Here is a 56,721-nt window from a genome sequence, read left to right as displayed (position 1 = left end):
GCACGGGCATTCCCGCCAACCCGCTCGGCGACGGCGTCGGCATGCCGTCGGCCGCGATGCTGGAAACCGCATTCGCCGCCAACGGCTTCGACCTGACGCCCGGCCTCGAAAGCCGCTCCAGCTGCCCCGAAGCGATTTGGCAGGCGGCACGCTGGTGGCACGAGTATTACGGCAAGAGCGACAAGCGCGTGCTGGGCGCGTTCGTTGCGCCGCATGGATTCGTCAATGAAATGTATTACAAGGAATGACATAGCGCGGCTTCGCCCCTATCATTTCCTGGAGTCGGTCTCCGTTCATCACGACACAGGCAGCGAATACCATGAAAATGCACGCGACATCACGGGATAGCGAATACGCCTCGCAGACGCGCTCTTCGTTCGCTCACGGCGGGACGACAACATTTCCAGAGCAGCGTGTGGCGACAGCGCAGCGCCGGCACAACCTGCTGGCCGACAACAGCCAGCAGGTTGTGCGACAAAAGGCCCTGCAACGTATGGCGGCAGCGCAACACGAGTCGACGGCAGCACCCCCGATGGAGAACCGCACAGGTCTGCCGGACAGTCTGAAATCCGGCATCGAATCCCTGTCGGGGATCTCGATGGATCATGTTCGCGTTCATTACAACTCCGCACAGCCTGCCCAGGTGAACGCTCTCGCCTACGCGCAGGGGTCAGACATTCATCTGGCTCCCGGCCAGGAGAAACACCTTCCTCACGAAGCATGGCACGTCGTGCAGCAAGCCCAGGGGCGCGTACGCCCGACCATGCAGATGAAAGACGGCATTACCGTCAATGACGATACCGGGCTGGAACGAGAAGCCGATGTCATGGGAGAAAAGGCGGCTCAGCTCAAATTCTCTGCAAACATGATTACCAATGATTTGCCGCACGCCACCTTGTCCGTGGGTATGCCGCGACAATATGCGCAAGGCGGCATCGTCCAGCGCCACGTTCTGATCGGCTCGATGATCAAGGGACAGGACAACCCGACACAAATCAATGCGGGACCATGGGCGAACTTCCCCGTGACCCACGTTTTCGATGCCGGCACACACCGCGGCAACATGGAAAACGCGACGAGCGGCGCCACATTCGCCTGGGATGGCACACGCGATCTTCTTGCCGCCAATATCGCAAGAATCAGGAACGCCACCGGTTACGAAGACGATAATCCGAATTTCCAGGTTGTCGTCAACGCCAACACATACAAGACGCCCGGATTCGACAGCATTCCGCAAAGCTATCAATTCGGTCCCATGCACGCATTCGGCAGCGGATGGTCGCTGTCATACAATCTCACGCCATTTGCCCAGACGGCGAATTATTCAGATGATTACGCTGCCGTACTGGATGCCTGGGAAAATCTGCCGCGCGATCCGTCCGTCAACCACCAGCAGCAACAAACGTTGGGGCGAGACAATGCCCGTCACGTCCTCCGCCATCTTTCCAAACAGTACTGGCTCGCCAACAAGAACTTCGTCATCCCGCATCGCGGCCTGCGCAATCTTGCCCTGGAATATATCCACACATCCGGCCTGATCGGGACGATGCAACATCAGGTGGGAGAAACGGATGGCGAAGGACGATTCGTCTCCATCATTCATCTGGACGACGACATGCAAGTGGAAGACGGCGACGTCATCGCCAATATTCTTTCCACCGCCGAACCGCGTACGCAGGATAGGACAGGAAAACGCTCCGGCAGTCCAAGGAAAGGAGTCGTCTTTTCCGCACCGGGATACATCTATCAGCAGGAAGACAATCTGCTCGAATACACGGCCAGCATTCTCAGTCACATCGCCGGTCGCGTGGTCAAAGGCTCCTATCCTTCGGAACCCGGACTTACCGTCACCTACGATTACGGCATCCATGACGACGTCTGGTCCAACTTCCTGCTCAAATCTCCCTGGGGAAACGAGAACGCCAATCTTCATGAACTGCAGTCCTATGGCAACAAGCAGAACAAGGCACGTGTGGAGTCCAAGGAAGGCCGCGCCTTCTCCTATCAGTATGCGGAATACCTCACCCAATACCGGGGAGCACCGCAAAGCACGAAAGTCGCCAACAAAGTGCCCATTCGCAGCTCGAATTATTTTTCGGTTTCGATGAGTGGCGTCGCCCGCGACGAAATCGTCAAGGAACAGCGTGATGTTTCAAACCTGAATGCCCTGCAGGTTCAGGAACTCATTCTCACGTATATCAAGCGAAACAAATACCATCCGGCCGGCGGTTCTTCGAAAGAGGCGAAAAGCTTTCTCGACAAGGTTTTGCCGCGAGTCGCGACATTCGTTCATTCGGTGCTTGGCGAACAGCTGGATGAAGGGGCAAAGCAACAGAAAATCCTGACGACCCTCGAAGGAATCAGTAACGAAGGCTACAAGGAGATGATGCAAGGTGAGCGTACCTACGATATTTCCTCCTCCGAAAACCTGAATTGGCCAAAGAAAATCGTTGCTCGAATCGATCCAACCATCCCTCTGGACAATGCACAAAATCTGCAATTGTGCGCAAATGCCATTGCATTCTGGATCGAAGAAGCAATCAAATTTTTACCCGACCTGGAAGAAGAAATCAGCGATCTCGTTTCCGATTGCGTGGCCGAATATACGGAAACGCATTCTCCCGATAATGAAGAAATTCCCGAGATTCTCGATTTCCTGGTTGCCGAAATTGTCTATGGAGAAAGTTACGTCGAGGCATGGAACGATTTGAGACAAAACCCGAAATACCACGACTACGTCATTGCATTGGGGAAATAGGAAATAGCAACAAATGACATGGTTTGTGCCATGCCGTACATAGCCCTTTTTCGATTCCGCGTATTTTTCGGATAGCGAAGATTGTTTTTCTGACATGCCATCCCTATTTGATTAAAAGGAGGCACGTTGCAAGACAGCCTCCGCTCATGAAGTGCGAAGTCCGAAAAGGAGGCCATCATGTCCACCGTCATGGATACCATTCTTCCCGCCAGAAAGCCCGTCGGCGGCGATCTCGTTGCACAGAAGGCAGAGCCGCTTGTCATCCGCGAAGGCGATTGGCAAGCCTATCTCGCCCGCACCGTCGACATGTATTCCGATACCCATGAACTTGCCGATCTCGAAATCTTGGCCGAATACAAGCGTCAATGCGCGTTCGACTATCTGGGGAAACGCGCCCAGAAACAGGGCGGCATCTGCAGCAAGAAACCCCGCGTCCTGTCGGCGGAAGTCGTTGCACGGTTGGAGGAAAGCAATCGTGCCAAACGTTACGCACGCTACCCATGGATCGAAAAGCTGCTGAAGCTGATGGCGGAAATCGAACGGCTGCAGGAAGAAAACGCCGGCTCGCCCAATGTGTTTTCACTGGTGCAGCCGACGCGCAACTCATGACGGCTTGCAGCTGGGCGCAATCCACTATGTCGGATACGCTACCGTCACAGAAAACATGCACCTGAAAGCGGAGTGCCATCTCCGCAGTGCATAAAAAACTCCCGCAATCGCGGGAGTTCGTTTTTGTTCAAGAAGAACAGCATCATTCACGCCGGCTTCCTTCGGATGGCCTGCCTTGCGGCCCGCGATTCTGCACATGCTGCTGCGACCTTGCATGTTCGATGCGCTGCTGTGGCTGCTGCATCTGACGAAATTGTTGTTGCTCACGCTGTTGCATCTGCTGCTGCGAACGGCGCATCTGTTCCTGCTGCCGTTCGCGCTGAACATTCTGGTCGCGCTGGCGTTGTATCTGCTGATTCTGGCGCATCTGCTGCTCACGCTGATCGCGGTTCCACTGTTCCCGCTGCTGCTGTGCCTGTCGTTCGCGTTGTTCCTGCCCCTGTCGCTGATGTGCGCTGCGTACTTGCTGCTCATGCTGCTGTTGCTGTTGCTGCTGCCATTGCTGTTCGCGTTGCTGGCGCTGCAGCTGATCCCTCTGCTGTTGCTGCGTACGATCGATCTGCCGCTGCGAATTGTCGCGTGCGAAACCGGACTGCGAACCCGTACTGGATAACCGATGCGGATCGCCCGCACGATTATCGGAACGGCCGCTATCGCCGTGGCGCATTTCGTTCCGTGAACGATCATGCACACCGCCCGCATCGCGTGACGAAACAGTCCCGTTGCCCCGGAATTGTCCCGGCCTGTCTGTCGCAGCAATCGGCGGCTTGCCGCGATTGAAAGACGCACGCTGCTCGCGGTTGCCGAACGCTTCGCGTGCATGCTGAAGCTGTGCCTGCGTCGGTGCTATGTGCTTCTGGCGCGCATAGTTTCGCTCGCGTTCACTCGGCCGTACGCCAACGCCGCCACGGCCGCCGTTGTAGCTGACGCGATTGACGGTCACGTTGTTGATCACGGTCTTGTTGTAGACATGCGTGATATGGCGATTGCCGAAGTTGTTGATCGAACGGTTGTAGTAGAAAACGTTGTGCCGCCAATAGCCGCCGTAATAACCGGAGCCGGTATAGCCGTAACCGTAATTGATGCCACCGTAGAAGCCGACCTGCGGCCCCCAGTAGCCCGGAAAGAAAATATAGATACCGTTGCGCCAGGACCAATAGCCCGGTGTCCAGAACAAGCCCACCGAAGGCGGCAGCACCCAGGTACCCGGCACCCAGTAATAATCGCCATCCTCATAAGCCCAGTATCCCGGTTGCCAAATATAGCCGTTGTCCGGAATCGGCGGCTGCACGTAGACCGGCAACGGCGGCGGTGCCGTCGTAATGGAGAGATTGACGTAGGTTTGCGACCATGCCGATGCAGATGTCATCAGGCAGAGTGCGAGGGCAATGCGCATCAAGCGCACACGATAACTGCTCACAATGGCTCCTTTAGGGTCTTGATGCCGACTATTGGATTAATCTTGTTATTTCGAGGTCTCTGCAAGATGGGGAGTTCCTACCCTGTTTTTCTCAATCGAAACAAAGTGTAAAACCTTCAAACGATGCCGTCCGGAAATAATCGAGGCCAATCCGGCATGACTGTGCCAAATTGTCCTGGGGCCATATGCCCTAGGGCTTTATGCCTACTACACTTTGTGCGTTTCACTGCCTAGAATGAGTTTCAGGTTTTCCAACGAGGTGTCACCAAAGGACGCATCATGTTTGGTCTGTCTGCTCTCGATCTTGCGCGAATCCAGTTCGGATTCACGATTTCGTTCCACATCATTTTCCCCGCCATCACGATCGGATTGGCAAGTTATCTGACCGTACTGGAAGCCTGCTGGCTGCGCACGCGCAATCAGGTATATCGCGATCTGTATCACTTCTGGTTACAAATCTTCGCGGTCAACTTCGGCATGGGTGTCGTCTCCGGCATCGTGATGGCTTATCAGTTCGGCACCAACTGGAGTTACTTCTCCGACTTTGCCGGCTCCATCACCGGGCCGTTGCTCGCATATGAAGTGTTGACGGCCTTTTTTCTCGAAGCGGGCTTTCTCGGCGTCATGCTGTTCGGCTGGCATCGCGTCGGCGAAAAACTGCATTTCTTCTCTACCGCCGCCGTGGCCGTCGGCACCTTGATTTCCACCACATGGATTCTTGCGTCGAACAGCTGGATGCAGACGCCGCAAGGCTACAGCATCGTCGACGGCCGTGTCGTGCCGACCGACTGGCTGCAGGTGATTTTCAATCCCTCTTTTCCGTATCGTCTGATGCACATGAGCGTGGCCGCCTTTCTCGCCACAGCACTGTTCGTCGTCGCATCGGGAGCCTGGCATCTGCTGCGCGGCAACGACAATCCAGCCATCCGAAAAATGGTCGTCATGGGATTGCTAATGATCGCCGTCGTCGCGCCGATACAGGCGCTGATCGGCGACCTTCACGGCCTCAACACGCTGAAGCATCAACCTGCCAAGATTGCCGCAATCGAAGGTCACTGGCAGGACGACGGACACCCCGGCACGCCGCTGATTCTGTTCGGCCTGCCCGATATGGAACGTGAAGAAACCCGCTTCGCCGTCGAAATACCGCGGCTGGGCGGCCTGATCCTTGCGCACGAATGGGATGGCGAAATTCCCGGCCTGAAGGACTTCGACAAAGCAGACCGCCCCAATTCGACCATCGTCTTCTGGACCTTCCGCATCATGGTGGGACTGGGCATTTGCATGATCCTGCTTGGCATCGTCGGGATGATCATGCATCGACGCGGCACGCTTTGGAACAATCGACTATTCCTGCGTTGTGCGGTACTGATGGGGCCAACCGGCCTGATCGCGATCCTGGCCGGCTGGTATACGACTGAAATCGGTCGGCAACCATGGACCGTGTACGGCGTGTTGCGCACGGCCGATTCGGTGTCGCGCCACAGCGCAGATCAGCTCGGTCTGACACTGGTGCTGTTCGTCATCGTCTATTTCGCCGTGTTCGGCACCGGCATCGGTTATCTGATGCGCTTGGTGCGCGTCGGCCCGAAACCGAATGAAAGCGACGAACCGGAAGGCGGCGGCCCCGGCCAGCATCAACAGCAGATGCGGCCACTATCCGCCGCTGCAGCGGCCAAACCAGGCGCGCATTCACTTTCGCAGAGGAGCTGAGCGATGGGTATCGATCTTTCTCTTATCTGGGCTGTCATCATCCTGTTCGGCATCATGATGTATGTGGTGATGGACGGCTTCGATCTCGGCCTCGGCATCCTTTATCCGTTCTTCAAGGAGAAGGAAGAACGCGACGCGATGATGAATACCGTGGCGCCGGTATGGGACGGTAACGAGACATGGCTGGTACTCGGCGGCGCTGGCCTGCTGGCCGCATTCCCGGTTGCGTATTCGGTGATCCTGTCGGCTTTCTACCTGCCGATCATCCTGATGCTGCTAAGCCTGATTTTTCGTGGTGTGGCATTCGAATTCCGATTCAAGGCACTGGATCACGAACGGCATTTCTGGGACAAAGCATTCATCGGCGGCTCGATTGCCGCCACGTTCTTCCAAGGCATGATTCTGGGTGCATACATCCAAGGCATTCCGGTGGAAAACAATGTCTTTGCAGGCGGTGCGTTCGACTGGATTTCACCGTTCTCGATCTTTACCGGCTGCGGTTTGCTGGTTGCATTTGCGCTGCTGGGCAGCACTTGGCTGATCTGGCGTACCGAACATGCGTTGCAACGTCGTGCCTACGCGATCACTCGATGGCTGGTATGGGCGTTGCTGGCCGTCATCGCCATCATCAGCATCTGGACGCCGCTGGCCGATGCGCGGATCGCGGAACGCTGGTTCAGCTTCCCGAATATCTTCTGGTTTGCGCCGGTGCCATTGCTGGTCGCCGTCTGTTCCTGGATGCTGCTGCGATCGATCAAAAACGGCGCCGACCTGATGCCGTTTGTGTTGACGCTAATCCTGATCTTCCTCTCCTACAGCGGCCTGGGCATCAGCCTGTTTCCCAACATCGTTCCGCCATCGATCGACATCTGGCAGGCATCGTCGCCGCCGCAAAGCCAGGGCTTTACGATGGTCGGCGCGCTGCTGATCATCCCGATCATTCTCATGTACACGGTGTGGTCCTACTATGTGTTCCGCGGCAAGGTTAAACCGGGGGAGGGATATCACTGATGCGCACGCAATCGAGAATATCCACGCCCTCTTCGCTGTGGAAGAGACTGGGATGGCTGGTGGCGATATGGGCTGCCAGCGTGCTCACGCTCGGTGTGGTTGCGCTGCTGCTTCGGCTGATAATGCATGCGGCCGGGATGACTGTCTGAACATATTGCGCCACAGTGGGCTTGGCAGTGTTTCGACAAACGACATGTTCTTCAATGTCGAGAGTCTGCCGGCACCAGCCGGCCGCAGCAATTCCTTAACTCTGCTATAGTGTGCGGTCTGCTGGCGAATCGCCTTTTTGACCAAAGCCGGGATGACATATCCCGCCTCTTTCATTCGGCACATATCATTGCGTTCCATTTGTGCCGACCGCCTTCGTTGCTTGATTTCATCTCACCGGCGTATTTGATACGCCGCGATGTTTCCGCAGTATCCGCGCCAGTCTGTGCTCGCAAGCCAGACGAGGCTTTTCACATCATCGCTAAGCTGCTTGCCAATCGCCGAAAGCGGCGTGGACCACGAGGCTCGACCGGCATCAGCTACAACTAGCGTACTCAACATTGGAGAACCATGGCCAAAGAAGAAATGCTTGAAATGATCGGACTCGTCGCTGAAGTCCTCCCTGATTCGCGTTTCCGCGTCGACCTGGAAAACGGACATCAACTGATCGCCTACACATCCGGCAAGATGAAGAAAAACCATATCCGCATCCTCGCCGGAGACAAGGTCTCCATCGAACTGTCGCCCTACGATCTCAGCAAAGGTCGCGTCACCTTCCGCCATCTGGAAAAACGTGGTCCAGCCCCGACAACCGGATATCGTCGTCGCTAGACATTTTGTTGACATGCATAACCGGTACGCCAGATATCTTGCGCGTATCGGTTAGCGAGGCAAATCGTGCATAGGTAAGATTGATTTATTTGAGAGATGTCTGGGTACATGCCGTCCATGGTTGCACCGCAATCTTCCACACGTAGATGGCTGGTTGCTATCAAGACTGTCCAAATCAGCGCAGTATAGAAGCGATACTGCCAAATACAAGAATCCGATCTGTCCGAGATCAGTCGAAAAAGAATGAGTACAATCGGATAAGATATCAGGCAAGTCTTTGTAAATCGTTCGCCACGAATTTTTGAACGTTCATTTCACCCATCAGTCACACGAACATTGTCACCTGCGCGCATAGCCCCGACATTCACGGACGCTCGTCGATTTCCTGGGTGGCAATTCCAAAGGAGACTGACATGCTCAACAGCAAGGAACCGATCGCAATGGTCGCCGTCAAGGATATACAGGTCGCGGCGAAATTCTAAGAAACCACACTTGGGCTACAAAAGGAATCAGTAGAAGGCAACGAGGTGATTACCTATCGTTGCGGCAATTCGCGAATCAACGTTTACCGATCACAATATGCCGGCACAAACAAGGCGACGGCATTGGTATGGAATGTCGGCGACGATATCACCAGCATTGCGCGCACGCTAAAGGAAAAGGGCGTCACCTTCGAGCATTACGATCTGCCGGAGCTGACGCGAGAAGGTGACCTTTATGTCGGTGGCGATATGAAGGTTGCCTGGTTCAAGGACCCGGACGGTAACATACTTAGCCTCGTCTCCGGTTAGTCACTCATAGCAGCGCTGTCGCATTGCGGCAGTCTGGATTCGCCTGCATTCCGCAGCTGCCGTTTCGCTTGCGAGCACAACCTCCCGAATCACCTGCAGGGACCAATCAGCCGACTTCCTTTTCTTCGCCCAAAACAAAAAAGCCCGCATAAGCGGGCTTTCGTATTCCTGGCGGAGAGAGGGGGATTCGAACCCCCGATAGGCTATGAACCTATACACGCTTTCCAGGCGTGCGACTTAAACCACTCATCCATCTCTCCTGATTCGGTTCGCCGATGGATTTGGCGAAGCCGTGGATTATAGCAAAAGTTTGGCGAAACGCTAAACCCGTCAGGCAAATACGGTTCCTCCCTGAAAACGGGGAAAAGAACCGGCCCTGCCCTTTAAATCACGCCTTGCGCCAACATCGCATCCGCCACCTTGACGAAGCCGGCGATATTGGCCCCGTTGACGTAATTCACGCGACCCGAAGCATCTGTGCCGTATTCGACGCAGGAACGATGAATGCCTTGCATGATTTCCAACAGGCGGGCATCCACTTCCTCGCGTGTCCACGACAAGCGCATTGCATTCTGCGTCATTTCCAGACCCGAAGTGGCGACGCCGCCCGCGTTGCTGGCTTTGCCCGGCGCATACAACACGCCGGCATGTTCGAAGGCTTCGACGGCCTCGATGGTGGATGGCATGTTTGCACCTTCGGCGACGCAAATCACACCGTTCTTGATCAGCGTTTTCGCATCCTCGCCGTGCAGTTCGTTCTGGGTTGCGCATGGCAGCGCCACGTCCACAGGCACGTGCCAAGGAGTAGCACCTGCGACGAATTTCGCACCGACGCGCTCGGCATACTGGTTCACGCGGCCGTAGAGATGGTTTTTCACTTCCATCAGGATCGACAGCTTCTCCGGCGTGAAACCGTCCTCGTCCACGACCGTGCCGCTCGAATCGGAAACGGTCACGACCTTTGCACCCAGCTGCATCGCTTTTTCAACCGCATATTGGGCAACGTTACCCGAACCGGAAACGGAGACGCGCATGCCCTGCAACGAGCGGCCGGTTTTCTTCAGCATTTCCTCGGCAAAGTAGACCGTGCCGTAACCGGTCGCTTCCGGACGGATCAGGGAGCCGCCAAAGCTCAAGCCTTTTCCGGTGAATACGCAATCGGAACGATTCGACAGCTTTTTCATCATGCCGGCCATGTAGCCGACTTCACGACGACCGACGCCGATATCGCCGGCGGGGATGTCGGTATCCGAGCCGATGTGACGGAACAGTTCGCTGATGAATGCCTGGCAGAAGCGCATGACTTCGCCCGGGCTCTTGCCTTTCGGATCGAAATCGGCGCCGCCCTTGCCGCCGCCCATCGGCAACGTGGTCAGGGAATTCTTGAAGGTTTGTTCGAAGCCCAGGAACTTCAGGATGGACAGATTCACCGACGGGTGAAAACGAATGCCGCCCTTGTACGGGCCGATCGCCGAATTGTGCTGAATGCGGTAGCCGCGATTCACCTGCACGTCGCCATGGTCATCCACCCATGCCACGCGGAACATGATCACGCGTTCCGGCTCGACCAGACGATCGAGCATGCCGTGTTCCGCATACTGCGGATGCTGCTCGATGTAGGACCAGACGCTTCCAATGACTTCGCCGACCGCCTGCAGAAATTCCGGTTGTCCCGGGTTACGTGCGGCAACGGCATCCAGAAATTGTTGTGGCTGCTGGTATTTCATTATTGACCTTCCTTGCTCCTGATAGATGTAGCGAAACGCAGCTCGCCAAAGACATTATCGTTTTAAAAGTGAAAAAGGCCTCCCCAATTGGAGGCCTTTCATGACGAAGAGAGAAACTCGAGCGACAGTCTGTGAATCTGCACACGCCTTCCGGCGACTAAATTTCCATCTCTCCTGATCCAATTCGCCAATGCATGCGGCGAAAGCGGGAATTATAACGAAAATTTAACGACCGCCAAACCGGCTTCTACGAAACATCGTTCCCAATAAAAAAGCCGCCGTTCGATACGGCGGCTCTTTCCAAAGCAGACATTCACAAGAGTTTCATTGCATCTGCTCCATTACGCTTGTTTTATTGGGCCTGTTTCAGCTGCTCCAGAATCGCCGGATTCTCCAGCGTGGAAATATCCTGCGTGATTTCCTCATCCTTCGCAATCACGCGCAACAGCCGGCGCATGATCTTGCCGGAACGGGTCTTCGGCAGGTTGTCGCCGAAGCGAATTTCACGCGGGCGAGCGATCGGACTGATCTCCTTGGCAACCCAGTCGCGCAATTCCTTGGCGATGGCCTTGGCGTCGTCGCCTTCCGGGCGGGTGCGCTTCAGGACGACGAAGGCGCAGATCGATTCACCGGTGGTGTCGTCCGGTTTGCCGACGACAGCCGCCTCGGCCACGATCGGATTGGCGACCAGCGCGGATTCGATTTCGGCGGTGCCGAGACGGTGGCCGGAGATATTCAGCACGTCGTCGATACGGCCGGTGATCGTGAAGTAGCCGGTTTCTTCGTTACGGATCGCACCATCGCCGGCCAGATACGTAGTGCCGCCCAGTTCCTGCGGGAAGTAGCTCTTCGTGAAGCGCTCCGGATCGTTCCAGATATTGCGGATCATCGACGGCCATGGCTTCTTGATGACCAGCAGACCGCCCTTGCCGTTCGGCAGATCGTGGCCGGCATCATCGACGACGGCTGCGGCAATGCCCGGCAGCGGCAGCGTGCAGGAACCCGGCACCATCGGCGTCGCGCCCGGCAGCGGCGTGATGACGTGGCCGCCGGTTTCGGTCTGCCAGAACGTATCGGCGATGGGGCAGCGCTCGCCGCCGACGTTCTTGTAGTACCACATCCAGGCTTCCGGATTGATCGGTTCGCCGACCGAGCCGAGCAGGCGCAGGCTGGACAGATCGTAATTGCGCGGATGTGCCTTCGGATCGGCTTCGGATGCCTTGATCAGCGAGCGGATCGCGGTCGGCGCGGTATAGAAGATGCTGATCTTGTGGCGCTGCACCATGTCCCAGAAACGGCCGGCGTTCGGATACGTCGGCACGCCTTCGAACACGATCTGCGTCGCACCGCAGGCGAGCGGGCCATAGGTGACGTAGGTGTGGCCGGTGATCCAGCCGATATCGGCGGTGCACCAGTAGATGTCTTCGGGCTTGATGTCGAACGACCATTTCATCGTGAGCATCGACCACAGCAGATAGCCGCCGGACGAATGCTGCACGCCCTTCGGCTTGCCGGTGGAACCGGACGTGTAGAGGATGAACAGCGGGTGCTCTGCACCGACCGGCACCGGCTCGCATTCCGCCGATTGCTTCTCCACCAGGTCATGCAGCCACAGATCACGGCCTTCGACGAATTTGATTTCCGCGCCCGTACGCTGATAGATGACGACCTTGCGGATCGTGTCACAGCCGCCCATGTCGAGCGCTTCGTCGACGATGGCTTTCAGCGGCAACTGGCGGCCGCCACGCACCTGATAGTCGGCCGTCAACACGGCGACAGCGCCGGCATCGATGATGCGCTCCTGCAGCGACTTGGCGGAGAATCCGCCGAACACGACCGAGTGCGTGGCGCCAATGCGCGCGCAAGCCAGCATCGCGGAAATGCCTTCGATGGACATCGGCATGTAGATGACGACGCGATCGCCCTTCTGCACGCCGAGCGATTTCAAGCCGTTGGCGAACTTGCCGACGCGTTCGTACAGTTCACGATAGGTGACGCTGCTGACCTTGGCGTCGTCGGATTCGAAAATCAGCGCAGTCTTGTCGGCGTTGCCGTTGGTCAGATGGCGATCCAGGCAGTTGGCTGCGACGTTCAGTTCGCCATCCTCGAACCATTTGTAGAACGGCGCGTTGGAAGCATCGAGCCGCTTGGTGAACGGCTTGGTCCATTGAATATTCTGTTGTGCGAGGCGCGCCCAGAAGCCTTCGTAGTCTTCTTCTGCTTCTGCGCACATTGCGCGATAGGCATCCATGCCGCTGATGGCCGCGTTGGCAACGAAATCGGCAGGCGGATCGAAAACGCGCTGCTCCTGCTTGAAACTCTCGATGTCGGACATGTTCTCCTCCGGTTCCTTATCCTTTGGCGGCCACAATAAACTTTTCCGCTTACTGAAGCCTTACATAAAACTTACTGAAAAAACTTACTGCGCAACTTACTGCAAATCCTTGCCGCAAGTGCTGCAAAAAATTCATTGAAAACCGCCGCTCGGCGCGTTTCCGAACCGCCGCGAAAGCGCGGATGCGCGTGTAAAATGCGGCATTCCGTTTGTTCGCCATTGCCTTTGCGCACCTCATGAAATCTTCTGCAAATCACGAAAAATCCGCCGCTTCCTTACGTATCCATCCGCTGGCCGGCTTCATCTTTGCGACGCGCTGGCTGCAACTGCCATTGTATCTCGGGCTGATTCTTGCACAATGCGTCTACGTTTATCACTTCTGGGTAGAGCTGACCGTCCTGATCGGCGCAGTGCTCGGCAGCCCCGATGCCCTGAAGCACATTCTTGACGTTGTCACCATTCCCGGTGCCGCACGGCCCGAAGCATTGACCGAGACAACGATCATGCTGGTAGTACTGGGCCTGATCGACGTGGTGATGATTTCCAACCTGCTGATCATGGTGATTGTCGGCGGCTACGAAACCTTCGTGTCGCGTATGAACCTGGAAAACCATCCCGATCAGCCGGAATGGCTGTCGCACGTGAATGCATCCGTACTGAAAGTGAAACTGGCAACGGCAATCATCGGCATTTCGTCCATCCATCTGCTGAAGAGCTTCATCAATGCCCAAGCCTACGATGCCAAGACGCTGATCGCGCAGACCGCGATCCACGTCGTTTTCTTGTTATCCGCAATGGCGATCGCCTATGCCGATCGCATCATGGCCGATACACATGCCATGAACAACGCGCATTAATCCATTCGCCGGCCCGCCATCCCTCATCCATCTCTAGCCGAAACCGCCATGACTACCATCCAGAAAGACGACCTGATCGAATCCGTTGCCGCCGCGCTGCAATACATCAGCTACTACCATCCGCAGGATTACATCCAGCACTTGGCGCGCGCTTATGAGTCGGAGCAAAGCCCGGCGGCGAAGGATGCCATTGCGCAGATCCTGACGAACTCGCGCATGTGCGCCGAAGGCCGCCGCCCGATCTGCCAGGACACCGGCATCGTCAACGTCTTCCTGAAGATCGGCATGGACGTGAAGTTCGCCGGTTTCGGCAGTAACGAATCGATCACCGACGTCGTCAACGAAGGCGTGCGCCGCGCTTATCTGCATCCGGACAACACGCTGCGTGCATCGGTCGTCGCCGATCCGCAGTTCGAGCGCAAGAACACGAGGGACAACACGCCGGCCGTCGTGCACATGGAACTGGTGCCTGGAAACACGGTGGACGTGCAGGTCGCAGCCAAGGGTGGCGGCTCGGAAAACAAATCGAAATTCACGATGCTCAATCCGTCCGACTCGCTGGTCGACTGGGTGCTCAACACCGTGCCGCAGATGGGCGCCGGCTGGTGTCCACCGGGCATGCTGGGCATCGGTATCGGCGGCACGGCCGAGCGCGCAATGCTGATGGCCAAGCAGTCGTTGATGGAAGACATCGACATGGTTGAGTTGCGCAAGCGCGGCCCGCAGAACAAGACCGAAGAACTGCGCATCGAACTGTGCGACAAGATCAATGCGCTCGGCATCGGCGCACAAGGCCTCGGCGGCCTGACCACGGTATTGGACGTAAAGATCATGATGCATCCGACGCACGCCGCGTCGAAACCGGTCGCAATGATCCCGAACTGCGCAGCGACGCGCCATGCGCATTTCGTGCTGGACGGCTCCGGCCCGGTCTACCTGGACCCGCCTTCGCTGTCGGACTGGCCGGATGTGAACTGGATGCCGAATACCGAGAAATCGAAACGCGTGAATCTCGATACGCTGACGAAGGAAGAAGTCGCTTCGTGGAAGCCGGGCCAGACGCTGCTGCTGAACGGCAAGATGCTGACCGGCCGCGACGCCGCACACAAGCGCATCCAGGACATGCTGGCGAAAGGCGAGCAACTGCCGGTCGATTTCACCAACCGCGTGATCTACTACGTCGGACCGGTCGATCCGGTGCGCGACGAAGTGGTCGGCCCGGCCGGCCCGACGACGGCCACGCGCATGGACAAGTTCACCGAGATGATGCTGTCGCAGACCGGCCTGATCTCGATGATCGGCAAGGCCGAGCGCGGTCCGGTGGCAATCGAGGCGATCAAGAAACATCAGTCCGCCTATCTGATGGCAGTCGGCGGCGCGGCGTATCTGGTCTCGAAGGCGATCAAGAATGCGAAAGTGCTGGGCTTTGCCGATCTCGGCATGGAAGCGATCTACGAATTCGAGGTCAAGGACATGCCGGTGACAGTCGCCGTCGATGCGACCGGCACCTCGGTCCACACGACCGGACCGAAGGAATGGAAGGAAAAGATCGAGAAGATCCGTCTGAACGAGATTCCGGTTTCGGCCAACTGATTTCCCGACGATTCCATCGACTGTCCGCCATTCATATAACGTGAGTTTTTCTCCCTACCCTGATCAGGAAGCGGCCGAGGCGCCGATCGGCTTGTTCGATTCCGGCGTCGGCGCGCTTTCCGTGCTGCGCCACGTGCAGGCGCGCCTACCGTCCGAGCATCTGCTGTGTTTCTGCGATTCCGGTCATGCGCCATACGGCGGCAAAAGCGATACGCAAATCATCGCGCGTACGCTGGCGATCGCCGATTTCCTGCTGGAGAAGAAGGTCAAGGCGATCGTCGTCGCCTGCAATACCGCGACGGCTGCCGCCATCGAAGCATTGCGCGCACGCCATCCGGACCTCATCGTCGTCGGCGTCGAACCCGGCCTGAAGCCGGCGGCCGTTTTCAGCAAGAGCGGTATCGGCGGCGTGCTGGCGACCGCAAGTACGCTGGCGAGCAGCCGCTTCATCGCACTGCGCGACCAGATCACCGCATCAACTGGCGTGCGCTTCCTGATGCAAGCCTGCGTCGGCCTGGTCGAACAGATCGAAAAAGGCGAACTGGATTCGCCGGAAACGGTCGCCATGCTGGAGCGCTACGTCACGCCCATCCTGCGCGGCGGCGCGGACACGATCGCGCTAGGCTGCACGCACTACCCTTTCGTACAGCCGGCCATCGAAGCCATCGCGCAGCGCGAAGGCGCCGACCCGATCACCATCATCGATACCGGCGAAGCCGTTTCGCGCCAGCTGGAACGCCTGCTGCAGCAACGCGGCCTGCAGCGCTTCGAAACCCGGCCCGGTTCGCTGCAGGCGTTCACGACCAGCAGCCAGGCGCAGCTGGAACACGCGTTTTCGGCCCTGTTGCAGCAGACCCCGCCAATCACCGCCGTCGCGCCTTGAAACCGCCGCCGGCAGCGGTCCGCAAGGTAAATTTATTTGGTTTGCCAGCCGCAGGGGAAGTTTGTATAATGGCGAGCTTCGCTGCATCTGTAGCGGAAATTGCAAGTTGTATCGCAATGGTGGCCGTAGCTCAGTTGGTAGAGTCCAGGATTGTGATTCCTGTCGTCGTGGGTTCGAGTCCCATCGGCCACCCCACCTCCCCCATCTTTTTCCCTGACCAGTCTTTTCCGTTTCACGGAAAGAACTGATTTCCCTTGCCTTTACCCATACTGCGCATCTGCAGCCATGACTGCGCCGGTACGGCCTGTCGATGACTTTTTCGGCAATCAATGTCGCGGATTTTGTCGTCCGGGCCGGCATTCGCTCGGGAAAATGTCCACCAACCGGTCTCTGAAATGCCGGTCTCAGTTCGGTATCGCACCGACCCTTCAACCGGATTCATTCCATAAATGAGATGCGCTGAAGACACAAGAATCCCTCGGAAGATTGTGCGACGCGCCGCAATCCTTTACCCTGCGAATGATGCCGATCCGAGACGGACAATGAAGAACCCTCCATCGAACGACAATTTCAACGACGAAGAACGGTTCCGCACACTGGTTTCCGCCATCAGCGACTACGCAATCTACATGCTGGATCCGTCCGGCCATGTCGTCAGCTGGAATGCCGGTGCACAGCGGTTCAAGGGCTATGAAGCGCACGAGATCATCGGCCAGCATTTCTCGCGCTTTTACACGCCGGAAGATCTCGCCAACGGCCTGCCGGAAAGAGCATTGCGCATCGCTCTCCAGGAAGGCAAATATGAATCGGAAGGCTGGCGCAGACGCAAGGATGGCACCTGTTTCTGGGCCAGTGTCGTCATGCATCCTGTATTCCGCGATGGAGCGCTGATCGGCTTCGCCAAGATCACACGCGACATCACCGAACGCGCCGCCACTGCCGAAGCGTTGCGCCGCAGCGAACAGCAGTTCAGCCTGCTGGTGCAGGGTGTCACCGATTACGCAATCTATATGCTGGATGAATCCGGGATCATCACGAACTGGAATTCCGGCGCACAGCACATCAAGGGCTATACGGCCGAAGAAGTGATCGGCACGCACTTTTCGCGCTTTTATACGCCGGAAGAACGGGAAGCAGGCCTGCCGGACAACGCATTGAAGATTGCTAGGGAAAAAGGACGTTACGAACAGGAAGGCTGGCGCGTACGCAAAGATGGCTCACGCTTCTGTGCGCATGTCGTCATCGATGCCATCCATGACGAAAATGGCGTACTAGTCGGCTTTGCGAAAGTCACGCGCGACATCACCGAACAACGCGCAGCCAGCGATGCCTTGCACAAGGCAAACGCTGCCCTGTTCCAGTCTCAGAAAATGGAAGCACTGGGCAAGCTGACCGGCGGTATCGCCCATGATTTCAACAACCTGCTCGGCGTGATTTCAAGCGGCATCGATATGCTGCAACTGCAAGCACGCGGCGACAGCCGCACGCTGGACAGCATGCGCCGTGCCGTCGAACGCGGCGCCGAACTGACGCAGCACCTACTAGCGTTTGCCCGCCAGCAACCATTGCAGTCGAAGAAGTGCGATCTGAACGAACTGATTGCCGGATTCGAGTCGGTATTGCGCCGTGCCGGTAATTCGTCCATCCATTTCGAAATCCGCTTGCAACAAGATTTGCCACCATCGTTGATCGATGCCACGCGCTTCCAGACCACATTGCTGAATCTCGTCATCAATGCACGCGATGCCATGCCGAAAGGAGGCAATCTGACAATTGCCACCTATGGCGTGCAACTGGACGAACAGGAAATCGGCATGCTGCCCGCCGGTCGTTACACGAAGATAACGATCGACGATACCGGTTGCGGCATGACGCCCGACGTCATGGCTCGCGTCTTCGAGCCTTTCTTCACGACGAAGGAGATCGGCAAGGGCACAGGCCTCGGATTGAGCCAGGTCTATGGCTTCATCGCGCAGTCTGGCGGCGATATCGTCGTTTCCAGCACTCCGGGGCAAGGGACGCAGTTCTCGATGTATTTGCCGGCGGTCGACGGCGAAGCCATTGCACACGACAAACGCGAAGAATTGCTGGAAACCGTGCTGATCGTCGAGGATGACGCCGACCTGCTGGAAGTCGCCGCCGAGTTGTTCCGCGCGATCGGTTACGTGGTCTATACCGCCGGCAGTGCGAAAGATGCGCTGGATATACTGGAACGCAACAGCGACATCGACATTCTTTTCAGCGACGTGATGATGCCCAACGGCATGAGCGGTATCGAGCTGGCACGGCTGGTGCGCAAACGCTATCCGCACATGAAAACCATTCTGGCATCCGGCTATGCATTACCGGCACTGAAATCCGAGCACGCGGATCTGGACGGCTTCCTGTTCATCAACAAGCCCTATCAGCTGTCGGACGTCGCAAAGAAATTGCGGCAAGCTGCCTGATTCTTTGCACACGCAGCATCAATCACCTTTCAAGGAGAACGCATGAACCGCAAGAGTCGCATCGCCATCCTGTTCGCCGCTTCCACCGTCATCTGCATGCAGGCTGCACATGCGCAATACGCCGGGCCGGGCAGCCAGCCCGCACATGCCACGGTAGCCGACGTGCTGAAGCATCCTGTCGACGACCAACCGGTCGTGCTGCGCGGCTTCCTGACGAAACAGGTGGGCAAGGAGAAATATCTGTTCTCCGACGGCACCGGCGAAATCCGCGTGGATATCGACAACAAGCGCATGGCGGGCCAACGCATCGACGAAAAGACCAAGATCGAACTGCACGGCGAAGTGGAAAAGGATTTCATGGAAAGCCCGGAAATCGACGTCGACAGCCTGGTTATTATCAAATAAGGCTTCCACTTCGGAATTGGAATCTGCCGCTCTTTCGGAGCGGCTTTTTATTTTCCATGACGTGGTTGCCGCAGTTTCGTCATTGCAGCTGAACTATCGCGGCTCGTATGCCACGATTCGTTGCCGAAGTTTGCCCACCTTCTCTCCGCAGGCTGGCGTGGCATTATCCTAGTCACCTATCGATTCCACTTTTCTCCCATGACCACTTCGCTGCTCGATACCAAGACGCTGGAACACGTGCTCGACGAATTCGCCGAGGCCCGCAACTGGCGGCAATTCCATTCGCCGAAGAATCTCGCCATGGCACTCACCGGCGAGGTCGGTGAACTGGTGGAAATCTTCCAGTGGCGTACCGAGGAAGAATCTTGGCACGTCGCACAGGATGCAGCTACCGCGGAGCATGTGCGGCAGGAACTGGCCGACGTTGCGCTCTATCTGGTACGACTGGCTTCGGTGCTTGGCGTGGACCTGGATGCCGCCATCGCCGACAAGCTGGTGCTGAATGCGCGCAAGTATCCGCCGATATCCGATAAGGATTGATCGCGTCTCCAGTTTTCTTCCGGTCTTACTGTCAGCCATGGGGGCGGTATCTGCCCCTTCTTCCGGCTTCTTCGCGGTTTTTATTGGCACGGGTCAAGAATCGGCGATTTAGCTTTTGACCTTCGCTCGCTTTCTTCCTATCCTTTGCGGTTTTCATCCTGCAGTTTCCCGGCCGCTTCGGCCGCGCTGCATCGTCGTCCCGCAAGGAGCACCATGTCTTTCACATCCGAAATCTGGCAGAAAAACGCCGCCCTGTACGAAACCATCCGCACCATGCCGTTCAACTCGGAACTCGCCGCCGGCACGCTGGACGAGGAACGCTTCCGTCACTATATGATCCAGGATGCGCTGTACCTGATCGCATTCGGCCGCTGCCTGTCGATCGCCGCCGCCAAGGCGGAAACGCCGGACGAGATCGTGCAGTTCGCCACCGGCGCGCAGTCGGCCGTCGTCGTCGAACGCAGCCTGCACAAGAATTTCATGGAGCAGTTCAACGTCACGCCGGACATTTTCGCTTCCACGCCGCTGTCGCCTGCCGCACATCACTACACCAGCTATCTGCTGTCGACCGCCTGGAGCGCGCCGTATCCAGTGGTGCTGGCCAGCCTGCTGCCGTGCTTCTGGATCTATGCGGAAATCGGCCGCGACATCGTCGGCCGCGCCGCACCGAACAACCGTTACCAGTCGTGGATCGATACCTATGCAGGCGAGGAATTCCATGCCGCCGTGCGTGCCGTGATCGCAACCATCGATCGCGTCGCCGCATCCGCCAGCGAGGAAACGCGCAACGAGATGCACAAGGCCTATACGCGTGCTGCGCAACTGGAATGGATGTTCTGGGATTCGGCCTACCGTCTCGAACAGTGGCCGGTCTGATGCACTGACAAGCGACGCAAAATCGACGTAAATCGGCGCAAGCATCACGCGAACGTCAAAAAGCCCGGCATCGCGACAGCGAGCCGGGCTTTTTGTCCACTGTGACAAGGCGTGCTAATTCACTATGATCGCGCTATGCTCATCCCAGCAGACGGATCAATTTTGCATCCTTCCATCAATCACAAAACGGAGGCAACACATGGACGAAGAAGCATTCAACACCAGCATGCGCAAATTCCTGAAGATGGTCGGCGTCAGCTCGCAGCGGGAAATCGAAACCGCGGTCGAGAAAGCGATCGCCGACGGGCGCATTGCCGGCGGCGAGTCGTTTCCTGCCAAAGTCACGCTGGAGATAGAAGGCGTGCAGCTGAAGGTCGATTTCAACGGTGAAATTCGCTTGAAATAAACCGTCTGGAATAAACGCCTGCAACAGGCGAACACCAGTAAATGGACAATCTCTTTGTCATGCAAGCCCGGCTGCAATATTGGCCGGGCTTTTCGTTTCTTCCCCTGAACTTCCTATGTTTCTACCATTTGTACGGCGCTGCCGCGATTGTCACCAGCATGCTGATCTGCGGCTGCTGGCTGAATTGCTCCGGACTGGCTTCGGCCGCCACCAATAACGGATTCATTGCAATGGCCAGCGCACCGATGGCAGCCAGCGTTCCCAGGAGATATTGGAGTTTCATGAGATTTCTCTATTCGGTAAGGATGACGTGACAGATGTTCAGATCGACGGCGCGGCCGTTTCGACCGGCGCGATCTGCGGACCGAAAGGCAGGACGTTGCCGCGATTTGCCGCCGCATGATCGGCGCCGTCGCTGGCGAGCGGCAGCAACATGCTCTCCAGCCACGGATTGCGCGAGGCACGGCGCAGCGCATTTTCCTGTTCCAGTTCCGATACGAATTGCATCGTGAACACACGCGGCTCGTTCCTGTCGTAGGCACTGCCGCCGAAACGGCGCGCCAGTTCCAGATAACGAATTGCACGAGCACGCTTGCGGCTCAGCGCCCGTTCCAGACGCTGGTCCGCATGAATAATCTGATTGCTGGCATCGCTGCGGGAATCTGCGGCCGAACGTTCGGCCATCGCTGCCTGCTTCGCTGAAGCGTCCTGATGTGTTGTTTGAGTAATGGACATGTTCACCTCTGATCTGGCTATATGACGACAACCGGTGGTACTACTCAGAGTGCCTCGACCTGATGTGCAGAACGGGCTTGAAATGCATACATGACAGCCATGACTGACATGAAAACGGCAGCAGTTGAAGCGCGCGTATCCGACGTGCATGGATGGTAACGGTGTAGCCAATTTGTCCATATAGGACGCCGGCGCGACTTCTTGTAGGAAAAGATGAAGTCCGGCAAATCGCCACTGAAGTTGCACAACAATCGTGCAGAATCGCGCGCCGGAAAGCTCGATGTCGCATTTTGCGGTAGGCTTGTTGCCACTCGCCAACCAGAGGAACCTCATGCCAGCCGCTCCCGCCGCGCCAGCCATTCCGACCATTCCCCGCCTTGCCATTCCCGCCCTGTCGCTGGCCGCCTTCGGCAGCGCAATTTCGTTGCGCGTGACCGATCCGCTCCTGCCGCGGCTGTCGCAGGAATTCGGTGTCTCGATCGGCGAAGTGGCGTATGTAATCACGGCCTTCGCAATCGCCTATGGCGTATCACAGCTGTTCTTCGGCCCGGTCGGCGATCGCTTCGGCAAGTATTTCGTCGTCGCCTGCGCCAGCCTCGGCTGCGCATTTACGGCGCTGCTTTGCGCCTTGGCTCCGAACTATCCGCTGCTGATCGCCGCACGCCTGATGGCCGGTGCGACCGCTGCCGCGATCATTCCGCTGTCGATGGCGTGGATCGGCGACGTGGTGCCGTACGAAGATCGCCAGCCGGTGCTGGCGCAATTCCTGATCGGCCAGATCGTCGGCATCTCGGCCGGCGTGCTGCTGGGCGGACTGGCCGCCGATCACTTCGGCTGGCAATTGCCGTTCTATTGCATCGCCTCCTATTTCGTCGTCGTCACCGCCACCTTGTTCGCGTTGAATCGCCGCCTGCCCGCGCACGCAAAACAGACCCGCCATGCGGAAGGTGCGGCCTTGCGGCGCATGGTGTCCGAATTCGGGCAGGTATTGTCACGTCCGTGGGCGCGCATCGTATTGATGACGGTGTTTCTCGAAGGTGGCTGTCTGTACGGCGCGTTCGCCTTCATCGCACTGCATCTGCATTACGTGCACGGGATGACGCTGACCAATGCCGCCGCGCTGGTCATGCTGTTCGGCCTCGGCGGCCTGCTGTATGCGCTGACGTCGCGCCGGCTCGTCCGGGGCCTTGGCGAAAAAAGGCTGGCGCTGTGGGGCGGCATCGTGGTGATGCTCTCGCTGCTGTCGATTGCGCTGTCGCCCCACTGGTGGTGGGCGATTCCAGGTTGCGCATTCTGCGGTCTCGGTTTTTACATGATGCACAACACACTGCAGATCAATGCCACTCAGATGGCGCCGGAACGACGCGGCGCGGCGGTATCCGCCTTTGCATCCAGTTTCTATCTCGGCCAGTCGATCGGCGTCGGCATTGCGGGCATGGCGGCGGAACGCTTCGGCACCACGCCGGTAATCGCCATCGGTGCCATCGGCGTGCTGCTGATCGCCATCAATTTCAGCCGGCTGAAGGACGCGTCCTGACCGTCCGCGCAGGTCAACCGCTTGCCTGGCGTACGGTTGGCGCTATACTGAATTTACGTCCATGCAAACCGAGGAGGCGTTATGTATCGCAAGATTCTGGTTGCTTACAACGGTACGCCCGAAAGCCGCTCCGCGTTGGAAGAATGCGTCAGGCTGTCGCCCGGCCCTGCTACCGATGTCCATCTGCTGGTTGTCGTCAATCCGCCGCAATCGGTCATCATCGGCGAGTATGCGATGGTTTCCATGGTCGGTGTCGATGAGGAAATCGCCACCGAGAAAAAGAAAATGGAAGACGAACTGCAGAACGGCCTCGATTTTCTGCGGCAGGCCGGCCTGAACGTGCAAACGCATCTGGAAGTCGGTGAACCCGTGCCGGCGATCGCCGGACTGGTCGACAAGCTGGGTATCGATCTCGTCATCGTCGGCCATTCCCGTCTGCAGTCGCTGGCCATGCGCTGGTGGCGTGGCTCCACCGATACGCTGCTGGTGGAAAAGATCCGCTGCAGCCTGCTGGTGGCTCACGATCCGGCGCGGCAATAACGCGTGCGGTACCAACGCGCGGCGGCATTTCCCCCGCACTCCGCCTTGAACGGGCGCAGCGCGGCAAGCCCGCCGTGACAGCTCCGCTGTTACAGTCTTTTACCCATTCCAGGTTGAGAAACCCGCGTGTTTGACGTTAAATGAAGCATCCATTGCGAGGTTTCCGTCATGCCAATCATCTCCCGTACATTCGCTGCGCTGGCCGTCTGTGGCGCGCTGACCGCTGCCGCACCGGCAATGGCCGGCGGCGTCAACTGGTCGGTGGATATCGGCGTCGGCGGTTATCCGGCCTACCCGGCTTACTATCCGCCCGCACCGGTCTACTACCCGCCGCCGGTCGTCAACAACAATTATTCGAATTACTACGCGCCGCCGATCATCTACGGCGCCACGCCTGTCTATACGGCACCGCCGCCCGTCGTTGTCTACGGACGCAGCTACTATCGCTGGCGTTCGCCGCCTCCGCGCTATTACGGACATGGGCCGCATCATCACCATGGCGGCGGCCGCGGTCACGGACATCGCTGATACCACTCCCTAACCGCTTCATAGCCGCTTCGTTAATCGGGCTGCAAAAACAAAATGGCTGATCTTTCGATCAGCCATTTTTATTGGATCTGAGGTAACAAATCGCATCGCCACGCGCGATCAACGATGCCAGTGTCCTCCTCGGCCACCGCCCCAATATCCCCGTCCGTAATAACGCGGATAGTAGCGTGGACCGTAGTAGCCGCGATTCGAATAGCTGAGACCGAAATTTACCGTCGGAGCAACATAGACCGGCGTGGCATAGGTCGTCTGACCATAGTAGCCATCATCATAGGGAACGACGGCACAGCCGCCGAGCATTGCGGCTGCACACAGCGGCAGCATCAGATGCTTGAACTTCCCTCGTAAGTTCGGGGTATTCATCTTTCAACCTTTCTTCATGCATCCTTATCGCGATCTCATTCGCGTCCGAATGCCGAAACAATGCGCGGCAGCCTCTGGCTTTCCGCGCATGCAATCAATAACGGTAGTAGCCGCGTCCGTGACGCACATACTCGACGCGACGCGCGTCGTGGTAATAACGGTCGCGATAACCGGGGCGTGCATAGACCGGCGCCGGTCGTGCATAAACGGGGGCTTGATAACGCGCACCGTAGTAGCGGCGATTGTCATGGCGATCATGATCGGAAACGCTGGCACCGACGACCGCGCCCAGCACGCCACCGATCACGGCGCCGTTCTGTCCACCGACCGCATTACCAACCACCACACCGGCAACCGCGCCGAGCGCCGTGTTGACGCCGCGGCTGTCTGCCAATGCATTGGTGGAAACTGCAGCTGCTGCCAGCAGGGCGACGCCTATCCATTTTTTGTTCAACATGATCGACTCCTCTCGCCTCTGCAACGAACCGGATCGGTTCATCAATCGCATCGGCATGGAATCACTATATAGACGCCACCTTTAAAATCCATGAGGGAAATAGACTTTTACAATTGTAAAGATGCATGAAGAACAGCCTTATCTAATCGACATGACTGTCTCATTGCCTCGTCGTCATGCAATGACATAACAACACAGTACAAAGCACACGGTATAAATTCCTTCGTACATCTTCCAGAAAACAAAAAAGCCGCAAGATGTTGCGGCTTTTTTGCTTGCGATTCGATTCGATCAGAGATTGGCTTCGGAAACGATGCGCCACTGGGCACCTTCCCTCACCCAGTACTGACGCTTGTGCGTGACGTGCCGGCCCTTGCCGATCACGGCATCCTGCGTAAAGGAAGCGACGATCATTTCCTTCTGGTCCTTCGGCTCGGGATAGCGGAACAGAGTGACGTCACGCAGTTCCACCTTGATGCGGCGCGCACCAAAGTTGGCCTGCTTCAGCTTTTCCATCCAGTCGTTCAGATTCTGCCCGCGCATCGCCTTGAAGTTGCGCGAGTAGTGGCGGCGCAGACGCTCGGGGTCCGTGCTTTCCAGGTCTTCGCGCCAAGATTCCAGCATCTTGTTGGCGCTTTGGCGATCGGCTTCCCATTTTTCGCGCGTGACGAATTTCACGTCGTCACTGATGATGACCGGCGTCGTGCCGATCTGCACCGTCTCCGACAATTCGGTCAGATCCGGATTCGGCAATACCACGCAACCATCGGAAGACAATGGCGGACGACTGTAGCTGTCCGGCGGCGTACCATGCAGCCAAATGCCGGAACCGCCGCGGCCATTGGCCTTGTCCCACTCGTTCGGATAATTGATCGGCAGTGCGCCCGGTCCGTAGAACGCCGGCAGGCGCGCCCCCGGCAGACGCGAGGTGATGTAGTAGACGCCGAGCGGCGTCTTCTGATCGCCTTCCTTGAACTTGTTCACGCCGAGCTTGCCCTGGCTGACGTAATAATCGCTGGCCAGCTTGAACTGTCCGTTGCTTCCGCCAACGCGCTCATAGACGTACATGCGGGAACGCTTGGCATCGACCAGCAGCACATTCTTCTGGTCGTCGCGCATCTGCAGGATGGGGCGTGGGATCAGGTTAGGGTCCGGCCGTTCACGCAACGATTTCAGGCGAACGATCGCTTCGGCGCGCAAATTGGCCAGCTGGTCGGCAGGCGCATCGGGCGCAGCACCGAAAGTCTTGATCGGTTGAGTATGCAACAGCAGCAGATCACCGCGCACCAACTGGCCGAGGCGAAAGTTCGGATAAGCGGCGACCAGCGCATCGACCTTGGCCTGCGCATCGCGCAGACGGTTCTCCGACAACGCCTTGTAGACGTCGATCAGCATCACTTCCGGATCGAGCCGTGCCGGCACACCCGGCTTGGTGCCGCTGGCAAGGCTCGTTGCAGGCAACAAGGCAACCGCTACCATCAGCAGACTCGAAGCCGCCATGCCTGTCCGATATTCGATCGCGCATATAGCTGACCACAACTTGCCCTTGAAGCCCATCATCAGTTACTCGCACGCTCCTGCTTGATCAACCATTTACCGCCTTGCTTGACCAGCACGAGCATCTTGCGGCTATCCGCGTTGAAGGTATCCGAATCGTATATCTGGCGGAATTTCACAGTCGCCGTGTTGCCGCTGACGCTGACTTGCGGCGATTCGATCTTCACGCTGATGCGCTTCTTGTCTTCTATACGCGCACGGCGTTCGGTCGCCCAATCCTTGCGCGATTGTCCGGCCGGCAGCGTGAAATCGTTCGAATAGGCATTTAGGTAGCCTTTCACATCACGCTCGCTCCACTGCTTCGCCCAGTGATTGACGGCTGCCAGTACTTCAGCACGCTCCGCATCGGCCTTGGCTTTCGCCTCACGCTTGGCTTCGGCTTCGCGACGCTTCTGCTCTGCCTTCGGATCGGGCTTGGGTTCGGCTGGCTTCGGCTGAGGCTTGGGCGCTTCCTGTTTCGGTTCCGGCTTTGGCTCGGGTTTGGATTCCGGTTTCGGCTCAGGTTTGACTTCTGCTTTAGGCGGTTCCGATTTCGGCGTCGGCGCTGCCGCGACCACCGCCACCTGCGGGTTCGTGCCGCCGGTAGTATTGCCGACCAGCGTGCGGATCATCGTCAGCTTCGATTTTGCACCGGCGTTGTTGTGATCCAGTTGCAAAGCCTTGTCGTATGCCTGACTTGCCAGCTTCGCGTGCACGTCACCGAGATTTTCGTAGGCCGTCGCATAAGTCGGATTGGTACGAATAGCCTTGTCGAGCGCAAGACGCGCATCGTCATAGCGGCCGGCCGCCGCATACAGCACGGCCAGATTGTTGTACGGTTCGGGCAGCGACGGATAATCCTTGGTCAGCTTCGTGAAAATATCGATCGCTTCGTTCGGCTTGTTCTGCTCGGTGAGGATCACGCCCTTCAGAAAACGCATCTGCGGATCGCGCGGATTCTTGCTCAGATAGGCATCGGCCTTCGACAAGGCCTGCGCATGCTGTCCGGCACGCAATAGTTGCGTTACGTCTGCCAGATCGTCTGCCATTGCCGGTAACTGCAGTCCGGCCAGCAGGCCTGCAACGATCACAGTACGACCGAGCGTTCGGCGAAACCCCGAGGAAATGGTGCGACGCGGCGCAAATGGCATGGTTTTCCTTATTATCGTGATAGGCAAACAGCCGATATAGTACGACAATCTGTTGCCGTCGCGAACCGTTGCCAAAATCATCAGGCCACGCTCGCATACCCTGTTTTCGACGGAGGATGAGATGGCAAATACGCTGCTCACGCGCTGCTGCATCGCCGGCGGCGGCCCGGCCGGCATGATGCTGGGACTGTTGCTGGCCCGCGCCGGCGTCGACGTCGTCGTGCTGGAAAAACACGGCGACTTCCTGCGCGATTTTCGCGGCGACACTGTACACCCCTCGACGCTCGAACTGATGCACGAACTGGGATTGCTGCCGGCCTTCCTGCAGCGTCCGCACGACGAGGCGCGCGAGATCGGCGTCACACTCGCCGGCCGCGAATGGAAACTCGCAGATTTTTCGCGGCTGCGCACGCAGTGCAAATTCGTCGCATTGATGCCGCAATGGGATTTTCTCGACTTCCTGCGCGATCACGCGGAAACCTTCGCCGGTTTCCATCTGATACAGAACGCGGAAGTGACCGGCCTGATCGAACAGGATGAATGCATCACCGGTGTGCAGGTGCAAACGCCTGAGGGCGTACTGGAAGTGCATGCCGATCTGGTGATCGGTGCCGACGGCCGGCATTCGACGGTGCGCAAGGCAGCCGGCCTGGCAGTACGCGATCTGGGCGCGCCGATCGACGTGCTGTGGATGCGCCTGCCGGTCTCTGCCGGCGATACCAAGACGACCGGCGGGCGTGTCGCCCCCGGCCAGTTCTTCGTTACGCTGCATCGCGGCAGCTACTGGCAATGCGCGTACGTGATTCCGAAAGGCGGCATCGAGACGTTGCGTACACAGGGCTTGCCCGCCTTCCGCAAAGCGCTGACAAAGATCGCGCCGATGTTCGTCGATCGCGTCGAACTGCTGCAAAGCTGGGACGACATCAAGCTGCTGAGTGTGACCGTCGATCGTCTCGAACGCTGGTGGAAGCCCGGGCTGCTGTGTATCGGCGACGCCGCACATGCGATGTCGCCAATCGGCGGCGTCGGCATCAACCTGGCGATCCAGGATGCAGTCGCCGCGGCCAACATCCTAGCTGCAGCACTCGCTTATCCGGCCTACGACCGCAACGCATTGACGCCGCTGCTGGCGCAGGTGCAACGGCGTCGCCTGTTTCCCGCACGCGTTACGCAGGCGGCGCAGGTCGCAATACAGAATCGTGTGCTGACGCCGGTCATCGGCGATCGCACGCAGCAGATCTCGGCACCGTGGATATTGAAGCTGATGCAGCGCTGGCCTGTACTGCGCACGCTGCCCGCCTATGCGGTCGGCATCGGCGTGCGGCCGGAACATGTCCGCTCGCCGACGGCCCGCTGAAAACCGTACCGCCGGCAGGCCATATCCGTTGCCGCATCACAAGCACATGCCGCCCGACGCCTCGATGCGCTGGCCGTTGATCCAGCCACTGCCATCAGACAGCAATGCCGACAGCGCGCCACCGATATCGTCCGGCAGGCCGACACGGCCGAGCGCAGTCACGGAAGCGATTTGCGCGTTGACTTCCGAATTGTCGCGCACCGTGCCGCCGCCGAAATCGGTTTCGATCGCGCCGGGCGCCAGCGTATTGACGACAATGCCGCGCGCACCGAATTCCTTTGCCATGTAGCGTGTCATCACCTCGACGCCGCCTTTCATCATGGCGTAGGCCGCATAGCCGGGGAAGCTGAAGCGCGTCAGGCCGCTCGACACATTGACGATGCGGCCGCCGTCCGCGATCAGCGGCAGCAGCTTCTGTGTCAGGAAGAACGGTCCTTTCAGATGGATATTCATCAACTGGTCGAACTGTGCTTCGGTCGTTTCCGCGATCGCGCCATACAGGCCGATGCCGGCATTGTTGACCAGGTAGTCGAGACGCGCCTTGCCGAAGGCGGCAAGCGTCTCTTTCACTGCCGCGACGAAACCGTCGAATGATGCGCTGTCGCCGGCATCCAGTTGCAGCATCGCAGCGCGACCGCCGCGCCCTGCGATTTCGGCTGCCAGCGAATCGGCTTCGGTCTTGTTGCTGCGATAGGTGCCGATGATGGCGACACCTTGCGCGGCCAGATGCAAGGCTGCGTTGCGTCCGAGTCCGCGGCTGGCGCCGGTGACGATGGCAATGTTTCCGTTCATGTCGCATTCCTTTCGGGTGGAGGTGGAAGATGCGATCGAGTATATTGTTTAAAAAATTCTAGATAAATATTGGATTATTGAATTTACTGTTCAATAAAAACATATCAATTGGAATGTCATGAACAAGCTGGATTTGCTGAAAACCTTCGTCCGCGTCACCGAGACAGGCAGCTTCACGCAGGCCGCCGTCAGCCTTGGACTGCAGAAGGCAAGCGTGTCGGAACATGTGCGCGTGCTGGAAAACCTGGTTGGCGCGCGGCTGTTCCATCGCACGACGCGGCGCGTGCAAACCACGCACGACGGGCTCGCACTGCTGGAGCGCTGCAAGGATCTGCTCTCCGACATGGATGAACTGGAGGGCATGTTCCGCCGCGAAGGAACGGCGCTGGAAGGAAGATTGCGGGTCGACATGCCAACGCCGACCGCGCGCCGCATCGTCATGCCGAACCTGGCGGATTTTTTACGGCGCTATCCCGGACTGCAGATCGAAGTCAGCAGTACCGACCGCCGCGTCGATCTGGTGCGCGAGGGATTCGATTGCGTGCTGCGTGTCGGCACGGTCGTCGAACCGGCTCTGATCGTGCGCGCCCTGGGCGCCGCCGTCATGGTCAATCTCGCCAGCCCTGCCTATCTGAAAGAATTCGGGATGCCGCACGGCCTGGACGATCTGGCATCGCATCGTCTGATCCACTACAGCCCGATACTAGGCGTCAAGCCCGCAGGATTCGAATATGTGGCAGACGGCGAAACCCGCATGCTGCCGATGCAGGGCAGCGTCACGGTCAATAACGCGGATGCCTACGAGGCGGCTTGCCTCGGTGGACTTGGATTGATACAGGTGCCGCGGCATGGCGCACGCAGCCATCTGAAAAGCGCTGCGCTGGTGGAAGTCTTGCCTGCATTCACGGCCGCGCCAATGCCGGTATCGTTGCTGTACGCGCACCGCCGCCACCTGCCGCAGCGGGTGCGCGTATTCATGGAATGGCTGACCGAACTGCTGGAAAGCGATATCGACCGCGAAAGCGCGACTACTTGATCAGGCTCTCTCGCGCGGCGGAACTGATCGCCACCACGGCCGGATGCGTCAGCTGGCGCTCCACCGAAATCGCATAGAACTGTTCGCTGACCAGCGTCGTGCGACCAATCTCGGTCACGCCGTACTGCTTGACGATCTGCTCGGCCACTGCCGACGGCGCAGCGAAGATGCCCTTGCCCGCTTCACCGAATGCCTGCAGCAGCGCGCCGTCGTCAAACTCGCCGACGATGCGCGGATGCACACGTTCCTTCTCGAACCAGCGCAGCAGGCGCGGCCGTACCGCCGCATCCTCGCCCGGCATCAGGAAAGGCGCGCCATCCAGGCTCTTCGGGAAACCCTTCTTGTACTGCTTTGCCAATTCTTCGGTTGCGAAGAAGGAGACGCCGCATTCGCCCAGCAAGTGGTTATAGCCGCGCACGTCGATGTTGGCCGGCATCGGGCTATCGGCGATGACGATGTCCAGCCGGTGAATCGCCAAGTCGGCCAGCAGGCTCGTCAGCTTGCCTTCGCGGCAGACGATGCGCAACGACTCGGGCAATTCCATCGCCGGCTCCAGCAGCAGATAGGCGATCGCCTTCGGCACAGCGTCGGCCACGCCTACGCGCAATTGCAGCGGCCAGCCGCCGGGCCGGAAACGCAGCACTTCCTGCAATTCCTCGCCCAGCGTGAAGATTTCATCCGCGTAACTCAACACCACGCGCCCGGCATCGTTCAATTCAAGCCTCCGCCCGACGCGGTTGAACAGCTTGTAGCCGAGCACATCCTCGAACAGCGCGATCTGGCCGCTGATCGTCTGCGGCGTCAGATGCAGCCGTTCGCTGGCACGGCCGATGCCACCCGCCTTTGCCACCACCCAGAAGTAATGCAGATGCTTGTAGTTGATCGCGCTCATGTCAGAATAAATGTTCCGTTTTTACGAATTGGAATTTAATTATATTCGAATTTTCGTGATTAAAAACTCCGACTACAGTGTGTATGTCTAAGAGGAAAAGAGTGCCTCGATGCGCCAGATACACCCTTGCAGACAACAATTCATCTTGAGGAGTTATGCCATGAACCCGATCGATCACGCACGCAATCCGTCGTATGGCGCGACGCGTCCGGCGATTGCCACCATCTCGTCCAACAAGGTCATCCGCAACACCTACCTGTTGCTGTCGATGACATTGCTGTTCAGCGCACTGACCGCCGGTGCGTCGATGGCGTTGAACCTGCCGCATCCCGGCATCGTCATCACGCTGGTCGGCTATTTCGGCCTGCTGTTCCTGACGACGAAATTCCGCAATCAGGGACTGGGGGTCGCCTTCGTCTTCGCGCTGACGGGCTTCATGGGCTACACGCTGGGCCCGATCCTGAATCTCTATCTCGGCCTGCCGAACGGCGGCCAGACCGTGATGATGGCCTTCGGCGCGACCGCCGCGATCTTCGTCGGCCTGTCCGCCTATGCGCTGACGACGCGCAAGGATTTCAGCTACATGGGCGGTTTCCTGACGGCCGGCATCCTGGTCGCCTTCCTGGCTGCGCTGGCTGCGGTGTTCTTCACGATTCCGGCCCTGTCGCTGGCGGTGTCCGCTGCCTTCGTGCTGCTGATGTGCGGCCTGATCCTTTACGAGACCAGTAACATCATCCACGGCGGCGAAACCAATTACGTGATGGCGACGGTCACGCTGTACGTTTCCATCTTCAACCTGTTCACGAGCCTGCTGCAACTGCTGGGCTTCGCGGGCGGGGACGAATGATCGTTCGCTTCATGCGATAGAAAGGCACACCATGAAATGCCCCGTATGCAGTGAGATGCACCTCATCATGTCCGACCGCCACGGCATCGAGATCGACTATTGCCCGCAATGCCGCGGCGTCTGGCTTGATCGCGGCGAACTCGACAAATTGATCGAACGTTCGCTCGCCGCCCTGCCGGCGGAGCCGCCTCCGCCGCCGCGCGCGCAGGCGCCACTGCATCGCGACGATCGCCAAAACCGCCAGGAAGCGCGCTACGGCTACGACAAGGACGGTTATGGCCAGAAGCGCAAGAAGAACCTGCTGGCCGAGCTGTTCGACTTCTGATTTTTTCTCTCTTGTGTGACCCTCTGGGCAGTTCCGTCATCGGAACTGCTCTTTTTTTTCGTTCCTCCTTCGATCGCCTGCATTGCCGAATACGCATCGCCTTGTCACTTTTGACAAGCAGACGCGTACGGCGCGAATGCTTTAAAGTAACGGCTCGCGCGCGCCCTTGCGCCGCAACGAACCAGGATCGCACATGAAAACAGCAAAAGAAGCACTCGACCGACTGCGCGAAGGCAATCGCCGCTTCGTCGCCGACAAGAGCAATGCCGGCGACGCATCGCTGGCCACCCGCCGCCGTGAAATCGCGGACGGTCAACAACCGTTCGCCATCATCCTCGGCTGCTCGGATTCGCGCGTGCCGGCGGAAATGGTGTTCGATCAGGGGCTGGGCGATCTTTTCGTCATCCGTGTAGCCGGCAATATCGTCGCGCCATCGCAGGTCGGCAGCGTCGAGTTCGCGGCCGAACGCTACAACACCAAGCTGGTAGTCGTGCTCGGTCATTCGCAGTGCGGCGCCATCCTCGCGACGCTGGAAGCGCTCAAGTCGCCGGGGGAAGGCACCTCGCGCAACCTGCAATCCATCGTCGACCGTATCCGCCCTTCCGTCGAAACACTGCTCGACAGCGGCATCAAGCACGATCACGATGCGCTGGTGCACCAGTCGGTGCGCGCCAATATCCGCGCTTCCTGCAATCATCTGCGCCACGGTTCCGAACTGCTGGAAAAGCTGATACAGGATCACGGTCTGCGCGTGGTCGGCGCCGAATATTCGCTGGAAACCGGCGCGGTCGAATTCTTCGACGGCATCCCGGAATAAAAAAAACGGCAGTCGGGTGAAACACCCTGACTGCCGCTCCTCATTTCCCCCATTTCAGTATTCGAAGCTGACGGTAATCGATCCGTAGCTTTGCGCCTTGTCCTGGCCGTCGAATTCCTTGCTGCGCAAATATTGCGCATAGGTGACCTTCACGCCCGGCCATTGCCAGGCAATGCCTGCCGCTATGTCGCCGACCAGATATTTCTTGTCTACGCTGTGACTGTCGGAAAAGGTATTTCCGTCCAGGAAGATATTCCTTGCCACCGCACGTACGTCGAACGAAACGAATGCATGCACGCCGCTCTGCAGCAACCGTCGCGACGAGTTTGCCGGCAGCGGCGCATTGCTGTCGGCTGCCGGGCGGATCGGCGATGTGCCGAAATCGTTAGGCAGATAAGTGCCGATGCGGAATTCCATGCCGCCATTCAGATAGGTTTTGACGTTGCCGAGCGCGTAACCGTAATGCGTGATCGCATCCATCTTCGGACCGTCCATCGTCATGGACGAAAACACCCGCTCCTTCTTTTCGCGAACATAGATCAAGCCGAGTTCGTTATTCAGTTGATTGTCCCAGCCCTCGAACTTGTCGATACCGCGCAGATCATGGATGAAATCCTGCGCCTGATGCGCCAGCGAAGCCGGACCGACCATACCGATGTCGATCTCGACGGTATCCATCTTGGTTTCCTGGCGCGCGTTATAGGCGAAACCCATATACAGCCAGCCGGCATACGGACGATCGTCGACGATCAGATCGCGGCGATACCTGTCGGTCGGCGTGTACATTTCCTGCCCGAGGCTGACCACCATGTTGCGCGACTCGTAAGGTCCTGGCTGCAGGCGTTCCGAAAAACGGTTCAACTCGCGTATCCAGTGCGGCAGACAGGGATCGCGAATGTAATCCGCCAGGTTGGTGGACACCCAGGACAACTTGATGCCGTTGGTGTAATTGTTGTCGGTCCCGGCGAACAGGTCGTTTTCGTAATAGAAGTTGTAGACGCCAGGGTACTTCTTCAATTCGCCGATGCCAGGCTCGGCGACACAACTGCTCTGCTCATCGTCGGCGGCCGCAGCCATGCCCGAAAATGCCGTCACAGAGACGGCGAAAACGCAATGAATCAGTCCCGCTTTGACAAATCGATGGCTATGCATTGAAATGAATCGTAAGAAAATATCCGGCCCGCATGATCTGCATGTAATGTGTAGCGATCTGCATTAGTGATCTACATAAACAAGGCACGGTGCTGGCGCCAAGCCTACCTTGCGGCGTAAACGTCCGTCAAGAAAACCATGTACATCCGCGCCGACGGCAAAACATGCTGGCATGCCACCGCGCATTTTTACAAAATATTCCCGAAACGGCTGACTGAAACAGCTTATTGAACAACTTACTCATCAGGACTCTTGCCATGACATCGCTTCGCTCCTTCAGCATCCTGCTGGCCCTCTGTCTGATGGCCGGCGGCTGCAGCTCGCTCTTCAAGCGCAATCAGGGCCCGGCCCTGTCCGGCCACCTGACCGGCAACGTCACCTATCGCGAACGGATCGCACTGCCGCCGGATGCCAGGGTCATCGTCAGCCTGGAAGACGTCACACGCGCCAACCGCACCGGCCAGTTCGTCGCACAACAAACGATGCAGCCGAAGACGCAGGTACCGATCGCATTCGACCTGCATTACCTGCCACAGTCGATAGCGCAGGATCACCGTTATGCGATCAGCGCGGCCATCATCGACGGCCGCGAACAGCCGTTGTGGGCCAGCGAGCCTATCCTCGTTTCCTTCACCGACCAGGACAAGCCGATTACCATTCCAGTCGTACGCGTGTCCAATCTCGATATCGCACCGGCGCCGAAGACCGTCATGCCGTTCAAATGCGACAAGATTGCAATGATCGCCCGCTTCGGCGACGAAAAAGTGGAACTGATGCTGCCGGGCCGCACGATCACGCTGCCGCAGGTGATCTCGGGTTCGGGCGCACGCTACAGCGACGACAGCGCGACATTCTGGAACAAGGGAGACACGGCGTTGTTCGAAATGAATGGCGTCGAGTACAAGGACTGCCGCGCCGATCCGCTACCGGTCAACGACGAAGAGAAACGCTAACCTCAACAGCAATCCTGCCGGCAAACATCAGCCTCGTTTGTCGACTTTGTTTATCGGCTTCGTTTATCAGCTTCATTCGTCGGCTTCGCTCTTCGGTTTCATTCATCGGCCGCATTTGCCAACCTTGTTCGACAGCGTCATTGGCGCGTGCCGGCAGCCTCCCCTAGCTGAACCGGCACGCGCCACAAACCGTCACGGCGCAGACAGAAACGCCGCTTGTCGGCCGCACTCAGACACTTCATCGCATATTCGGCCTTCGATGCCGCCGAGCGATCGGGATAGGCAACGATCGTCAACAGGCGGCGCGGCGGGCGCGAACGCGTATAGCGCGCTCCCTTGCCGCTGGCGTGCGCGGCAAAACGCGAGGCCACATCGACCGCAATACCGGTGTAGATGCTGCCATCGCTGCATTCGATCAGGTAAAGAAACCACGCCATCGCCGCCTTCCCCATTTTTCTTCCCGCACTGCAGATGCCGTTCTATACTCGACAGCGTCCTCATTTCCGTTCGTCACACTGGCCATGCGTATTTCCTTCGCTTCCGTCATCGGCCTGCTGCTCTGCGCCGCACTGACGCTCACCACCGCCCATGCCGGCGAGCCGGTACTGCAACTGCAACTCGCCAACCAGAAACAGAAGCTGGCGCTTTCCAATCTGCTGCGCCATCCGTCCACGCAAACCATCACGATTCCCGACGATCCGACCTACAAGCGCCGCATGACTTACCAGGCGATTCCGCTGTCGGCCATCCTGCGCGACATCCGCGGCTTCGACGCCCTGCAATTCAAGGCGACCGACGGCTTCGTCGCGACGATTCCGGTCAGCCTGCTGCGATCCGCCTCGGAGCCGTGGCTGGCGCTCGAACCGCAAACCCGGCCGTGGCCGGAAGTCGCACCCGGCAAGCCCAGCGCCGGCGCATTCTATCTGGTCTGGCTGATGCCGGAGAAAAGCGGCGTATCGCCCGAACAATGGCCGTTCCAGATCGAATCGATTGCCGATGTCGAACCGCTGGAAAAACGCTATCCGCAAATCGTGCCGCAAGCGGCGACCGACAGCGCCGCGTGGCGCGGTATGCATCTGTTCACGGTCAACTGCGCCAGTTGCCACCGCATCAACGGCGGCGGCGACGGCACGGTCGGCCCGGACCTGAACCTGCCGTTCAATCCGACCGAATACTTTCACGAGGATTATCTGCGCAAGCTGATTCGCGATTCGTCATCGGTACGCAACTGGCCACAGCGCGTAATGCCAGCCTTTTCAGATACGGTATTGAGCGAGTCGCAACTCGACGATCTGCTCGCCTATCTGCACCAGATGGCGAAGCAAAAAGCCGCGACACCGCAACCGGAAGCGTCGCCGAAATAAATACAGCAGACGCACCGGCAAATCAGGCTGGCGTGAAGAAGCGTGCCTGCATTTCTTCCAGACCCAGCGTCTGCAGCACTTCATGCAGACGCTGGGCCGGACGGCGACGCGGCAGGTCTTTGTAGCTGGCGATGATCAGTTCGTTCTTCATCGAATGCTCCCAACCGACCAGTTCGGTCACGCTGACCTGATAGCCGTGCGCCTCCAGCTGCAGACAGCGCAGCACGTTGGTTACCTGGCTGCCGAACTCGCGCGTATGCAGCGGATGGCGCCAGATTTCGGTCAGCGAATTCGCCAGCGCACGCCCCTTGTTCTTCTTCAGCACGGAAGCCACCTCAGCCTGGCAGCATGGCACCAGCACGATGAACTGCGCTTTCTTCTCCAGCGCGAACCGGATCGCATCGTCGGTTGCGGTATTGCAGGCATGTAATGCGGTGACGACATCGATCTGCGCCGGCAGCTTGTCCGACGTGATCGAATCGGCGACCGACAGGTTCAGGAAGGACATGCCGGGAAAATCCAGCCGCTGCGCCAGCTCTTCCGACTTTCGCACCAGCTCGTCGCGCGTTTCGATGCCGTAGATATGCGAATCATCATTGCGCTGCTTGAAGAACAGGTCGTACAGGATGAAGCCCAGATAGGATTTGCCGGCACCGTGATCGACTAGCGTGACGTTCGATCTGGCTGCCAGCGCTTCTTGCAGCAACGGTTCGATGAACTGGTAGAGGTGATAGACCTGCTTCAGCTTGCGACGGCTGTCCTGATTCAGCTTGCCGTCGCGCGTCAGAATATGCAGTTCCTTCAGCAATTCGATCGACTGGCCGGGACGTATTTCGTGCGACTGCTCATGTGGCTGTTTTGGCGATTGTTTTTGCGACCGTTTCTGCACCGATCGCGCATCGCTGTCGGCACGGTTGCCGGTCTTGCTGTCCTTGTTGCTGTTACGGCCCATGTCGCCTGTATCCGGGGAAATTCAAGTGCGCCCACTATAGGGATTTTGCCGGCGGCCGGCAAGCGAGAGAGTGCCGCGACCAATACGCGGCGCTTGCGGGAAAACCTCTGCCGAGGCCCGCTCCATCGCACCAAATACTGATAAGCTTGCACGAACGTCAACGTCGTTTTTCCCAGCTGTCTTTCGGTACGCTTTTTGGATCGCTTTCGACCTGTTTCGGCCCTAAATCGGCATTTAATCGACCTTCGACCCTTAAAACCATTTCCCTCCGGACAGAGTGCTGAAGAAGATTTCCCTTACCTTGCGTATTGCGGCCTGCCTGCTATGCATGCAAGCCGTATTGCCGATTCAGGCACGGGCGCAGGAAACCGCGGCGCCCGCTCCAACCGTTTCCTATACCGTCAGCATCGACGGCGCGGGCGAACTGACGTCGCTGCTGAAAGATAATATTGAAATCAGCCGCCGCCATTCCGCCGACGGACTGAGCGAAGATGAAGTCCGCCGGCTGGCCGGCATTGCGCCGAACCAGATTCGCACGCTGCTAGCGACCGAGGGCTATTTCTCGCCGGTCATCACGCACGAACTCGATCAGCAGAATGTGCCCTGGACCGCGCACTACACCGTGGTGCTCGGCCCGCGCACGCTGGTCGATACGGTTGACATCCGGATCAAGGGCGATGTCGCAACCGCCAATCCGCAACGCGTCGAACGGCTGCAACGGCGCTGGAGCCTACCGGCCGGCAACGCCTTCCGTCAGAAGGACTGGGACGACGCCAAGAACAATCTGCTGAAAGCACTGCTGGTACGCGACTACCCTGCCGCCGCCATCACGCACAGCGAAGCGCGCATCGACCCGGCGACCAACACCGCGACATTGTCGGTGGAGGTCGAATCCGGCCCGGCCTTCACCTTCGGCGAATTGGAAATCTCCGGGCTGCAGCGCTACGCAAGCCGCATCGTGACGGACCTGAATCCGATCAAGCCGGGAGAACCATATTCGCAGGAAAAACTCAACGAACTGCAGGCCCGCGTGCAGGACACCGGCTACTTCCGTTCCGCCTTCGCCACCGTCAACATCGATCCGGCGCATCCGAAGAACGTACCGGTCAAGCTGGAACTCAACGAAAACGAACGCAAGCGGCTATCGCTCGGTATCGGCTTCTCGACCGACTCCGGCCCGCGCGGTCAGATCCAGTGGCTGGACCGCAATTTCCTGCAGCGCGACTGGCGTCTGGAATCGCGCCTGCTGGTCGATCGCGACAATCGCCTGCTGAGCGGCGATATCTTCCTGCCGCCGCTGCGGAACGACTGGCGTCCCAGCTTCGGCACACGCTACGAATACACGAACAGCGAAGGCGAGATCAACGACAAGACCGCCACTGCCGCGCGCCTGACCAGTCCAGACAAGAACGATGAGATGGTGTGGGCCACCACGCTGTACACCGATCATCAGCGCATCGAAGGCAGCGACTATTCGAATCACCGCGAGGCGCTGGTCGGCTCCTTCACCTACACACGGCGGCGCGTGAACAACCTGATCTCGCCGTCGCGCGGCTACGTGACTTCGATCGATCTCGCCGCAGGCCCGACCGGCGACGGCAAGACGCTGGCACGCGTGGTCGGCCGTGCCACTTACCTGTCGCCGTATTACAAGCGCTGGCAAGCAGTGCTGCGCGGCGAAGTCGGTCAGGTAAGCGGCGCCGGCCGCGAATCGGTGCCGGCCGATTTGCTGTTCCGCACCGGCGGCGACCAGACCGTGCGCGGCTACAACTACAACACGCTGGGCGTCGAACAGGACGGCGCCATCGTCGGCGGCACCAACAGCGCCGTCTTCAGCGCCGAACTGGTCTATCGCATCACGCCGCAATGGGGCGCAGCCGTGTTCCACGATGCCGGCAATGCCGCCGACTCGTGGAAAGGCTTCCACTTTGCGCACGGCAGCGGCGTCGGCGCACGCTGGCGCAGCCCGATCGGCCCGGTCAATCTCGACCTCGCCTACGGACACGATACGCACGAAGTGCGGCTTCACTTCTCGGTCGGCTATGGCTTCTGACGACGACAAACAAACGAAGCAGCCATCGACGCCGAACGCGCACATACGCGGCAAGCGCCGCTGGCCGCGTGTGCTGGCCGTATTGCTGACGCTTCTGCTATTGGCCCTGCTGGCCGGTATCGGCTGGGTCACGCACAGCGAACGCGGCACGCGCGCCTCGTTCGAACTTGCAGCGACCCTGTCGAACGGCATCGTCAGGACGGAAGACGTCAGCGGCACCTGGAGCGACACACTGCACATCGGCAAGCTGTCGCTGCATCTGGAAAACCAGCAGATCGCCGCCGACAACGTCACACTGGACGTGCGCCTGCCGAAACTGCTGACCGGTCAGTTGCATGTCGCACTGCTGCGCATCGGCCGACTCGGCATCACCGGCAAGATGGCACAGAGCAACGAGCCGGCGAAACTGCCGTCCAGCATCGCCCTGCCGCTGCGTGTGCGCATCGACAGCGTGCAGGTGCAAGGCGGCGACATCGCCTGGGGGCCGCTGAACGTCGTCACGCTCGGCCCGTTCGCATTCAACCTGGACTACGACGGCAAACGCTATCTGCTGAATCTCGACGAATTCAGCGCACGTTCTGCTGCCGACAAGACTGCCTTCAGCGGCAGCCTGGAAGGCCGCGCCACCCTGTCGACCGCCAGCCCCTATCCGCTGGAAGCAACGCTGTCGACCAGCGGCGAAACGACGACCGACGGCAATACCATCAGCGCTGCCGGCCAACTCCTGCTGCATGGTTCGCTGAAGGAACTGCAGGCCGCCACCGCGCTGAAGATCGCCGACGCTTCGCTGAACGGCGAAGCCGTACTGCGCCCCTTCGATGAACAGCTTCTCGGCAAGACCGACGTGGCGGCGCGTGCGCTTGACTTGTCCGTCATCGCCGCCGGCCTGCCGAAGACTGCGTTGAACGTCGATCTGCATGCAGCCGAAAACGGCAGCGGCACGCTGTCCGTCGCCAATCCCGCTGCCGGACGTTACGACGAAGGCCGCGTACCGCTGCACAGCCTGCGCGCCGAATTCGCGCAACAGGATCAAGCCTTCGACTTCCGCCGCATCGTCGCCGCCTTCGGCAGCGCACGGCAACCGGCCGGCAACGTCTCCGGCAGCGGCAGGCTGCGCAACGGTGCGTTGACGCTGACGCTGCAGACCGATGCGCTCGACCTGCAGAAAATCGACGGACGCATGCGCACCACCAAGCTGGCCGGCAAGCTGGACGTACGGCACGCCGACGGCAAGCAGGATTTTGCGCTGGCGCTGAACGAACCGCTGAAGAAGCACCGCCTGACGCTGGATGCGCACGCCACCGTCGCCGACAATGCGATCGACGTCGACAAGATGGCCTTGCGCGCCAGCGGCAGCGCAGCCGATCTCACCGCGCGCATCGCGCTCGACGGCAATCAGGCATTCGATGCCAAAGGCACGATACGCGCGTTCGACTTGCGCGATCTCGGCGACTTCCCGCAATTGCCGACACTGCAGCTCAACGGCGAATTCGCCGCCAGCGGCACACGACAACCGGCGATGCAGGCCGATGCCTCCTTCCGCATCGCCGACAGCAAACTGGCCGGCAATCCGCTGTCCGGTGAAGGCCGTATCCAACTGCACGGCGAAACGCTGGAAGTGCACACCTTTGCACTGCACGCCGGCGACAATCGATTCCATGCCGAAGGCCGGCTGGCGCAAAACGATGCGCGCATCGACTTCCATCTCGATGCGCCGAAGCTGGATCAGCTCGGCCGCACCTTCGGCGGCATGCTGAAAGTCGACGGCGAAGTGCACGGCAGCGTGCAGCAGCCGCGCATCGTCGCCAACTGGAGCGGCAATCGCGTGCGTCTGCCCGGCCAGCTGCAAGCCACTGCACTGCAAGGCAAAGGCGACGCGACACTGGACCTGCGTGAGAAAGCCATGCCACTCGCCGCCGCCAACATCGAGACGAAACTGCAAGACCTGCGCATCGGCGAACAGCTGATACGCAATCTCGACATCCAGACGAAATTCGCCTCGCAGGCCAATGCACCGCTGGTCATCGCCGTGCATGCCGACGGCATTGCCGGTGGCGCGCTGGACGCAGACGATGCCAGCATCGCCGTCAACGGCACCACCGCGCGGCACACGGCGAATATCGTACTGAACGAACACGAGCAGCACTGGAAAATTTCCGCTGATGGCGGCCTACTGGATCTGGCGCGCGCACCGCGCTGGCAAGGCCGCATCGCCTCGCTTGATGCCGACGGCCGCCTGAACGCCAGGTTGACCGATGTCGCGCCGCTATCGGTATCGTCGCGCGAGATGCGACTGGACCGCTTCAACCTTGCCATCGGCAAGGATGCCGTCTTAGCTATCGAACAGTTCGTTCGCAACGAACGCGGATTGACCACGCGCGGCAGCTTCACGCATCTGCAGATCGGCGAACTGCTGCACTACGCACAGCCAGATGCGCCGATCAGCGCCGACCTCGCCGTCGGTGGTGCGTGGGACTTCAAACTCGGCAATCGGCTCGACGGCAGCTTCAGCCTGCGGCGGGAAAGCGGCGACGTATCGATACTCGGCAATGCGCCGGTCAAGTTGGGCCTGACGACGCTGCAGGCCAACGCGACGGCGAGCAACGGCCGCCTTGCGCTGCAATTCCTCGCCGACGGCACGCAGACCGGCCGCATCGCAGCCGATTTCACCAGCGCGCTGGGCAGCGGCGACAAGCGCCTGACGCTGGCGCCGCAAGCGCCGTTGAACGGCAACGTACGCATCGCCGCGCCGGCGCTGAGCTGGCTGGGGCCGATGATCTCGCCGATGCTGGTGACCGAAGGCAGCCTGCAGGGCGATGTCGTGCTTGCCGGCACCGCCGCGAATCCGCGCATCACCGGCCGTATGGATGCCGACAAGCTGCGCCTGTCGTTCACCGATACCGGCGTCGACCTGAAGCAAGGCACGCTGCGCAGCGAATTCCGCGGCGACCAGCTGATCATCAGGGAACTGCGTTTCACGAACGGCGGCACGCTGTCCATCAGCGGGCCGCTGTCGATGGTCAACCAGCAACTGGCGCTCGATCTGTCGGTCACGGCAGCGCAATACAAGCTGATCGACCGTTCCGACCGCAAGCTGGTTGTCAGCGGCAGCAGCGACGTCGGCTGGCACGAAGGCCGTGCCAAGATCAACGGCAGCTTCACCGCCGATTCCGGCTTCTTCGACATCGGCAGCACCGAAATGCCGCAATTGTCTGACGACGTCATCATCGTCGGCCGCAATCAGAACCAGGGCACGAAAACCGTCCTTGCACTGGACCTGAAACTCGGTCTCGGCAAGAAAGGCATCCATCTGCAGGGCCGCGGACTCGACGCGATGCTGGCCGGCGACATCAACCTGCTGGCTGACGGTGGCGAAGCACTGCGCGCGGTGGGCGATCTGCGCGTCGTCTCCGGCACCTTCAAGGCATACGGCCGCGAACTGGAAATCGAACAGGGCATCCTGCGCTTCAACGGTCCGATCGGCAACCCGGCATTGAACATCGTGGCGATGCGGCGCGGCCTGGAAGTGGAAGCCGGCGTCTCGGTCGGCGGCACGGTACTGCGTCCGCGCGTTACGCTGGTATCCGACCCGACCGTGTCGGACGCCGAAAAGCTGTCGTGGCTGGTGCTGGGACATGGCCTGTCCGACTCGGGCGACGGCGACATTGGCGCCTTGCAGGCCGTCGTCGGTTCGCTGCTCGCACAGGGCGCGGCTTCCGGCGTGACGTCGCAAATCTCCACGATGTTCGGGCTGGACGATGTCAGCGTCGGCACCGATAACAGCAGCGGCGGCAATCTGGAGGAACGTATCGTCACGCTCGGCAAACGGATTTCGTCACGGCTGTACGTCAGCTACAAGCAGGGACTGGATAACGCCGGCAGCGCTCTGGTGCTGCGCTATACGCTGACACGACGCCTGACGGTGGAAGGCGAAGCCGGCTCGCGCAGCGTGCTGTCGCTGTTCTATAACTTTGCCTTCGACTGACAGAACGCCGGGTGGTATCTTGCTGTCTGACTGCATGCAAATGCTGCGTGCCGCGCGTTGTACCGCAGTGCTCGACAATCATCGACGAAGAAGGGAGCAAGCATGCCAACCGATACTGAAAACGCACAAACGGCGCATCCGACCCAGGCCGATTCGCGGCATCGCATCGTCATCGTCGGCGGCGGTGCCGGCGGCCTCGAACTGGCGACCGCACTCGGCAACAAGATGCGCGATCGTGTCAGCACCGTGCTGGTCGATCGTTCTTCCATCCACATCTGGAAGCCGCTGCTGCATGAAGTCGCCGCCGGCAGCATGGATGCCAACACACATCAGCTCGAATACGCGGCGCAGGCACGCTGGCATCGTTTCGTGTTTCAACAGGGCGAACTGCTCGGTCTCGATCGCGTCAACAAGACGATCACGGTCGGCAGCGTGCAGGACGAAAGCGGCCTCGAACTGATTCCGCAGCGGCAGATTCCGTACGACACGCTGGTCCTCGCCATCGGCAGCGTCACCAATTTCTTCAACGTGCCCGGCGCCGAACAGCATGCGGTAGCGCTCGACGCACTGCATCAGGCCGAGCATTTCCGCCGCCGCATGATCAGCCTGTGCATGCGCGCCGACCGCGGCATCACCGCTGCCGGCGATGGCACGCATCCGCAATTGCACATCGCCATCATCGGTGGCGGCGCCACCGGCGTCGAACTGTCGGCCGAATTGCGCAACACCGCCGAAGTGCTGGGCGCATACGGCCTGCATCATCTCGATCCGCATCACGACATTCGCATTACCGTGATCGAGGCCGCGCCACGCATACTTTCCGCGCTGCCGGAAAAAGTCTCGGAGAAAACCACCGACCTGCTGCGCAAGCTGGACATCGACGTGCTGACCGACGCCAAGGTATCCGAAGTGCAGGCCGATCGCGTGTTGATGGCGAACGGACAAAGCCTGCCTGCCGACCTCACCGTCTGGGCCGCCGGCATCCGCGCACCGCAGGTGTTGGGCGAACTGAACCTGCCGGTGAACCGGCTGGGACAGATCATCGTGCAGCAGACGCTGCAGACGGAAATCGATCCCGACATCTTCGCCTTCGGCGATTGCGCCGCCTGCCCATGGCCGGAGAAAGACAGCACGGTGCCGCCGCGCGCGCAGGCAGCGCACCAGCAGGCCAGTTTCCTGTTCGATGCATTGAAGAAGAAACTGAACGGCGAAGCGTTGCCGACGTTCGTCTATCGCGATCTCGGCTCGCTGGTATCGCTAGGCCGCTTCGACGCAGTCGGCAATCTGATGGGGCCGCTGGTCGGTCGCGCGCTGTTCATCGAAGGCATCCTCGCGCGGCTGCTCTATCTGTCGTTATACCAGATGCATCTGGCTGCACTGCACGGCTTCATGCGCATGCTGGCCGATTCATTGGGGCAATGGCTGCAGCGCAGGACGTCGCCGCGGGTCAAATTGCACTAAGCGCCACACGCAATCGGCATATTGAATCGGTACAGCGAATCAGCAGCAATCAATAGTAGAGCGGATAGCGAATCGCACATCGGATCAATGCATGGATGACAACATGCGGAGAAGAATTTTCGCGATATTTTTCCTCTATAATCGCGTCCGGCCAATGCAGGCGTGCTGTATAAAGTGCAGTGCAGCTCGCAAAACATGCGAAAAAATATGCGCGACTTTTGGCTGCGACTGCTGCTACACTTTGCAGCCGATTTCGGATAGCGGCGGCCTTTCGTGACCGCGACAACCGCAACGCAACTGCAACAAGTAAGCGTTGCATCGCCCACGTAGTTACACGGTTCGCCGACTCGGCAATGTACGGCTTGCTGTGAATGTAACCACGGTGCAATAACGCAAGACATTTACCGAGCTTCTTCGCACTTGCAGTAAAGCGCTGGATATCCGTTTTCCTGTCGCCATGTGTCGCATTGCCACTCGGAAACATGAGCGGCAGGACGTCAGATCATGCGTGCCGTCCACCACGTTGCACGCTTCTTAAACTGCCGGGAACAACATGACGCCACACAGTTTCTTTCCATCGATGCCGCACGCGCTGAACGTGCTGACCGCGACCGGCCTGCTCCTGATCGTCGGCCTGCTCGGCGCGCGCCTGCTTCGTCGCTTCTTTCCGCAACTGCCGGCGATCACGGGCTACATCCTGACCGGCATGTTGATCGGCCCGTCGGTGCTGAACCTGATCGATGCCTCATTGCTGGACGACATCAGCATTCTGGTCGACCTGTCGCTCGGCCTGGTGCTGTTCGAACTCGGCCGGCGCGTCGATTACAAATGGCTGCTGCGCGAAAAAGGACTGCTGCTCACCGGCATCGCCGTCAGCCTGCTGATGTTCGTCGCCCTCTTCCTGCTGCTGATCCAGTTCGAGATCGACAAGCTGGTCGCCTGCATGGTCGCCGCACTCGGCATGGCGACATCTCCGGCGGTGATCCTGCATGTGGTACGTGAAGTGAAAGCCGAAGGCCAGATGACGGAGCGCATGCTCAACATCGTCGTCATCGGCAATGCGCTGGCCTTCATCGTCTTTTCGATGGGGCTGGCCGCCGTGCACGTCGAATATAAGGCCGGCTGGGAAAACTACATCCTGCATCCGCTGTATCTGCTGTTCGGCTCGGCCCTGCTGGGCTGGATCATCAGCCGCCTGTTGGTCTGGCTGGGGCAATTCCTGGGGCGCGATACGCAGGCGCAGTTGATCCTGGTGCTGGCGCTGATTGCCGCCACCGTCGGCATCGCCGTCATGTTCAAGCTGTCCGCGCTGATCGCGCTGCTAATGTTCGGCATCGCCAGCCGCAGCCAGGATGCGCGTCATGCGATCGTCGAACCCGATTTGAGCCAGTTCAGCGGATTGCTCTACGTCGCACTGTTCGTCTTCAGCGGCACGCAGCTGGAATGGCGCTATCTGGTGATGCTGTGGCCGGCTGCTCTCGCCTTCATCGCGTTGCGCTTCGCCATCGCGCTGACTGCCAGCACGGCGCTGGCGCAGGTAAACGGCATGACACTGCGCAAGGGCGCGCTGCTGGGCGTGGGACTGGTGCCGCTTTCCGGCTTCAACATCCTGATGGTGCAGCACGCGCTGGGCGACTATCCGCAATTCGGCGCGCAGCTGAGCGCGCTGGTCGTCTCCATTCTCGTCATCCTCGAACTGCTCGGTCCGATCTGCACGCGCTATGCGCTGACCGCTTCGGGCGAAGCAAAAAACCAGACATAAGACCGACATCGATCGTTCAGAAAATCGCTGAAGACCGTTGAAGACAATCGCTGAAGGAAACCGCATGCTGGAATTCAACAACTCGACGCCGCTGACCATGGGCGTGGAACTCGAACTGCAGATCGTCAATCGGCGCGATTACAACCTGACGCGCGGCTCGGACGATCTGCTGCAGATCATCAACAAGACTGCGCACGGCTACGACATCAAGCCCGAGATCACCGAAAGCATGATCGAGATCGCCACGTCCGTGCATACCGATCACCACGAAATGCTGGCCGAGCTGACGGCAATGCGCACGCTGCTCGTCTCCGCCGCCAACAAGCTCAACCTCGGACTGGCCGGCGGCGGCGCGCATCCGTTCCAGCACTGGGAAGACCAGCGCATCTATCCGACCGACCGTTACCGCCTCGTCTCCGACCTGTACGGCTATCTGGCCAAGCAGTTTACCGTCTACGGCCAGCACATCCACATCGGCTGCCCGAACGGCGACGAAGCGATCCGGCTGTCGCACCTGCTGGCGCGCACCATTCCGCACTTCATCACGCTGTCGGCGTCATCGCCGTTCTATCAGGGCGTAGATACGACGTTCCAGTCGTCGCGGCTGACCAGCATCAATGCATTTCCGCTTTCCGGCACCATGCCCTTCCTGTCCGACTGGCAGGCGTTCAATACCTACTTCGACAAGATGTCCAAGCTGGGCATTGTTGCCAGCATGAAGGATTTCTACTGGGACATCCGTCCCAAGCCGGAATACGGCACGGTCGAGATCCGCGTCTGCGACACGCCGCTGCAGATCGAAACCGCCGTCGCGCTGGGCGCCTATGCGCAGACGCTCGCCAAGTATTTCTTCGATCACCCTGAACTGCGGCCGGTGCAGGATACCTATCTGACCTATACCTACAACCGCTTCCAGGCCTGCCGCTTCGGCCTGAACGGCGCGCTGATCGATCCGGTCGGCGGCACGCAGACCTCGATCCAGGACGACATCCTGCGCACCTTCGACATGCTGGCCGATGCTGCCGATGCACTCGGCACCGCCGATGCGCTGGCCCGGTTGCGCCAGCGTGTGCAATCCGGCCAGGGCGATGCCGGATGGTTGCGCGCCAGCTACGAAAAGAGCGGCTCGCTGAACGACGTCGTGCGCCAGCAGAGCGCCACGTGGATGAACCAATAAGAGCGACAGCACCACCCCGTGCGGCAAGACCCGCCGTGCTGTAAGCGGAATCCCACATCAGAATCGGACAAGCGCCGATTCTGCAATGTTTGCAAATCGATCACAATCGCTCTGTAAAAATTGCAGTGCCTTCCATGATTTCCATGGTGCTGCATTTCAACAGAGGAGAAAACGATGTCGAACGGACTGGATATCTGCAGCAGCGGCAATGTCGTCGGCCTGCCGACGCTGAGCGCGCTGCACGATGCGCCGCATGACGACACGAACGACTTGCCGGCCGGCAAACTGGCCCGCTGCGGCGAGCTGTATGGCGCATCGGGCCCGATGCAACATTTGTTCAAGATGATCGGCAAGGTCGCGCCCACCAGCGCCAATGTGCTGATCGTCGGCGAAAGCGGCACCGGCAAGGAGCTGGTCGCCAGCGTTATTCACGAGATGAGCAAGGACAAGGCCAGCCCCTTCGTCGCGCTCAACTGCGGCGCAGTATCGCCGCAACTGATCGAAGCCGAACTGTTCGGCCACGAACGCGGCAGCTTCACCGGCGCCATCCGCACGCAGAAAGGCTGCTTCGAACGCGCGAACGGCGGTACGCTGTTCCTCGACGAAGTCACCGAAATGCCGTTGGACATGCAGGTCAAGCTGCTGCGCGTGCTGGAAACCAACCGCTTCTACCGCATCGGCGCCGACGAGGAATCCGAAGTATCGGTGCGTGTGGTGGCTGCCACCAACCGCGATCCGGCCGAAGCCGTCGCCGCCGGCATCCTGCGTAGCGATCTTTATTACCGCCTCGCGGTATTTCCGCTGAATCTGCCGTCGCTGCGCGAACGCGGTGACGATGTGCGGCTGCTGGCGAAACTTTTTCTCGATCAATTGAACGAAGAGGAAGGCAGCAGCAAGACTTTTTCGCGGGCATCGCTGCGCCTGATGGGTTCCTACGTCTGGCCCGGCAATGTGCGCGAGCTGAAGAACGTCGTGCATCGCGCCTTCATCCTGGCCGACCGCGAGCTGGATATTGCGCAGGCCATCGGCCCGATGCGCGCGGCCCAGCCGGAATGCCAAGGCGATTGCGTGACCGTGCCGCTGGGCAGCAAACTGGCCGAGGCCGAGCAGCAGCTGATCTGCGCCACGCTGGACCATTGCGGCGGAAACAAGACAATGACGGCCGAGGTATTGGGCGTCAGTCTGAAAACGCTTTACAATCGATTGAACGAATATCAGTCCAAACTGTTCCTGCAGGATGCCATTACCCGCCCATACAGCATCCAGGGACGCAACTAATGTCTGCTTGAGCGATTAACCAGAATGATAAGAATCCTCGTAGTCGATGACCATGCAGTAGTTCGTGCCGGCGTGCAGTACTTCATTTCGCAAGTTCCGGACATGAAGATAGAAGGAGAAGCCGGCACCGCGCAGGAAGCGATCCGTCTGATCCGCGCACAGGAATTCGATATCGTCCTGCTCGACATCAACATGCCCGACAAGAGCGGCGTAGAAGTGTTGAAGCAGATCAAGCGCGAAAAGCCGGAAATGCCGGTACTGATCCTCAGCATGCATCCGGAAAGCCGGTATGCGGTGCAGATCCTGCGCAGCGGCGCCAGCGGCTATGTGCAGAAGGAGGCGCTGGCCGATGAACTGGTCAATGCAATCAAGACCATTCTGCGCGGCCACAAATACATCAGCCCTGCCGTCGCCGAGCTGCTGACGACGGAACTGGATGCGAACACAGAGAAACCGTTGCACGAAACGTTGTCCAAACGCGAGTATGAAATCTTCTACAAGCTGTGTCAGGGGCACGGCGTGACGAAGATCGCGGAAGATCTGTGTCTGAGCGTGAAGACGGTAAGCACCTATCGCGCGCGCGTGCTGCAGAAGATGAACATGGAAAACAATGCCGGCATCATCTACTACGCGATCAAGCAGAATCTGATCGATTAGAGATACCGCCCGGTATGCAGAACGGTTTTTTTGGCGGTTTTAACATGAGCAAAACTACGACACATGCCGACGGTCACCCGTTGCGTGTCTTCCTGGTGGAAGACTCGATAGACGTGCGCGAACTGATGATCGAAAACCTGACGATGATTCCGGGCGTCGTTGTATCCGGCGTTTCCGAATCGGAAGGCGATGCGCTGAACCAGTTGAATTCGCTGCCGTGCGACGTGCTGATCGTCGACATCCAGCTGAAGAAGGGAAACGGCATCAACCTGCTGCGGCAGATCGCCGAAAAGAAAAAGATCGCCAACGCGCTGAAGATCATCTGCAGCAACAACGCCACCGAAGTCTTCCGTCGCGTCGGCATGCAGTATGGCGTGAATCACTTCTACGACAAGACGTCGGAATTCCCGCAGATGTTCGAATTCCTGAAGGGTCTCAGCCGTCGCAGGCAGGAGTGCGAGAATCCGGCCTGAGTACTCCTCGCTGCTGCACCGTTTTCTTCTTGCGTCGTATAACTACTTCCCTGCACTTCCGGATTTTCCATTGATGCGTGCATCGATCGCGCCCCGGGTGTCGCTAATGATCTCGCCGAATCATCGCAGCTGATCATCACAACTGACCATCGCACCAGATTCGCCCACCTCACCCGGTCAATCGCGCCTTATCTCCCGTTGTTTCTTTCGACCGCTGCTTCTTCGGCACCTTCTGCAACATCGTCCGTCGTTTCTTCCACGTTCTCCGCCATGTTGCCGTCGATCTTCGGAATCGTCACCACGATGGCCGTGCCAGTCCCCTGCGATCCTGCCACCTTGACCGAACCGCCCAGATACGCGGCACGTTCTCGCATGCCGCGCAGGCCGTGCGTCATCACGTTATTGAGCCGCTCCGGTGCAATGCCGATGCCGTTGTCGCGTATCGTCAGGACGATTTCCTCGTCGGTATCGTCCAGGATCACGTCCACGCGCGTCGCCTGTGCGTGCTTGGCGATGTTGTTCAGCGATTCCTGCACCATGCGAAACAGCGCAATGTCCACGCGCGGCGCATAGGTCAGCGGATCGTCCGGCAGGCTGACATTGCAGGCCATGCCCGAATACTTCTCGAACTCCAGCGCCTGCTCGGCGATCGCCACCTTGATGCCGAACACGTCGAGCTTGTCCGGACGCAGACCGTTCTGGATGCGGCGCGTTGCATCGGTGATCGAACTCAACAGCGCCTTGATCTTGACCGAACGCTCGGTGAATTTCGGATCCGGTGGCATCTGCTGGAAGACCATCGACAGATGCATGTTCAATGCCGTCAGCGCCGAACCGAGATCGTCATGCAGTTCGCGCGCGATCGCGCGCTTCTCTTCTTCCCGTGTACTTTCTAGGTGGCCGATCAGTTCGCTGACTTCTGCCGTGCGGGCGGCGACCAGCGCTTCCAGCTGCGTCTCGTGCGCCTTCAGCGTGTCTTCCATCCGCTTGCGTTCGGTGATGTCGGTGCTGATGCCGACCAAGCCCATGATCTCGCCGCGCGCATTGAGCCACGGCGCCTTGGTCGAATGCAGCGTGCGCACGCCACTCGGGAAATTGGTCGTCGTCTCGAACACGCGCGGCCTTCCGCTCTCGATGACGCTCTGATCTTCCAGGCTGACGCGCTCGGCATCGGTCGGATCGGGATACAGATCGGCATTGCGGTACCCGATCACATTCTCGCGATCCTTGCCCAGCAGGCGCAGCTTGGCCGGATTGGCGAAGATCATGCGGCCGGAAATATCCTTGACGAAAATCGCATCCGGCGTGCTGTCGCTGACCGCGCGCAGCAGCGCATTGCTTTCCGCCAGCGCTGCTTCGCCCTGTTGGCGCCCTTCGTATTCACGGTTGAGCAGCGCTGCCGTGCGGCAGAACATGATGAACAACAGCGAGCTGGCCAGCAGGATCAGCAAGGGCGACGCCTTGTCCGCATCGTAGAAGCCGCGCTGCACACCCCACTTGACGATGAAATCCAGAATCATCAGCAACAGCAGGCTGTTCGGTAGCAGGCGACGCAGCAAGGGACCGCCGGGCGACTTGCTGTTCCACAGGCTCATCAGCCGGTGCGTAGGGCGCGACGACAGGATGCCGAGCGCAAGGATCAGGAAGGCAATCGAGGTAAACGGCATCATCGCCTGCGTGGACGAAATGCCGTCGATCGAGATCACGTTGTACAGATGCCCGATCAGCGGAATGCCGGTGATGCCCACCAGAATGAAGGCGCCGTATTCGGCCGGATACTGGTCGTGCCTGGTGCGGTAATCCAGCGCCAGCAGACTCAAGCCGCCCAGCATGAAACTCAACGCCGTCAGCGGCCGCATTGGATCCGCATAAATCGCGAGCGTGGCTTTGCTGATGCCTGGCAGCAGCGCATGCGCATCGAGGCCGAGACCGAACAGGAACACTGTCAGCGACGGCAGCGCCCACAGTGCAACCAGCGCGGCAAACAGAAATGCACCTACCGTTATGGCCGTTTGCGCGCTACCGCGCGGCATGCGGATTGCGCGCAACGTCAGTGCAATGCCGGCCAGGATGAAAGCAATGCCGACGTTCGGCCGCACGGGGACGAGATCGGCCAGACGGAAATTGAACAGCCAGTACTGCTGATGCCAGTTGACGATGGCGATCACGCCCATCACTGCGATGAAGCAGGCGGCGAACAACGGTGCGAACAATATGCTGCACCCCGCGCCATACCTCGCGCGATATCCCGGTGTGCGGAACATGTAATCGGACTCCATTGAGGATGAAACGAACTGCTGGTCGGCGTCTGCCGAACGGCTGGAGCATGATGCGAACGACAGCGAATACAAATCGTCGCATGCGTCAGCACCCAAGACTCCGTACCGCATGCTCGCCATTGTCCGCTTTTTCGCGCCGCATGCCTATTTGCCTGACAGCCTGTTATAGCTTGTCAATAGACAGGAAAAGCCGGCCAAGCCGGCTTCTTGCTTCCACGCAAAAATCGAAAAATGCCGAAGATGCGATCTGATGTAATCCGCAGATCAGATATTGTTGAAATGAAATGGTTCCGCTACATCGGCAAAACCTGAAATCAGAAAATCAGATAGATCAGCACCAGTACGACCAGCGGTACGCCCAGCAGCCAGGCAATGAAGTATTTACCCATCATGTCCTCCTTGAGCTTGCAGAAGTGGATTACCGGACCGATGCTGCCGGTCCGCCCTGAACTTCATCCTAGCAACACCATCCGGCCTGCTCCATAGGCGTGCGACTGCATCGTGCGTAGGAAAGCAGGCGATCGTGCATACGGATCAACGGCAACTTTTCGGCATCGCATCGACTCTTCTGTTGTGACAGCGTTTTTTCTGGACTCTCAACGATCGGGATTTCCATGACGGAACAATCGCCTTCCGCAAATCTCTCCATCTGGAGACGCATGCGCATCGTCGCGGTCTGCTCGGTAACGGAATGGTTTGCGCAACGCGGTGGCAGCAAGGGTGCTGCTGTCGCCTTCTATACGCTGTTTTCAATGGCGCCCATTCTGGTGTTGACCATCGGCATCGTCGGCGCCGTGTTCGGTCCGCAGGCGGCGCGCGGCGAAATCTTCGCGCAGCTGCACAATCTGGTCGGCGCGGCCGGTGCGGAAGCCGTCCAGATGCTGGTGGCCAATGCGCACAGTCCGGACGTCGGCTTTGCGCCGACGATCGTGGCGATCGGCGCCCTGCTGTTCGGCGCCACCACGATCTTCGCCGAACTGAAGGACAGCCTCGACGAAATCTGGCATGTGCCGATGGCGCGCCAAGGCGGCTGGCGCAATGTCTTGCGCGTGCGCCTGCTGTCTTTCGGTCTGGTGCTGGTGCTGGCTTTCCTGCTGCTGGTGTCGCTGGTCGTCAGCGCGCTGCTGGCAGTGCTGGAACGCTACTGGGGTGGCTTCTGGCGGGAATCCGCCTTCGTCCTGCAGCCGCTGTCCAATCTCATCTCCTTCCTCGTGATCGCCTGCCTGTTTGCCGTCATCTACAAGATGCTGCCGCAGATCAAGCTGTCATGGCGCGACGTCGCGATCGGCTCGCTGGGTACGGCAGCGCTGTTCAGCCTCGGCAAGCACGTGATCGGCGTCTACCTCGGCAACAGCGGCGTGGCGAGCGGCTACGGCGCGGCCGGCTCGCTGGTGGTGCTGCTGCTATGGGTTTACTACTCGGCGCAGATCTTCTTCCTCGGCGCCAGTTTTACGCGCCAGTATGCGTTGTGGTTCGGCACGCTGCGCCATGATCAAAACGCGCACGCAGCCAATTCCAATACTCCCGCCTGAATCTTTCTTCGTACGTTTGCCACGCATTGCTGCATTGTCCTTCGGCGCCTTCCGGTTCTCCGGCATGCACCCTCTTTTTTTCCCACATGTAGTGTTTGCAATGGCACGTAAATTATTTACATAAAATCAACTCATCATTTTTAACCTATTGATTTTTAAAGACAAAAAATCTGGCCCGCGTATTGCATAGGGTATTGCAGGCATCTTTGCCGCAATGAAGGAAGCAGTACAGACCAGCAATGCAAACCACCAAGGAGAAGTGTCATGAATTGGGACATCATCGAAGGTAACTGGAAACAGTTCAAAGGCAACATCAAGGAGCAATGGGGCAAGCTCACCGACGATCAGTTGGACACCATTGCCGGCAAGCGCGACCAGCTTTCGGGACAAATCCAGGAAGCGTACGGCGTCAGCAAGGACGAGGCAGAAAAACAGATTCGCTCCTTCGAGGAACGCAATCGCGATGATCGCCGCTTCATGTAAGCGCGCAATCCATCCTTTCATTTTTCAACAACGACAAAAGGACACCATCATGAAAAAAGCACTCTCGATGATCGTTATCGCCTCCGCCAGTTTCGGCTTCATGTCCGCATCGCATGCACAGGACAAGGCTTCCTACGATGCCGCGCAAAAAAGCGCGAAGGCCGAATACAAGGCAGCACGCGAAAAATGCGACACGCTGAAGGACAACGCCAAGGACATCTGCCAGGCGGAGGCCAAGGCTGCACGCGTGAAGACGGAAGCCAATGCCGAGGCTGCCTATAAAGGCACCGACAAGGCACGCCAAAAGGCACGCAAGGACATCGCCGATGCCGACTATGAAGTCGCCCAGGAAAAGTGCGACGACCTGAAAGGTAATCAGAAAGACGTCTGCGAGAAGGAAGCCAAGGCTGCCAAGGAATCCGCCGTTGCCGATGCCAAGGCTGCAAAAGCCTCATCCGAAGCACGCAAGGATGCTGCCGAGGACAAACATGACGCCAACGTCGCTGCACAGCGCGAAAGATGCGACACGCTGAGCGGTGCGGAAAAATCGCGTTGCATCTCGGCCGCCAACGCCAACAAATAAGAATCGGCGCATCGCCTGACCGCGGCGGCATGTCACGGTCGCGAGTGAATTGATTCATGCAGCGGTTTTCGCAGCGATGCGGAAACCGCTTTTTTTTATACAGCGCGCTTCAACCCGGATGAATCATGTCTTTCGGCTGCACCCAGCGGTCGAAATCCTCGCCGCTGACCAGTCCGAGCGCAATCGCGGTATCGCGCAGGTTGGTGCCATCCTTGTGTGCCTGCTTGGCGATCTGCGCTGCCTTGTCGTAGCCGATGTGCGGCGCCAGCGCCGTCACCAGCATCAGCGAGCGCGCCATCAGGTCGGCAATGCGGTCGCGATGCGCAACGATGCCGTGCGCGCAATGTTCGTCGAAGCTGTCTATGCCGTCCGTCAGCAGGCGCACGCTCTGCAGGAAGTTATGCGCCAGCAGCGGCTTGAAGACGTTCAGTTCGAAATTTCCTGATGCGCCGC

General features: G+C 59.0%; 53 protein-coding genes and 2 tRNA genes (2 of these 55 running past the window's edge). 38 read left to right on the top strand and 17 right to left on the bottom strand.

The annotated features are described in order from the left end of the window. From ACO1VH_RS06990 to ACO1VH_RS06980, 3 genes are all read left to right on the top strand, one after another. Nucleotides 1–248, top strand: partial view of a hypothetical protein gene (locus ACO1VH_RS06990; RefSeq protein WP_486243788.1) — the 3' portion only. Its footprint begins 535 nt before the window's first position; the window shows 248 of its 783 coding nt (coding positions 536–783); its start codon lies beyond the left edge, outside the window; it ends in the stop codon at nt 246–248. Between the two features lie 71 nt (nt 249–319). Beyond that, a complete protein-coding gene (locus tag ACO1VH_RS06985; RefSeq protein ID WP_486243787.1) occupies nt 320–2,758 on the top strand; it encodes an eCIS core domain-containing protein in 2,439 nt (812 codons plus the stop codon). Between the two features lie 177 nt (nt 2,759–2,935). Beyond that, nucleotides 2,936–3,367, top strand: a complete 432-nt coding sequence (locus ACO1VH_RS06980) for a hypothetical protein (protein ID WP_486243786.1) — start codon at nt 2,936–2,938, stop codon at nt 3,365–3,367. 142 nt (nt 3,368–3,509) lie between these two features. Here ACO1VH_RS06980 and ACO1VH_RS06975 read toward each other — a convergent pair whose 3' ends face one another. Next, nucleotides 3,510–4,787 (bottom strand): YXWGXW repeat-containing protein, encoded by a 1,278-nt coding sequence (locus tag ACO1VH_RS06975; protein ID WP_486243785.1) that lies wholly within the window; start codon nt 4,785–4,787, stop codon nt 3,510–3,512. Nucleotides 4,788–5,066: 279 nt separating this feature from the next. On the opposite strand from ACO1VH_RS06975, the gene ACO1VH_RS06970 reads away from it, so the two are divergent. From ACO1VH_RS06970 to ACO1VH_RS06950, 5 genes are all read left to right on the top strand, one after another. Then, nucleotides 5,067–6,500 carry a cytochrome ubiquinol oxidase subunit I gene (locus tag ACO1VH_RS06970; RefSeq protein ID WP_486243784.1) on the top strand — a complete coding sequence of 478 codons (1,434 nt, stop codon included), beginning with the start codon at nt 5,067–5,069 and terminating at the stop codon, nt 6,498–6,500. 3 nt (nt 6,501–6,503) lie between these two features. Continuing rightward, nucleotides 6,504–7,511, top strand: a complete 1,008-nt coding sequence (gene cydB / locus ACO1VH_RS06965) for a cytochrome d ubiquinol oxidase subunit II (RefSeq protein WP_486243783.1) — start codon at nt 6,504–6,506, stop codon at nt 7,509–7,511. Continuing rightward, complete coding sequence (locus tag ACO1VH_RS06960) at nt 7,511–7,660, top strand: DUF2474 domain-containing protein (protein ID WP_486243782.1); 150 nt, start codon at nt 7,511–7,513, stop codon at nt 7,658–7,660. Before cydB ends, ACO1VH_RS06960 begins: the two co-directional genes overlap by 1 nt. 409 nt (nt 7,661–8,069) lie before the next feature. Next, nucleotides 8,070–8,330 carry a translation initiation factor IF-1 gene (gene infA, locus ACO1VH_RS06955; protein WP_486243781.1) on the top strand — a complete coding sequence of 87 codons (261 nt, stop codon included), beginning with the start codon at nt 8,070–8,072 and terminating at the stop codon, nt 8,328–8,330. Between the two features lie 527 nt (nt 8,331–8,857). Then, nucleotides 8,858–9,121 carry a VOC family protein gene (locus ACO1VH_RS06950; RefSeq protein WP_486243780.1) on the top strand — a complete coding sequence of 88 codons (264 nt, stop codon included), beginning with the start codon at nt 8,858–8,860 and terminating at the stop codon, nt 9,119–9,121. 169 nt (nt 9,122–9,290) lie between these two features. Here the strand turns inward: ACO1VH_RS06950 and ACO1VH_RS06945 are convergent. From ACO1VH_RS06945 to acs, 3 genes are all read right to left on the bottom strand, one after another. After that, nucleotides 9,291–9,381 (bottom strand) — tRNA-Ser (locus ACO1VH_RS06945). 123 nt (nt 9,382–9,504) lie between these two features. Further along, nucleotides 9,505–10,848, bottom strand: coding sequence for an NADP-specific glutamate dehydrogenase (gene gdhA, locus ACO1VH_RS06940; protein WP_486243779.1), 1,344 nt, complete (start codon nt 10,846–10,848; stop codon nt 9,505–9,507). Nucleotides 10,849–11,200: 352 nt separating this feature from the next. Next, complete coding sequence (acs, locus tag ACO1VH_RS06935; protein ID WP_486243778.1) at nt 11,201–13,183, bottom strand: acetate--CoA ligase; 1,983 nt, start codon at nt 13,181–13,183, stop codon at nt 11,201–11,203. A 236-nt stretch (nt 13,184–13,419) separates the two neighbouring features. Here acs and ACO1VH_RS06930 point away from each other — a divergent pair, with 236 nt between their 5' ends. The 9 genes from ACO1VH_RS06930 (at nt 13,420) to ACO1VH_RS06890 (ending at nt 21,190) form a co-directional block, all read left to right on the top strand. Next, nucleotides 13,420–14,040: a YqhA family protein gene (locus tag ACO1VH_RS06930; protein WP_486243777.1), complete on the top strand. Its 621-nt coding sequence runs from the start codon at nt 13,420–13,422 to the stop codon at nt 14,038–14,040. A 48-nt stretch (nt 14,041–14,088) separates the two neighbouring features. After that, nucleotides 14,089–15,633 carry a fumarate hydratase gene (locus tag ACO1VH_RS06925; protein WP_486243776.1) on the top strand — a complete coding sequence of 515 codons (1,545 nt, stop codon included), beginning with the start codon at nt 14,089–14,091 and terminating at the stop codon, nt 15,631–15,633. 40 nt (nt 15,634–15,673) lie between these two features. Next, nucleotides 15,674–16,516, top strand: coding sequence for a glutamate racemase (gene murI, locus ACO1VH_RS06920; RefSeq protein WP_486243775.1), 843 nt, complete (start codon nt 15,674–15,676; stop codon nt 16,514–16,516). A gap of 119 nt (nt 16,517–16,635) precedes the next feature. Beyond that, nucleotides 16,636–16,711 (top strand) — tRNA-His (locus ACO1VH_RS06915). Nucleotides 16,712–17,058: 347 nt separating this feature from the next. Beyond that, on the top strand, nt 17,059–18,963 hold the full coding sequence (locus tag ACO1VH_RS06910; protein WP_486243774.1) for a hybrid sensor histidine kinase/response regulator: 1,905 nt from the start codon (nt 17,059–17,061) through the stop codon (nt 18,961–18,963). A gap of 42 nt (nt 18,964–19,005) precedes the next feature. Then, nucleotides 19,006–19,368, top strand: a complete 363-nt coding sequence (locus ACO1VH_RS06905; protein ID WP_486243773.1) for a NirD/YgiW/YdeI family stress tolerance protein — start codon at nt 19,006–19,008, stop codon at nt 19,366–19,368. 198 nt (nt 19,369–19,566) lie between these two features. Then, on the top strand, nt 19,567–19,908 hold the full coding sequence (locus ACO1VH_RS06900) for a nucleotide pyrophosphohydrolase (RefSeq protein ID WP_486243772.1): 342 nt from the start codon (nt 19,567–19,569) through the stop codon (nt 19,906–19,908). Nucleotides 19,909–20,121: 213 nt separating this feature from the next. After that, nucleotides 20,122–20,784 (top strand): thiaminase II, encoded by a 663-nt coding sequence (gene tenA / locus ACO1VH_RS06895; RefSeq protein ID WP_486243771.1) that lies wholly within the window; start codon nt 20,122–20,124, stop codon nt 20,782–20,784. Between the two features lie 199 nt (nt 20,785–20,983). Beyond that, nucleotides 20,984–21,190, top strand: coding sequence for a DUF6494 family protein (locus tag ACO1VH_RS06890; RefSeq protein ID WP_486243770.1), 207 nt, complete (start codon nt 20,984–20,986; stop codon nt 21,188–21,190). Nucleotides 21,191–21,311: 121 nt separating this feature from the next. On the opposite strand, the gene ACO1VH_RS06885 is transcribed toward ACO1VH_RS06890, so the two are convergent. Beyond that, nucleotides 21,312–21,473: a hypothetical protein gene (locus ACO1VH_RS06885; RefSeq protein WP_486243769.1), complete on the bottom strand. Its 162-nt coding sequence runs from the start codon at nt 21,471–21,473 to the stop codon at nt 21,312–21,314. Between the two features lie 38 nt (nt 21,474–21,511). Continuing rightward, nucleotides 21,512–21,925, bottom strand: a complete 414-nt coding sequence (locus ACO1VH_RS06880; RefSeq protein ID WP_486243768.1) for a hypothetical protein — start codon at nt 21,923–21,925, stop codon at nt 21,512–21,514. Nucleotides 21,926–22,256: 331 nt separating this feature from the next. Between ACO1VH_RS06880 and ACO1VH_RS06875 the strand changes: the two genes are divergently transcribed. The 3 genes from ACO1VH_RS06875 (at nt 22,257) to ACO1VH_RS06865 (ending at nt 24,530) form a co-directional block, all read left to right on the top strand. Continuing rightward, nucleotides 22,257–23,462 (top strand): MFS transporter, encoded by a 1,206-nt coding sequence (locus tag ACO1VH_RS06875; RefSeq protein WP_486243767.1) that lies wholly within the window; start codon nt 22,257–22,259, stop codon nt 23,460–23,462. 81 nt (nt 23,463–23,543) lie between these two features. Beyond that, nucleotides 23,544–24,002 carry a universal stress protein gene (locus ACO1VH_RS06870; protein ID WP_486243766.1) on the top strand — a complete coding sequence of 153 codons (459 nt, stop codon included), beginning with the start codon at nt 23,544–23,546 and terminating at the stop codon, nt 24,000–24,002. A gap of 168 nt (nt 24,003–24,170) precedes the next feature. Beyond that, nucleotides 24,171–24,530, top strand: a complete 360-nt coding sequence (locus tag ACO1VH_RS06865; protein ID WP_486243765.1) for a hypothetical protein — start codon at nt 24,171–24,173, stop codon at nt 24,528–24,530. Nucleotides 24,531–24,650: 120 nt separating this feature from the next. Here ACO1VH_RS06865 and ACO1VH_RS06860 read toward each other — a convergent pair whose 3' ends face one another. The 4 genes from ACO1VH_RS06860 to ACO1VH_RS06845 all read right to left on the bottom strand — a co-directional run bounded on the left by ACO1VH_RS06860 (nt 24,651) and on the right by ACO1VH_RS06845 (nt 28,058). Next, nucleotides 24,651–24,914, bottom strand: coding sequence for a hypothetical protein (locus ACO1VH_RS06860; protein ID WP_486243764.1), 264 nt, complete (start codon nt 24,912–24,914; stop codon nt 24,651–24,653). A gap of 94 nt (nt 24,915–25,008) precedes the next feature. Then, nucleotides 25,009–25,371 carry a YMGG-like glycine zipper-containing protein gene (locus ACO1VH_RS06855; protein ID WP_486243763.1) on the bottom strand — a complete coding sequence of 121 codons (363 nt, stop codon included), beginning with the start codon at nt 25,369–25,371 and terminating at the stop codon, nt 25,009–25,011. 291 nt (nt 25,372–25,662) lie between these two features. Next, nucleotides 25,663–26,931, bottom strand: coding sequence for a L,D-transpeptidase family protein (locus ACO1VH_RS06850; protein ID WP_486243762.1), 1,269 nt, complete (start codon nt 26,929–26,931; stop codon nt 25,663–25,665). Continuing rightward, nucleotides 26,931–28,058 carry a nuclear transport factor 2 family protein gene (locus ACO1VH_RS06845; protein ID WP_486243761.1) on the bottom strand — a complete coding sequence of 376 codons (1,128 nt, stop codon included), beginning with the start codon at nt 28,056–28,058 and terminating at the stop codon, nt 26,931–26,933. Before ACO1VH_RS06845 ends, ACO1VH_RS06850 begins: the two co-directional genes overlap by 1 nt. A 121-nt stretch (nt 28,059–28,179) precedes the next feature. On the opposite strand from ACO1VH_RS06845, the gene ACO1VH_RS06840 reads away from it, so the two are divergent. Further along, the gene (locus tag ACO1VH_RS06840) at nt 28,180–29,415 is read left to right on the top strand and encodes an FAD-dependent oxidoreductase (protein WP_486243760.1); all 1,236 of its coding nucleotides are present in this window, start codon (nt 28,180–28,182) and stop codon (nt 29,413–29,415) included. A gap of 36 nt (nt 29,416–29,451) precedes the next feature. Here the strand turns inward: ACO1VH_RS06840 and ACO1VH_RS06835 are convergent, their stop codons facing one another. Next, entirely contained in the window at nt 29,452–30,207 is a 756-nt protein-coding gene (locus ACO1VH_RS06835) for an SDR family NAD(P)-dependent oxidoreductase (RefSeq protein WP_486243759.1), read from the bottom strand. A gap of 118 nt (nt 30,208–30,325) precedes the next feature. Between ACO1VH_RS06835 and ACO1VH_RS06830 the strand changes: the two genes are divergently transcribed. Then, complete coding sequence (locus tag ACO1VH_RS06830; protein WP_486243758.1) at nt 30,326–31,243, top strand: LysR family transcriptional regulator; 918 nt, start codon at nt 30,326–30,328, stop codon at nt 31,241–31,243. Here ACO1VH_RS06830 and nhaR read toward each other — a convergent pair. Further along, nucleotides 31,236–32,135 (bottom strand): transcriptional activator NhaR, encoded by a 900-nt coding sequence (nhaR, locus tag ACO1VH_RS06825; protein ID WP_486243757.1) that lies wholly within the window; start codon nt 32,133–32,135, stop codon nt 31,236–31,238. The genes ACO1VH_RS06830 and nhaR overlap by 8 nt on opposite strands. 160 nt (nt 32,136–32,295) lie before the next feature. Between nhaR and ACO1VH_RS06820 the strand changes: the two genes are divergently transcribed. The 3 genes from ACO1VH_RS06820 (at nt 32,296) to ACO1VH_RS06810 (ending at nt 34,124) form a co-directional block, all read left to right on the top strand. Beyond that, nucleotides 32,296–32,982 carry a Bax inhibitor-1/YccA family protein gene (locus ACO1VH_RS06820; RefSeq protein WP_486243756.1) on the top strand — a complete coding sequence of 229 codons (687 nt, stop codon included), beginning with the start codon at nt 32,296–32,298 and terminating at the stop codon, nt 32,980–32,982. A gap of 31 nt (nt 32,983–33,013) precedes the next feature. Further along, nucleotides 33,014–33,307, top strand: a complete 294-nt coding sequence (locus ACO1VH_RS06815) for a TFIIB-type zinc ribbon-containing protein (RefSeq protein WP_486243755.1) — start codon at nt 33,014–33,016, stop codon at nt 33,305–33,307. A gap of 193 nt (nt 33,308–33,500) precedes the next feature. After that, nucleotides 33,501–34,124, top strand: coding sequence for a carbonic anhydrase (locus ACO1VH_RS06810; RefSeq protein ID WP_486243754.1), 624 nt, complete (start codon nt 33,501–33,503; stop codon nt 34,122–34,124). 54 nt (nt 34,125–34,178) lie between these two features. Here ACO1VH_RS06810 and ACO1VH_RS06805 read toward each other — a convergent pair whose 3' ends face one another. Beyond that, nucleotides 34,179–35,201, bottom strand: coding sequence for a lipid A deacylase LpxR family protein (locus ACO1VH_RS06805; RefSeq protein ID WP_486243753.1), 1,023 nt, complete (start codon nt 35,199–35,201; stop codon nt 34,179–34,181). A gap of 332 nt (nt 35,202–35,533) precedes the next feature. Between ACO1VH_RS06805 and ACO1VH_RS06800 the strand changes: the two genes are divergently transcribed. After that, entirely contained in the window at nt 35,534–36,229 is a 696-nt protein-coding gene (locus ACO1VH_RS06800) for a YbaY family lipoprotein (RefSeq protein WP_486243752.1), read from the top strand. Nucleotides 36,230–36,366: 137 nt separating this feature from the next. Here ACO1VH_RS06800 and ACO1VH_RS06795 read toward each other — a convergent pair whose 3' ends face one another. Then, nucleotides 36,367–36,666 (bottom strand): GIY-YIG nuclease family protein, encoded by a 300-nt coding sequence (locus ACO1VH_RS06795; protein WP_486243751.1) that lies wholly within the window; start codon nt 36,664–36,666, stop codon nt 36,367–36,369. 84 nt (nt 36,667–36,750) lie between these two features. Between ACO1VH_RS06795 and ACO1VH_RS06790 the strand changes: the two genes are divergently transcribed. Further along, nucleotides 36,751–37,593 carry a c-type cytochrome gene (locus ACO1VH_RS06790; protein WP_486243750.1) on the top strand — a complete coding sequence of 281 codons (843 nt, stop codon included), beginning with the start codon at nt 36,751–36,753 and terminating at the stop codon, nt 37,591–37,593. A gap of 22 nt (nt 37,594–37,615) precedes the next feature. Here the strand turns inward: ACO1VH_RS06790 and ACO1VH_RS06785 are convergent, their stop codons facing one another. Beyond that, nucleotides 37,616–38,545 carry a class I SAM-dependent methyltransferase gene (locus ACO1VH_RS06785; protein ID WP_486243749.1) on the bottom strand — a complete coding sequence of 310 codons (930 nt, stop codon included), beginning with the start codon at nt 38,543–38,545 and terminating at the stop codon, nt 37,616–37,618. A 277-nt stretch (nt 38,546–38,822) separates the two neighbouring features. Here ACO1VH_RS06785 and ACO1VH_RS06780 point away from each other — a divergent pair, with 277 nt between their 5' ends. The 8 genes from ACO1VH_RS06780 (at nt 38,823) to ACO1VH_RS06745 (ending at nt 51,391) form a co-directional block, all read left to right on the top strand. Next, a complete protein-coding gene (locus tag ACO1VH_RS06780; RefSeq protein WP_486243748.1) occupies nt 38,823–40,598 on the top strand; it encodes an autotransporter assembly complex protein TamA in 1,776 nt (591 codons plus the stop codon). Next, entirely contained in the window at nt 40,588–44,583 is a 3,996-nt protein-coding gene (locus ACO1VH_RS06775) for a translocation/assembly module TamB domain-containing protein (protein WP_486243747.1), read from the top strand. The genes ACO1VH_RS06780 and ACO1VH_RS06775 overlap by 11 nt, the downstream gene beginning before the upstream one ends. A 102-nt stretch (nt 44,584–44,685) precedes the next feature. After that, nucleotides 44,686–46,044, top strand: a complete 1,359-nt coding sequence (locus ACO1VH_RS06770) for an NAD(P)/FAD-dependent oxidoreductase (RefSeq protein ID WP_486243745.1) — start codon at nt 44,686–44,688, stop codon at nt 46,042–46,044. Nucleotides 46,045–46,597: 553 nt separating this feature from the next. Continuing rightward, a complete protein-coding gene (locus tag ACO1VH_RS06765) occupies nt 46,598–47,806 on the top strand; it encodes a cation:proton antiporter (RefSeq protein WP_486243743.1) in 1,209 nt (402 codons plus the stop codon). Between the two features lie 64 nt (nt 47,807–47,870). Next, nucleotides 47,871–48,983 carry a YbdK family carboxylate-amine ligase gene (locus tag ACO1VH_RS06760; RefSeq protein WP_486243741.1) on the top strand — a complete coding sequence of 371 codons (1,113 nt, stop codon included), beginning with the start codon at nt 47,871–47,873 and terminating at the stop codon, nt 48,981–48,983. Nucleotides 48,984–49,157: 174 nt separating this feature from the next. Then, nucleotides 49,158–50,261, top strand: coding sequence for a sigma-54 interaction domain-containing protein (locus tag ACO1VH_RS06755; protein WP_486243739.1), 1,104 nt, complete (start codon nt 49,158–49,160; stop codon nt 50,259–50,261). Between the two features lie 24 nt (nt 50,262–50,285). Beyond that, nucleotides 50,286–50,918 (top strand): response regulator, encoded by a 633-nt coding sequence (locus tag ACO1VH_RS06750; RefSeq protein WP_486243737.1) that lies wholly within the window; start codon nt 50,286–50,288, stop codon nt 50,916–50,918. A gap of 44 nt (nt 50,919–50,962) precedes the next feature. Next, a complete protein-coding gene (locus ACO1VH_RS06745) occupies nt 50,963–51,391 on the top strand; it encodes a response regulator (RefSeq protein WP_486243735.1) in 429 nt (142 codons plus the stop codon). A 188-nt stretch (nt 51,392–51,579) separates the two neighbouring features. Here the strand turns inward: ACO1VH_RS06745 and ACO1VH_RS06740 are convergent, their stop codons facing one another. Next, on the bottom strand, nt 51,580–53,766 hold the full coding sequence (locus tag ACO1VH_RS06740) for a PAS domain-containing sensor histidine kinase (RefSeq protein WP_486243733.1): 2,187 nt from the start codon (nt 53,764–53,766) through the stop codon (nt 51,580–51,582). Nucleotides 53,767–54,329: 563 nt separating this feature from the next. Between ACO1VH_RS06740 and ACO1VH_RS06735 the strand changes: the two genes are divergently transcribed. The 3 genes from ACO1VH_RS06735 to ACO1VH_RS06725 all read left to right on the top strand — a co-directional run bounded on the left by ACO1VH_RS06735 (nt 54,330) and on the right by ACO1VH_RS06725 (nt 56,268). Next, nucleotides 54,330–55,202 (top strand): YihY/virulence factor BrkB family protein, encoded by an 873-nt coding sequence (locus ACO1VH_RS06735; RefSeq protein WP_486243731.1) that lies wholly within the window; start codon nt 54,330–54,332, stop codon nt 55,200–55,202. Between the two features lie 264 nt (nt 55,203–55,466). Next, nucleotides 55,467–55,685, top strand: a complete 219-nt coding sequence (locus ACO1VH_RS06730; RefSeq protein ID WP_486243730.1) for a CsbD family protein — start codon at nt 55,467–55,469, stop codon at nt 55,683–55,685. A 49-nt stretch (nt 55,686–55,734) separates the two neighbouring features. Beyond that, nucleotides 55,735–56,268, top strand: coding sequence for a hypothetical protein (locus ACO1VH_RS06725; protein ID WP_486243728.1), 534 nt, complete (start codon nt 55,735–55,737; stop codon nt 56,266–56,268). 109 nt (nt 56,269–56,377) lie between these two features. Here ACO1VH_RS06725 and fumC read toward each other — a convergent pair whose 3' ends face one another. Next, a protein-coding gene (gene fumC, locus ACO1VH_RS06720; protein WP_486243726.1) for a class II fumarate hydratase crosses the window boundary here: on the bottom strand, nt 56,378–56,721 show its final stretch. 1,045 nt of this gene lie beyond the right edge of the window; 344 of the gene's 1,389 nt are visible here — the last part of the coding sequence; the start codon falls outside the window, past its right edge — the gene reads right to left on this strand; it ends in the stop codon at nt 56,378–56,380.

Source organism: Oxalicibacterium sp. (genome assembly GCF_057353965.1).
This window is presented reverse-complemented; position numbering and strand designations above follow the sequence as displayed.

What these genes read in the sequence shown, in the direction of transcription:
- ACO1VH_RS06905 (WP_486243773.1), top strand. Translation starts at nt 19,006, where the DNA reads ATGAACCGCAAGAGTCGCATCGCCATCCTGTTCGCCGCTTCCACCGTC.
- ACO1VH_RS06880 (WP_486243768.1), bottom strand. Translation starts at nt 21,925, where the DNA reads ATGTCCATTACTCAAACAACACATCAGGACGCTTCAGCGAAGCAGGCA.
- ACO1VH_RS06875 (WP_486243767.1), top strand. Translation starts at nt 22,257, where the DNA reads ATGCCAGCCGCTCCCGCCGCGCCAGCCATTCCGACCATTCCCCGCCTT.
- ACO1VH_RS06830 (WP_486243758.1), top strand. Translation starts at nt 30,326, where the DNA reads ATGAACAAGCTGGATTTGCTGAAAACCTTCGTCCGCGTCACCGAGACA.
- ACO1VH_RS06910 (WP_486243774.1), top strand. Translation starts at nt 17,059, where the DNA reads ATGAAGAACCCTCCATCGAACGACAATTTCAACGACGAAGAACGGTTC.
- ACO1VH_RS06960 (WP_486243782.1), top strand. Translation starts at nt 7,511, where the DNA reads ATGCGCACGCAATCGAGAATATCCACGCCCTCTTCGCTGTGGAAGAGA.
- tenA (WP_486243771.1), top strand. Translation starts at nt 20,122, where the DNA reads ATGTCTTTCACATCCGAAATCTGGCAGAAAAACGCCGCCCTGTACGAA.
- ACO1VH_RS06760 (WP_486243741.1), top strand. Translation starts at nt 47,871, where the DNA reads ATGCTGGAATTCAACAACTCGACGCCGCTGACCATGGGCGTGGAACTC.
- ACO1VH_RS06925 (WP_486243776.1), top strand. Translation starts at nt 14,089, where the DNA reads ATGACTACCATCCAGAAAGACGACCTGATCGAATCCGTTGCCGCCGCG.
- ACO1VH_RS06850 (WP_486243762.1), bottom strand. Translation starts at nt 26,931, where the DNA reads ATGATGGGCTTCAAGGGCAAGTTGTGGTCAGCTATATGCGCGATCGAA.
- ACO1VH_RS06755 (WP_486243739.1), top strand. Translation starts at nt 49,158, where the DNA reads ATGTCGAACGGACTGGATATCTGCAGCAGCGGCAATGTCGTCGGCCTG.
- ACO1VH_RS06735 (WP_486243731.1), top strand. Translation starts at nt 54,330, where the DNA reads ATGCGCATCGTCGCGGTCTGCTCGGTAACGGAATGGTTTGCGCAACGC.
- ACO1VH_RS06845 (WP_486243761.1), bottom strand. Translation starts at nt 28,058, where the DNA reads ATGCCATTTGCGCCGCGTCGCACCATTTCCTCGGGGTTTCGCCGAACG.
- ACO1VH_RS06870 (WP_486243766.1), top strand. Translation starts at nt 23,544, where the DNA reads ATGTATCGCAAGATTCTGGTTGCTTACAACGGTACGCCCGAAAGCCGC.
- infA (WP_486243781.1), top strand. Translation starts at nt 8,070, where the DNA reads ATGGCCAAAGAAGAAATGCTTGAAATGATCGGACTCGTCGCTGAAGTC.
- ACO1VH_RS06725 (WP_486243728.1), top strand. Translation starts at nt 55,735, where the DNA reads ATGAAAAAAGCACTCTCGATGATCGTTATCGCCTCCGCCAGTTTCGGC.
- cydB (WP_486243783.1), top strand. Translation starts at nt 6,504, where the DNA reads ATGGGTATCGATCTTTCTCTTATCTGGGCTGTCATCATCCTGTTCGGC.
- ACO1VH_RS06815 (WP_486243755.1), top strand. Translation starts at nt 33,014, where the DNA reads ATGAAATGCCCCGTATGCAGTGAGATGCACCTCATCATGTCCGACCGC.
- ACO1VH_RS06805 (WP_486243753.1), bottom strand. Translation starts at nt 35,201, where the DNA reads ATGGCTGCGGCCGCCGACGATGAGCAGAGCAGTTGTGTCGCCGAGCCT.
- ACO1VH_RS06930 (WP_486243777.1), top strand. Translation starts at nt 13,420, where the DNA reads ATGAAATCTTCTGCAAATCACGAAAAATCCGCCGCTTCCTTACGTATC.
- ACO1VH_RS06820 (WP_486243756.1), top strand. Translation starts at nt 32,296, where the DNA reads ATGAACCCGATCGATCACGCACGCAATCCGTCGTATGGCGCGACGCGT.
- ACO1VH_RS06730 (WP_486243730.1), top strand. Translation starts at nt 55,467, where the DNA reads ATGAATTGGGACATCATCGAAGGTAACTGGAAACAGTTCAAAGGCAAC.
- ACO1VH_RS06800 (WP_486243752.1), top strand. Translation starts at nt 35,534, where the DNA reads ATGACATCGCTTCGCTCCTTCAGCATCCTGCTGGCCCTCTGTCTGATG.
- ACO1VH_RS06885 (WP_486243769.1), bottom strand. Translation starts at nt 21,473, where the DNA reads ATGAAACTCCAATATCTCCTGGGAACGCTGGCTGCCATCGGTGCGCTG.
- ACO1VH_RS06770 (WP_486243745.1), top strand. Translation starts at nt 44,686, where the DNA reads ATGCCAACCGATACTGAAAACGCACAAACGGCGCATCCGACCCAGGCC.
- ACO1VH_RS06795 (WP_486243751.1), bottom strand. Translation starts at nt 36,666, where the DNA reads ATGGCGTGGTTTCTTTACCTGATCGAATGCAGCGATGGCAGCATCTAC.
- ACO1VH_RS06775 (WP_486243747.1), top strand. Translation starts at nt 40,588, where the DNA reads ATGGCTTCTGACGACGACAAACAAACGAAGCAGCCATCGACGCCGAAC.
- gdhA (WP_486243779.1), bottom strand. Translation starts at nt 10,848, where the DNA reads ATGAAATACCAGCAGCCACAACAATTTCTGGATGCCGTTGCCGCACGT.
- ACO1VH_RS06980 (WP_486243786.1), top strand. Translation starts at nt 2,936, where the DNA reads ATGTCCACCGTCATGGATACCATTCTTCCCGCCAGAAAGCCCGTCGGC.
- ACO1VH_RS06750 (WP_486243737.1), top strand. Translation starts at nt 50,286, where the DNA reads ATGATAAGAATCCTCGTAGTCGATGACCATGCAGTAGTTCGTGCCGGC.
- ACO1VH_RS06985 (WP_486243787.1), top strand. Translation starts at nt 320, where the DNA reads ATGAAAATGCACGCGACATCACGGGATAGCGAATACGCCTCGCAGACG.
- acs (WP_486243778.1), bottom strand. Translation starts at nt 13,183, where the DNA reads ATGTCCGACATCGAGAGTTTCAAGCAGGAGCAGCGCGTTTTCGATCCG.
- ACO1VH_RS06835 (WP_486243759.1), bottom strand. Translation starts at nt 30,207, where the DNA reads ATGAACGGAAACATTGCCATCGTCACCGGCGCCAGCCGCGGACTCGGA.
- ACO1VH_RS06785 (WP_486243749.1), bottom strand. Translation starts at nt 38,545, where the DNA reads ATGGGCCGTAACAGCAACAAGGACAGCAAGACCGGCAACCGTGCCGAC.
- ACO1VH_RS06890 (WP_486243770.1), top strand. Translation starts at nt 20,984, where the DNA reads ATGGACGAAGAAGCATTCAACACCAGCATGCGCAAATTCCTGAAGATG.
- ACO1VH_RS06840 (WP_486243760.1), top strand. Translation starts at nt 28,180, where the DNA reads ATGGCAAATACGCTGCTCACGCGCTGCTGCATCGCCGGCGGCGGCCCG.
- ACO1VH_RS06900 (WP_486243772.1), top strand. Translation starts at nt 19,567, where the DNA reads ATGACCACTTCGCTGCTCGATACCAAGACGCTGGAACACGTGCTCGAC.
- ACO1VH_RS06860 (WP_486243764.1), bottom strand. Translation starts at nt 24,914, where the DNA reads ATGAATACCCCGAACTTACGAGGGAAGTTCAAGCATCTGATGCTGCCG.
- ACO1VH_RS06855 (WP_486243763.1), bottom strand. Translation starts at nt 25,371, where the DNA reads ATGTTGAACAAAAAATGGATAGGCGTCGCCCTGCTGGCAGCAGCTGCA.
- ACO1VH_RS06790 (WP_486243750.1), top strand. Translation starts at nt 36,751, where the DNA reads ATGCGTATTTCCTTCGCTTCCGTCATCGGCCTGCTGCTCTGCGCCGCA.
- ACO1VH_RS06970 (WP_486243784.1), top strand. Translation starts at nt 5,067, where the DNA reads ATGTTTGGTCTGTCTGCTCTCGATCTTGCGCGAATCCAGTTCGGATTC.
- ACO1VH_RS06745 (WP_486243735.1), top strand. Translation starts at nt 50,963, where the DNA reads ATGAGCAAAACTACGACACATGCCGACGGTCACCCGTTGCGTGTCTTC.
- ACO1VH_RS06765 (WP_486243743.1), top strand. Translation starts at nt 46,598, where the DNA reads ATGACGCCACACAGTTTCTTTCCATCGATGCCGCACGCGCTGAACGTG.
- ACO1VH_RS06810 (WP_486243754.1), top strand. Translation starts at nt 33,501, where the DNA reads ATGAAAACAGCAAAAGAAGCACTCGACCGACTGCGCGAAGGCAATCGC.
- nhaR (WP_486243757.1), bottom strand. Translation starts at nt 32,135, where the DNA reads ATGAGCGCGATCAACTACAAGCATCTGCATTACTTCTGGGTGGTGGCA.
- ACO1VH_RS06865 (WP_486243765.1), top strand. Translation starts at nt 24,171, where the DNA reads ATGCCAATCATCTCCCGTACATTCGCTGCGCTGGCCGTCTGTGGCGCG.